Here is a 46603-nt window from a genome sequence, read left to right as displayed (position 1 = left end):
GAACCGGCACACCTATAACCGAAGGCCGTAAAACGCCTTGTAGCCAACAATCCAACCGCACCCGCCCCACAAACTCTCCCCAAGAAAAAGCTCCGTGCTCCACCAGCGCTACCACCACCGCCACCGCCACCCACCCGACGCCTAGACCAGCGCTCCGCCGCACTACCCCCGCGACGTCTTATACGTCCGCAGCGACCAAGCCTGAAAATGCGGAGACTGGGCGATGAGATCCCGATAGGTCGCGTGGGTCGCCGTGAACAGCGCTTCGGCCAGTACGTCGGACACGCTGTCCCGGCGCCAGGCCAGGACGTATCGGCACCACAGTGGGCTGCCGGTCAGTGCTTTGACGACGAGTCCCGCTGCCGGAAACGTCGCCTGGACCGGCGAGATGCCGAGGCCGGCCGTGATCATCCCCTGCAACTGCCTCTGGTCCCCCAGGAATTCGTGGACCTTGATGGGTCTGAAGCCGGCGGCTTCGCAGGCCGTGTAGAAGACTCCCGGCCATCCGGCTCCGTCGTCGGGGGTGAGGAACCATGCCTCGTCCGCCAGGTCGGCCAGCTCGACCTGGAGGCTCTGGCGGTGCCGGTGGTGGGCCGGTAGCGCCACGAATGTGGGCTCCGTCGCGATGCCGCGGTGGGCGATCGCCTTGGAGTGGCGCAGTTCCAGGCCCGGGTAGTCCGCGGCGATCGCGGCGTCCAAGTCGCCTCGTTCCAGCTGGTCGACGATCTCCGAGGAGGAGTAGACGCTGGTGACGGTCAGCGCCACGGCCGGCATCTGTTCGCTGACTCTGGCCACCAGTCCGGCCAGCACCGGGGAGTTGGTCGCGGCCAGCCTCAGGATCCGGGTCGCGGCCGCGGCCTCCTCGGGCATCCTTCTGATCGCGTCCGCCCGGGCCACGACGTCGCGGGCGCGGGCCAGGATCTCCAGTCCGTAGCCGGTGGGTCTCACCCCCGCGGGGCTACGCTCGAAGATGGCCCGCCCGAAGAACTGCTCGATGCGGTTGAGCTGGGCGCTGAGCGCTTGCTGGGAGTAGCCGAGGACCGCCCCGGCGCGGGCGACGCTCCCGGCATCGGAAATGGCGCACAGCACTCTCAGGTGACGAAGCTCCAGATCCACCAGCGCACCCCTAGTTCCCTTCGCCCCAGCGGAAAGGGGCCGACAGTATCGTGCCCTCAATCGGCCGGCGGCGTGCGCGTGCCGCTTGGTCGCGGCCAGCCTGACGGCGCTCGACGGCGGCTGTTCGATGAGACAACGTGGTTCTCCGCCACTATGCCGCTTCACGGGCGCCGATGTGGGCATAGACCGTCGGCAGTCCCCGCGCTCTAACGCCCGGCTGCCCCGAGCCGGTCGATACGCGCCTGGACCCCGTCCAGGAACGTGTCGAGGACGAGCTCGAACACCGCGTCGTCGTCGCGGTTGAGCTCGGCCAGCCGCGGCACGCTCTGGCGCACGTGGGGGAACTCTGATTCGGGCAGCATCGCGTAGGTGACGGTCCAGGCCTTCACATCCTGCTCCTGCACCTCGGCCGGCAGCAGGGCGAAAGCGGCCGTGGCCTGAGTCATCCCCAGCGTCAGGTCCAGCAGGCCGCGGTAGATCTCCGCCGCCTCGACCACCCCGAGTCCCGCATGGTGCAGCACCGCGATGAGGCGCTCCACGCTCGCGGTCTCCGCGGGCGTCGCGGTGGTGCGGGTGGCGGCCAGCACGGCGACGGCCGGCCGTTCCAAGTAGACCGCGCGGACGGAGGAGGCGACCCGGCGCAGCCACTCGCGCCATCCGACCCGCGCCGGGTCCACGCCCTGGACCCGCTTGACGGACTCCTCGACCATGCGGTTGGTCAGGGCCAGGACCAGCTCGTCCTTGTCGCGGAAGTGCCGGTAGACGGCCGTGGGATCGGCGCCGAGCTCCTTGCCGAGCCGGCTGAACGTCAGGGCCGAGCCGCCCTCGGAGCTCCCGACGCTCAGGGCCGCTTCGATGATCGCCTCCCGGGAGAGCGTGGCGCGGCGGCGGCGGCCGCCGGCGGCTCCGGAAGCTGGCTGCGACGTGGCGGCACTGGCCTTCAACGATCCTCCCGTGGTGGCGCCCGATTCCGGGTGTGAAGTTCTGGGCGTGAAGTTCTGGGCGTGAAGTTCTGGGTGTGAAGCGATGACATCGTATCGGCAGTGTCGATGTCAATGCCATTGACAGGAGCGCTGTCATGGGGTTTTCTGCTCCACACACCCGCAGCGTCCCAGATCACCGGGACCGCCGCGCCATCCGTTCTTCGCCGGGAGTTCTTGTGCCCTCCTCCAGTTCGTCAGCGGATCTCGTCTTCACCGGCGGCCCGTGCTACACCGTCGATCCGGCCCGCACCTGGGCCACGGCCGTGGCCGTCAAGGGCGGCCGGATAGTCGCGGTCGGCCCCGACCGCGACGTCAAAGACCTGATAGGCACCGGCACCGAGGTCGTCGATCTGCGAGGCCGGCTGCTGCTGCCCGGCTTCCAGGACGCGCACGTCCACCCGGTGTTCGGCGGCACCACGATGCGCAAGTGCGATCTGCACCTGATGGAGACCGCCGCGGATTACGTCGCGGCGGTCGCCGAGTACGCCCGCACCCACGCCGAACCGCGCTGGATCACCGGCGGTGGCTGGAGCATGGAGGCCTTCCCGGGCGGCGCGCCGACAAAGGACCTGCTCGACGCGGTGGTCCCGGACCGCCCGGTGGCGCTGCCGAACCGCGACGGGCACGGGATGTGGGTCAACAGCCGGGCCCTGCTGGAGGCCGGCATCTCCCGGGACACCCCCGACCCGTTCGACGGCCGCATCGAGCGCGACGCGCGGGGCGAACCGACCGGCATGCTCCAGGAGGGCGCTGCCGGGCTGGTCCACGCCGTGATCCCGCCGGCGACCCCGGCCGAGTTGGCCGAAGGACTGCTCGCCGGCCAGGCGTATCTGCACTCGTTCGGCATCACCGCCTGGCAGGACGCCTGGGTCGGCGCGATGTTCGGCGAGGGCGACAACTTCGGCGCCTACCTCGACGCCGCCGGCTCCGGTGCCCTGACCGGCCGGGTTTCCGGGGCGCTGTGGTGGGATCGGGAGGGCGGCCTGGAGCAGCTGGAGCTGTTCCGGCGGCGCCGGGCCGAAGCCGAGGCCGCCGGCGGCCGGTTCCGGGCCGGGACCGTCAAGATGATGCTGGACGGCGTGGCGGAGAACCACACCGCCGCGCTGCTGGACCCGTATCTGGACGGCTGCGGCTGCGCCGGCGACAACCGGGGCCTGACGTTCATCGACCCCGACAAGCTCGGCGGCTACGTCACCGAACTCGACGCGGCCGGTTTCCAGGTCCACTTCCACGCGCTGGGCGACCGGGCGGTCCGGGCCGGGCTGGACGCCGTCGAGCAGGCCCGCCGCGCCAACGGCCCCGGCGGCCGGCACCACCTGGCCCACCTGCAGGTCGTCCACCCCGACGACGTCAGGCGCTTCCGACAGCTCGGCGCCACCGCCAACATCCAGCCCCTGTGGGCCGCGCACGAGCCGCAGATGGACGAGCTCACCATCCCGTTCCTCGGCGCGGAACGCTCAGCGCGGCAGTACCCCTTCGGCTCGCTGAGCCGCTCGGGGGCGACCATCGCCGCCGGCTCGGACTGGTCGGTGTCCTCCCCGGACCCGATGCTCGGCATCCACGTCGCCGTGAACCGGGTCGAGCCGGGCCTGTCCGCCGAGCAGTTCGCCGCGGCGAAGGTCTTCTACCCGTCCGAGCGGATGGAGCTCGGCCAGGCGATCGCCGCCTACACGGCCGGCACCGCCTACGTGAACCACCTCGACGCCGTCTCCGGCTCGATCGAGGTCGGCAAGTACGCCGACCTGGTGGTGCTGGACCGCGACCCGTTCGACGGTCCGGTCCACGAGATCGGCCAGGCCAAGGCTGTGCGCACCTATGTCGAGGGCGCGCTGGTCTATGCGGCCGACTGAGCACCGGCTAGAAGCCGCGCGCTCTCAGCACCCTGAGCACTCTCAGCACCCTAAGCACGTGAGCTCCCTGAGCACCCGCATGTCCACTGGTTCCCTCGACGAGAAAGGACTGCATCACCGATGAACCGCATCACCCGCGCAGGCGTCCCGGCCCTGGCCGCGACCCTCTTGCTGGCCGGCTGTTCGAGCTCGACCTCCGGGTCCGGCTCCGCGAACATCTCCCACCCCAGCGCCAACATCCAGACCGGCCAGTACACCACCGCCCCCGCCAAAGGCCCGCTGGACTCGATCACCTGGTCCGGCGACTACCGCCCGCCGTACTCGCTGGACCCGCTGAAGACCGCCGACTTCCCCGAGGAGACGATCCTCGGCAACGTCTGCGAGCCGCTGCTGCGCACCGGTGCGGACTACTCACTGAACCCCGGCCTGGCCGCCTCCTACAAGCAGCCCGACGGCACCCACCTGGTCTTCGAGCTCGACCCCCGCGCGCACTTCAGCGACGGCAAGCCGGTCACCGTCGACGACGTGGTGTTCAGCCTCAAGCGGAACCTGGACCCGAATCAGGCCTCGAACTACGCCGACGCCTACAAGTACGTCACCGACATCTCCTCGACGGCGCCCGGCGAGGTCACCCTCACCTTCAGCCGGCCCGACTACGTCTTCGTCCACGACATGGGCACCCTCGGCGGAGCGATCGTGGAGAAGGCCGCCACCTTGGCCCAGGGCCAGAACTTCGGCTCGCCCGGCAGCCCGATCGTCTGCTCCGGGCCGTACAACGTCGGCTCCTTCGACGGCACCAACGCCCTGGTGTTGAAGAAGGACCCGAACTACTGGGACCCCTCGCACGCGGCGAAGACCGCCGAGATCACCTTCAAGTGGTACTCCGACCCCAAGGCCTTCACCACCGCCCTGGACACCGGCGACCTGTCCGGCGGCTTCGACCTGCCGCCGTCGGCGATCCCCACTTTGCAGCGCTCCTCCGGCGGCAAACTGTGGATCGGCGGCGAGGGCTCCACGACGATGAACGTCGACCTGCTCATCTCCAAGCTCGACGGCGGCCTGTCCGATCCCCGCACCCGCCAGGCCCTGTCCCTGGCGATAGACCGGGCCGGGATCGCCAAGACCATCTACTCCGGCGCCGCGGACCCGCTGTACTCGGTGGTCGGGCCGGGTTTTTGGAGCACCGCGCCGGACGCCGTCAAGAGCGTCTATCAGAGTGCTTACGACAAGTTGAAGACCACCCCGGACCTGACCCGGGCCGCCGATCTGGTGAAGCAGGCCGGGGCGCGGGGCAAGACCGTCAAGATCGCCTACACCGCCGACGGCGGCCCCTTCGCGCAGATGGCGCAGGTGCTCCAGCAGACCGGCAAGGCCATCGGGCTGAACCTGCAGATCGTCGGCCTGCCGCCGCAACAGTACGGCGACCTGTTCACCGATCCCAAGGCGCGCGCCGCCTATGACGGCTTCCTGACCCTGAACTATCTGGAGTACCCCGAGCCGCAGGCGATGTTCGCCAGCTACGCGAGCAAGGACGGCCTGCAGGACTTCAGCGGCTACACCAATCCCGGCGTCGAGGCCGCGCTGGTCAAGGCGCAGGGCGAGGCCGATCCGGTGGCGCGCGCCCAGGACGTGGTCACCGCGCAGAACCAGGTCGCCCAGGACCTGCCGTGGATCCCGATCGTCGCGCCGCGCACCGTCATGTTCCAGAACAAGGGCGTGACCGGGGCTCCGCTGACGTTCTCCTATATGGATTCGGCGTGGGCGGCGGCGGTCGGCGCACCATGACCCCACGGTACGTACTGCTGCGCCTGGGCGGGCTGGTGACGACGCTGCTGCTGTCCAGCATGCTGATCTTCTCCAGCCTGTACCTGGCGCCGGGCAGCCCGGAGAACGTGATCTTCGGCAACCGGACCCCCTCGCCGGCCGCGCGGGCCGCCGTCCGGCACCAGCTGCACCTGGACCGGCCGTTGCCGGTCCGCTACTGGGACTGGCTGACCGGCGTGCTGCACGGCGACTTCGGCCGGTCGATGGTCACCGACCAGTCCGTCTCCTCGCGGGTGGGCTCGGGGCTGGGCACCACGTTGTCCCTGGTGGCCGTCGCGGCGGTGCTGATCGCGGTGCTGGGCCTGGCCCTGGGGATCGCCGCGGCGCTCAAGCCGGGGTTCGTCGACGCCGCGGTGAACCTGTTCACCTCGGTCTCGGTGGCGATCCCGCCGTTCGTGGCCGCCTCGATCCTGGTCTCGATCTTCTCGATCAAGCTGGGCTGGTTCCCGGCCACCGGGCTGCCGGACGGCTTCTGGGGACATCTCAGAGGCCTGGTCATGCCGGCGTTCTCGCTCGCCCTCATCTCCTGCGGCTACCTGGCCCGGGTGACGCGCAACGCGCTGCGCGAGCAGTTGGCCAAGGAGCACGTGCAGACCGCCGTCGGGCGCGGGCTGCCGCGCCGGGTGGTCATCCGGCGGCACGCGCTGCGCGGCGCGCTGCCGCCGATCATCACGGTGATCGGCCTGCAGATCGCCGGTCTGTTCGCCGCGACCCTCATCGTCGAGACCGCGTTCGGGATCCCGGGCATCGGCCGGCTGACCGTGCAGTCGGTGTCCCAGAAGGACTTCCCGGTGGTCCAGGCCGTGGCCCTGCTGCTGGTCGCGGCGTTCGTGGTGGCCAACACGGTCACCGACCTTCTCCAGGCCGCGGTGGACCCGCGGCTGCGCACCGCCGGGAGGACCGCATGACCGCCACGCTGCCCGCCGGGCCCGAGACGGTTCCCACCGGTCCGGCCCGCGGCCGCGCCGGGACCCGCGCCGGCGCGCTCGGCCGCCGGGCCCGCGCCCTGTATTCGTTCCTCGGACCGTCCGGCACGATCGCCGCCGCCGTCCTGGCGGCGATGCTGATCCTGGCCGTCGGCGCCGGCTTGTTCGCCCCCTACGATCCGAACCAGGCCAGCCTGCTGGACGCGTATCAGGGCCCGTCCATGGCGCACCTGCTCGGCACCGACGCCATCGGCCGCGACGTACTGTCCCGGCTGATCTACGGCTCCCGGACCTCGCTGCTGGGCCCGGCTCTGGTGATCGCCTGCTCCACGGCGGTCGGCGTGCCGCTGGCCCTGATCGGTGCTTGGTACGGCGGGCTCGTCGACGCCGGCGCGGCCCGAATCCTGGACCTGGTCTACGCCCTGCCGGGCCTGCTGCTCGCGGTGATCACCGCGGCCATGTTCGGACCGGGCCTGACTCCGGCGGTGGTCGCGTTGTCCATCGCCTACGTGCCGTTCCTGTCCAGGGTGGTGCGGGCCGCGGCCCGGCAGCAACGCGTGAGCCCGTATGTGGACGCGCTCACCGTCCAGGGCTTCGGCCCGTGGCGGATCGGCGCGCGCCACATCCTGCGCAACATCGCGCCGATGGTCCTCGGGCAGTCGGCGGTCGCCTTCGGCTACGCGCTGCTGGACCTGGCCGGGCTGTCCTATCTGGGGCTGGCCGTGCAGGCGCCGACCGCCGACTGGGGCGTCATGGTGAGCGACCAGGACTCGATGCTGCGCGGCCACCTGCTCCCGGTGCTGGTGCCCGGGCTGCTCGTGGTGGTCTGCGTCATGGCGCTGACCGTGCTCGGGGCCCGGATCGCCGGGGAGCGCCCGGAGCGCCACCCGCTGTGGAACAGGAGGGGCAAACGTGCTGGAGCTGAATGATCTCGACGTGGCGCTGCGGGTCGGGGGCCGCATGCGCCGGGTGCTCAGTGGGCTGTCGCTGTCGGTCGCGGCCGGCGAGGCCGTCGGCCTGGTCGGCGAATCCGGGTCGGGCAAGTCGATGACGGTCCGCGCCGTCACCCGGCTGCTGCCGGAGGGCGCGGCGGTGTCCGGGCGGATCCGGTTCGACGGCCGCGACGTGGCCGCGATGGACGCACCGGCACTGCGCCGGTATCGGGACCGCGACGTCGGCATGATCTTCCAGGATCCGCGGGCCCACATCGACCCCACGTACCGCATCGGCTCGTTCCTGACCGAGGCGCTGCGGGTCAACCGCGGCGTCGGTCCGGCGGCGGCCCGCCGACAGGCCACCGAGCTGCTGGCCGCGGTCGGGATCGACGATCCCGAGCGCCGGGTGCGGCAGTACCCGCACGAGGTCTCCGGCGGCATGCTCCAGCGGGTGATGATCGCCTCGGTGCTGGCCGCCGAGCCCCGGCTGATCCTGGCCGACGAGCCGACCACCGCGCTGGACGTGACCATCCAGGCCGAGGTGGTGGCCATCTTGGACCGGCTGCGCCGGGACCGCGGCATCGGCATGCTGTTCATCACCCACGACCTGGATCTGGCCCTGGCGATCTGCGACCGGGTCGCGGTCATGTACGCCGGGTCGATCGTGGAGATCCGCTCGGCGCGGGACCTGCACCGCAGCGCGTGCCACCCGTACACCGTCGGTCTGCTGGGTTCCCGGCCCTCGATCCAGGCCCGGGTGGACAAGCTGGTCGCGATCCCCGGCCGCCCGGTGTCAGCCTTCGAAGCCCCGCCGGACGGCTGCGCGTTCACCGACCGCTGCGCGCACGCCGAGCCGGACTGCCTGCACGGCCGGCCGGCTCTGGAGCCCTTCAATGACGGCCTGGTGCGCTGCCGGCGGGTCGCCGACCTGGCCGTGCTGGCCGAATCGCGCCCTGAATCACCCGCAGCACCGCCCAGTGAACCAGCCGCTAAATCGGTTGTTGAACCGCCCGCCGAATCGCCCGCCGAGGAAGGGACGCAGCCATGAGCGCCGAAGCGCTGTCGGTCCGCGCGTTGACGAAGGTGTTCCGGGTCGCCGACGCCAAAGGCCGTCGTGCGGAGTTCACCGCCGTGAACGACGTCTCCTTCGCCTTAGAGCCGGCGGGCTCGCTCGGCATCGTCGGCGAATCCGGCTCCGGCAAGACCACCGTGGCCCGGATGCTCGTCGGCCTGGAGCCCGCGACCTCCGGCACCATGACCGTGCTCGGCCAGGACCGCTCCCAGCCGGCCCGCAAGGCCGCCGACCGGCGCGAGCGGGCCCGCCAGATGCAGGTCGTGTTCCAGGACCCGTACACCTCCCTGGACCCTTCGCAGACCATCGGGTCGGCGGTCGAGGAGGTGCTGCGCGCGCACAGCGCCCTGACCGGCCCGGCGCGCACGGCCCGCCTGACCGACCTGATGGACCAGGTCGGACTGGACACCCGGCAGACCGCGGCCCGCCCGCGCGAACTGTCCGGCGGCCAGCGCCAGCGGGCGGCGATCGCCCGGGCCCTGGCCGCGGACCCGAAGGTGCTGATCCTGGACGAGGCCGTGTCCGCGCTGGACGTCTCGATCCAGGCGCAGGTCCTCAACCTGCTCTCCGACATCCGCGCCGCGACCGGCATCGCCTACGTCCTCATCTCGCACGACCTGGCCGTGGTCCGGCAGCTGTGCGACACCGTGCTGGTGATGCGCAAGGGCGAGATCGTCGAACGCGGCGACTGCGCGAACGTGCTGGACCACCCGGAGCAGGAGTACACCAGGGTTCTGCGAGCCTCGGTGCCGGTCGCCGGGTGGAAGCCGCTCACGTCCGCGCGGCAGGCGGAGCCGAGTTGAGGGGATCAGGGTTCTGGTTCGAGGTCAACGATCGCAGCTGCCGAGGCGCGCACAGCGTCGCGGAACCAAGCGTTCCCCGGGTCCGGGGTGTGCGCCGGGTGCCACCAGAACGTCTCCGTGAGCGGCGCGGTGTCGACCGGAAACGGAAGTACCCGTAGATCCAGCGACGGCGCGATCGCGCGGGCGAGTCTGCCCTGGAGCAGGCCTACCCGATCAGTCCCGGCGATGAACTGCGGCAGGACGTGAAAACTGTCGACGACGACGTCCACGCGTGGCTCCAGGCCGCGCGCCGCCAGCCGGGACATGGCCGAGGTGGTGAAGTTGACGGTGTGGTAGGCCATGGCCCAAGGCAGTGCCGCGAGGTCCTCCAGCGTCGGGACGTCTGCGAGCAGGCGATTGCCCTCGGCCGCGACGCAGACCCACGAGTCCTGATACAGATCGATGTGCGGCAGGTTCGCGCTGAGGCCGCCGCGGGGCAGAATCGCCCCGTCGATCGAGCTGAGGACCGAGTGGCTGAGCACGCCCGTGGTGTCCTCGTCACGGCGTTCGTGCCGTTGGAAGCGGAGCCGAGCACGCGGCGCGCGTTCGGCGAAGACCCCGGCGAGACGCGGACCGAGGACGCCGAGCGTGTAGTCCGACGTCACGATGCGGAACTCTCGCTCAGTCGTGGCCGGGTCGAACGAGTTCCTGGTGGCGAACAGCCGGTCGTTGAGTTCGAGTACGCCGGCAGCCTGCTCGCGCAGCAGCGTCCCCAGCGGGGTGAGCTCGTAGTGGTTGCCGACGCGGGTGAGCAGTTCGTCGCGGAAATGGCGGCGCAGCCGGGCGAGTATGGCGCTGGCAGCGGGCTGACCGACACCGATACGCGCCGCCGCGCGACTCACATGACGTTCCTCCAGCAAGGCCCGCAGGGCGACCACGAGGTTCAGATCAGGGCGAGGCTCGGCCATGACCTCACAGTATCAATCACACTGATACCCCTATCCGATATATCAATTTCACAGATGCCCGTGCCAGGCGCACGCTGAAGCCACGGCCGACTACGACGCGGTCAGCCGACCGGCGGAGTTCGGACTGGACATAAGGAAGCTGCAATGCGGGAATTCATCGTCGAGATCACCACCACCGTTCCCGAGGGCACCGCGCAGTCCGAGGTGGACGCCCGCCGGAGTGCCGAAGCCGCGCACGTCAAGAAGCTCGCGGCAGCCGGGCACCTGCTCCGGCTCTGGTGGCTGGCCGGTGAGTGGCGGCCGAACGAGCGGCGCAGCATCGGCGTATGGCGCGCGGACGACGAAGCAGCCCTGCACGCCGACGTGCTCGGCACGCTGCCGTTGCGACCGTGGATGGTGTTCCAGGTCACCGCGCTGCGAACGCACTTCAACGACCCGGGCCAGAGGTGAGGACAGGGCTGTCCGTGTCCGGTCGGCGTTTCTGCCTAGACGCCCGTACCGTGGCGCCCGAACCGAAGCCCGGCTCGGGCGCCACGGGTCACTTCACGACCGTCGCAGGCTGATCGAGTACGGCCCCTGCTTCGCCTCGTCGGACCACACCAGGACCAGCTCCGTGGTTCCGGGTGAGACCGGGTGCGGGTATCCGAAGCACAACTGGCCGGGTGAGAACACGTTCGGTTCCGAGCTCTCGGCGGCGTAGCCGTAGCTGAGGCCGCCCTCGCAGGATGTCGTGCTGTCGACCTCGACCGAGGTGACGTCGGCGGGCGGGGTGAACCGGTAGATGTCGACCCGTCCGGGCTCGTCGAGGTCGGCGGACAGAGTCGGTGCGCCGACGTCGAGCGGGATGGTGCGGGGCTTGAGGGTCACGTAGCGGAAGGAGAACTTGCCCGGGCCGCTCGGCATCGAGATGTGCAGCTTGGCCTGACCGCCGGCGGCCACCGCGAACTGGAACGGGCCGGGCAGCATCGGGGTGCCGGCGGGAGTGTCGGGGACCGTCGCGCTGAGCCCGCCGGTGACGTCGACCAGTTCGAACTGCTGGTTCGCGTCCAGGTTCAAGCCGTAGTCCACGGTGCCGCCGGGCTGGTCGATGCTGCCGGTGACGACGTCGCCGTCCTGAAGGATGGCGCCGGGCTTGGTGACTTCCTTGCCCTGGCCGGGGCCGCCCGGCGGGGATCCGGTTCCGGCGGCCTTGCCCAGCCTGGTCTGGCCCTGCGCGTACGCGGTGGCGTACGCCGGGTCGCCAGTGCGGGCGACGTCCAGGACGCAGTCGTCGAGCGCTGTCGGGTCGGTGACGCCGGCGGCCTTGCACATGGCCGTCGCCCGGTCTCGAACCGGCTGCGGCAGGTCGGCCACCGTGACCGGCTTGTCGGGGAACGCGCGGTCGGTGAACGTCGCCGTCGACTGGCCCGGGCCGTACTCGAGCATTGATTCGCCCTGGCTCAGCCGCCAGCTGTCGCCGAAGACGTGGTACAGGTCGTCATACCCGGGCAGGTCCGGGATCGTCTTGCCGTCCCGGCTGACCAGATCGCCGGCCGCCTTGCCGTCGAAGTTCCCGAGCAGGCCGCTGAAGGTGCCCTTGCGGGCGGCCGCGGGCGTGACGTCGACCATCAGCCCTTCGGACCCGACGGGGTCGACGGCGACGATCGAGCCGTCGGGCCAGATCACGTCGTAGCCGTCGCCGCCGTAGCCGTAGACGCCGCTGCGGCGGGTGAGCGTGGCACCGCCGGGCAGCTTGGTGGATCCCTTCTGCGGCATCACGACCTTTCCGCCCTGGTGGACCTGGATGTCGCCGTCGACAGCGTAGAAGCCCACGACGTCAGAGCCGGCCCGCACCGCGGCCGCGGTGTTGACCGACATCGTGCGGTCGGCCGGAGCCAGCGGGGCCTGGCGCACCTGCACCTCGAAGTCGTCTCGGCTCTTGGCCAGTTCGAACTCGCCGACGGCTTGGAGGTCGTAATGGAGGCCGTCCAGCGTGCCGATATGCGGGTCCCCGGTGGTCCAGGCGAGGATCTTGTCCCAGAGGCTGGGCAGCGGATCGATCGGATCCGGGCTGCAACTGTCCATCGCCGCCTGGACCTGCTCGGCGGGGGACAGACCCTTGGCGTTGTCCGGGACCGGCGGAATCGGCTGCCCGACCTTGTTCGGGTCCGGGTCCTGCTTCGCCGTGAGGCTGGGGTCATCGGAGTCGTGCCGGGTCCGCGGCCCCATACCGTTGGAGAGCCGGTACTGGTTCTCCCACTCGATCACCCGGACTTCGTCCATGTTCAGGAACGAGTCCAGTTGCGTAGCGTGCGGATAGCCCGCCAGGTAACACTTTGTGCCCGTGTCGGCCGACCCGTCCGTGAACGCCTCCGAGTGCAGCATTTCGTGGAGCAGTCTGGTGCAGGGCGGGTTCGGGATGCCGGAATCGTCCAAGTAGTCCTTGTTGCCGACAGGGTCCCAGTGGATGACGACGTTGTACGGCGGGGACCCGAAATTGAATATCCCCTGGTAACCGGTGCTGTCGCCCCACTCACCCGTGCGGACGATCTTCAGGCGCCCGGCGGCCCGCTCCTTGTTGACCTTGTCCACCAGGCCGGGCTCGACGCCGGGGCCGGTGAACTGGGTCAGGCAGTCGTCGACCGCGGCGTCGACGCTGTCGTCGGCGTGCGCCGGAAGCGGCCGGGCCGCCTGCATGCCGGCGGTGGCGAACAGCATCAGCAGTGCGACGGCCGTGGCCGCCGGAGCACCGCGGCGGCCGCGACGTCGGCGGCTCCGGCGCCGGGCCACGAGGAACAGCACCACCAGCAGCACCAGCACGGCCAGGGCCAGGGCCACGAGGAGCAGCCACCACGGAAAGCCCTTGTGCCCGGCGCCGACGGTGAACGCGACCGTGGCCACGTTCGTGGCATCGGCGCAGATCTGTGTACTACCGGGTATCTCAGGAGTCTTGTAGCGCGCGGACACCACGTAGCGTCCGTCGGCGTCCACATTCCACGTCGACGACAAGCCGACGCCGCCGGGCAGCAGGCTCATGGTCCGCAACGGATCGGTCGCGGCCGCGGGCCCGGAAGCCGCCTGCACGGCGACGTCCACGTGGGCGCCGGGCTGCACCGTGACGAGTCCACCGGCCAGCACCGCTGCGTAGTCGACGCCGTACTCCTGCTGCGAGACACCCCACGGCTGCGAAGCGCCGTTCCGCGTCACCGAGGCGATCAGCACCTCGCCGTCGGCGACGGTGCCGACCCGGCACGCCGCCGAGCCGTGGTTCGTGACCCGGAAAGTGAGTGCGACCTGCTCACCCGGCTTATATGAACCCTGATTCGCGACGATGTCCAGCCCCAACCCGGCCCGCGGCTGATCGGCATGTGCCGCGGTGGGCACCAGCATCAGCGCCGCTGCCGCGAGCACGGCCAAGCCGGCCCGCACGAATCTGGCCACTGTGTCCCCCGAGAAAGCGAATGAACGGATGACGATCTGTCGCGGTGCTGCCAGGAGACTGCGATACGGCGAATACCTCTGCTCCACGGCGGCAACGGAGCAACGCTACGAACCGGCGGCGGGCCGCGAATCCGTGGAACCACGTGTTTTTGCACCCCGGGCCGCCGCCGGCCTGGCGCGTATCGCGTATTACGAGAAGACTCCCAAAGGATCGCCAGCCATCCCGGCGGTCAGTGTGTCCCCGGAGTCGGGGTTGATGAGAAGGAAGGAACCGGTCTCCCGGTCAGCGGCATACGGTTCGATCAGCACCGGCGAGGCGGTTCGCAGCACGACGCGGCCGATGTCGTTGGCGTGCAGGGCCTCGGGACCAGTCGCGGCGTCGGCGTCAGTGCCGGTGCCGGTGGCGCCGACGGCATCGGAATCGGCGCGCGCGTCCACGGACCCGGCCGCAGGAATGCCCTCCGTGACGTCCAGCCGGTGTGTCAGTCCCCTGACGACCGCCTTCACCGTCCGAGTCGTGTGCTTCAGCAGTACCCGGTCGCCGACGCGCAGCGGACCTTCGGACAGGTGGCACACCGTGGCCGCGACGTCCTGGGTCGGGACCGGGGCCTGATCGGCCGGGGCTATGAGATCGCCCCGGGAGACGTCGAGATCGTCGGCCAGCATCAGCGTCGCGGCCTGCCCGGCGCGTGCCTGGTCCACGGGGCGTCCCAGCAGGTCGATCCCGGAGATCCGACTGCGCTGCCCGGACGGCAGCACCACGACTTCGTCGCCGATCGCGAACGAGCCCGAGGCCAGTGTCCCGGCGTAGCCGCGGTAGTCCTCGACGGCCTCGGTTCGGCCGCGGTTCTGCCGGCGGATGACGTACTGCACCGGGAACCGGCCGGCAGTCGGCTCGCTCACCGAACTGACTGGGACGGTCTCCAGGTATTCCAACAGTGTCGGTCCCTCGAACCAGCCCAGATCCGGCGAGGCGGCCACCACGTTGTCGCCGCGCAGCGCCGATACCGGCAGGGCCGCGGCCTGGAGAACGCCGAGCGATGCGGCGTACTCGGAGAAGTCCTCTTCGATCTCCTGGAAGCGGTCTTTGTCGAACTCGATGAGATCCATCTTGTTCACGGCGAGCAGTACCCGGGGCACGCGGAGCAGGGCCGCGATGGCGGTGTGGCGGCGGGTCTGCTCCGTCAGTCCTTTGCGGGCGTCGACCAGGACCACGGCGAGTTGCGCCGTGGACGCGCCGGTGACCATGTTGCGGGTGTACTGCACGTGCCCGGGCGTGTCGGCCAGGATGAAGCGCCGGCGCGGGGTGGCGAAGTACCGATAGGCGACGTCGATGGTGATGCCCTGTTCCCGCTCCGAGCGCAGGCCGTCGGTGAGCAGTGCCAGGTCGGCCTCGGCCAGGCCGCGATCGCGGCTGGTCTGCCGGACGGCCTCGTACTGGTCGGCGAGGACGGATTTGGTGTCGTACAGCAGCCGGCCGACCAGGGTCGACTTGCCGTCGTCGACGGAGCCGGCGGTGGCCAGGCGCAGGAGCGCCGACACCTGGGTCGCCGGTGGTGCGGGCGCCGTTCGCACAAGCGTGGCCATGTCTAGAAATACCCTTCTCGTTTACGGTCTTCCATCGCGGCCTCGGACATCCGGTCGTCGGCCCGGGACGCGCCGCGTTCGGTGATCCGCGACGCGGCGATCTCCTCGATCACCTCCGCCACGTCCCCGGCCGTCGACTCCACGGCGCCGGTGCAGGACATGTCGCCGACCGTGCGGTATCGCACGGTTCGGACTTCGAGCGGCTCCCCGGCCCTGGGTCCGCCCCAATCCCCGGGGGCCAGCCACATTCCGCCGCGGACGAACACCTCTCGGGAGTGTGCGAAGTAGATCGAGGGCAGTTCGATGTGCTGGTGTCCGATGTACTGCCACACGTCCAGCTCGGTCCAGTTCGACAGCGGGAAGACGCGGACGTGTTCGCCGGGCCGGTGTCGGCCGTTGTACAGATGCCACAGCTCCGGGCGCTGCCGACGCGGATCCCACTGCCCGAACTCGTCCCGCAAGGAGAACACCCGCTCCTTGGCCCGGGCCTTCTCCTCGTCCCGGCGACCGCCGCCGAACACCGCGTCGAACCGGTTCGCGGTGATCGCCGCCAGCAAAGGCAGTGTCTGCAACGGATTGCGGGTCCCGTCCGGCCGCTCGGCCAGCCGGCCGTCGTCGATGAATTCCTGAACGCCGGCCACGTCCAGCCGCAGTCCGTGGGCCGCGACCGTCCGGTCCCGGAACTCCAGCACCTCCGGGAAGTTGTGGCCGGTGTCCACGTGCAGCAGACCGAACGGCACCGGCGCCGGCGCGAACGCCTTCAACGCCAGGTGCAGCATGACGATCGAGTCCTTGCCGCCGGAGAACAACAGCACCGGCCGCTCGAACTCGGCCGCCACCTCGCGGATGATGTGCACCGCCTCGGCCTCCAGGGCGTCCAGATGCGTCAGTCCCCCGGGCGTCCCGGCGGTCGAGGTAGTGCGATCCGAGGCCGTGTTCATCGGTGCAACCCGCATTCGGTCTTGGTGGTTCCGGCCCATCGGCCGGCCCGTGCGTCTTCGCCGGGTAGTGGCTTGCGGGTGCAGGGGGCGCAGCCGATGGAGGTGTAGCCCTCGGCGAACAGCGGGTTGGTCAACACGCCGTGGTCGGCGATGTAATCAGTGACGTCTTGCTCAGTCCAGGCGGCCAGCGGAGAGATCTTCACCATGTCGCGCTCCGCATCGAAGCCGACCACCGGGATGTCGGCCCGGGTCGGCGCTTCCTCGCGGCGCATGCCGTTGATCCACGCGGTGTAGGGGGCCAGGGCGCGTTCCAGTGGCTCGACTTTGCGCAGCGCGCAGCACCGGTCCGGGTCCCTTTCGTACAGCCCTCGCCCGTGTTCGGCGTCTTGCTCGGCCACGGTTTGCAGCGGCTGAACCGACAGCAGGTTCACCGGGTAGATCTCGGCGATCGCGTCCCGGGTGCCGATGGTCTCCGGGAAGTGGTAGCCGGTATCCAGGAACACCACGTCGATCCCGGGCGCCGCGGCCGCGGCCAGGTGCACCAGATGCGTGTCGCCCATCGACGAGGCGACCACCAGACCCGCGCCGAACACGTCGCGCGCCCACCTGATGATCTGTTCGGCCGGTGCGAATTCGAGCTCTGTGTTGGCGCGCTCGGCCAGGGCACGCTTCCAGTCATCGGTCACAGCACTCCCCTTGCGGTGTCGATCGGCCGAAGGAAGGAAACGGCCGAGGCCGGCTCCCGCGGCCGGATCACACGCCGGCCGCGGGCTTCGGGTGGGGACCGCGATCACGGCCACAGCGCGGACCGTGCGAACGCCCTTGTCCGACGTTCACAATCGATGCACACCGAAGCGGCCGGTACGGCCCGGAAGGCGCTACGCGTCGCGGCGCCAGTAGCGACGCGACATCTGAGCGGTGGCGGATCGCCGACGGTGGTCGGGTATCCCGCCATTTTTAGTTAGAGAAGTTTCCTAATAGACCCAGGGAAGTTGATACGCGCCCGTCAGGGCGCTGTCAAGAGGCCGGTTCGCGCCCGGCGGCGAAAACGGCTGGCTGGCCTGGCGTGTGCGAATACTGATTCGAATACGGATTCGCAGGCGTCGACCGGGTCCGCCGCCTGCCCGGCATCCGTCAGCAGCCCGCCCGGCGGCCGGACCGGTTGACGGTTCGGACACCGAGAGTTATGGTGCCGATACAAGTTAGTAAAGTTAACTAATTGGCCCGCTCAGCACCGGCCCGGCGATCAGTTCGCCACGGCCGGACCTCATTTCGATCATTCGATGATGCATGAGGAGTGGGATCGATCATGAACATCCTCGTACTCGGCGGCGACGGCTTCTGCGGCTGGCCGACCGCGCTGTACCTGTCCGACCGCGGCCACGACGTCACGGTGCTGGACAACCTGAGCCGGCGGGCCATCGACCTGGAGCTCGAAGTCCAGTCGCTCACCCCGATCCGCCCGCTCGGCGAGCGGATCCGCGCCTGGCGGTCGGTCTCGGGCCGTCAGATCGGATTCGTCCGCCTCGACCTGGCCACCGAGCACGAGCGGCTCGCGGCGGTCCTCAGGGAACTGCGGCCCGACGCCGTCGTGCACTTCGCCGAGCAGCGGGCGGCTCCGTACTCGATGCGCTCTCCCCAGGCGAAGCGCTACACGGTCGACAACAACGTGCGGGCCACGCACAACCTGCTCTCCGCGCTGGTCACCACCGGGATCGACGCCGCCGTGGTCCATCTGGGCACGATGGGCGTCTACGGGTACGGATGGTCGGGCTCGGCGCCGATCCCGGAGGGCTACCTGACCGTCAAGGTGCCCACGCCGGACGGCGACGTGCTGCGGGAGATCCTGCACCCGGCCAACCCGGGCTCGGTCTACCACCTCACCAAGACCCTCGACCAGCTGATGTTCGCCTTCTACGCCAAGAACGACCTGCTGCGGATCACCGACCTGCACCAGGGCATCGTCTGGGGCACCCAGACCGCGCAGACCGAGCGCGACGAGCGGCTGATCAACCGGTTCGACTACGACGGCGACTACGGCACCGTGCTCAACAGGTTCCTGATGCAGGCCGCCATCGGACACCCGCTGACCGTGCACGGAACCGGCGGGCAGACCCGGGCCTTCATCCACATCCGGGACACCGTCCGATGTATCGAGATCGCCTTGCAGAACCCGCCGTCGGGCGCCAAGCCGCAGGTGTTCAACCAGGTGACCGAGACCTACCGGGTCGACGACCTGGCGAAGCTGGTCGCCTCGCTGACCGGGGTCGACGTCGCGTACCTGCCCAATCCGCGGCAGGAGGACCAGGAGAACGACCTCAACGTCCGCAACGACCAGTTCATCGCCCTCGGTCTGGAGCCGACCACCCTTTCCGAGGGCCTGATGGCGGAGTGCACCCACATCGCCACCCGCTACCGGCACCGGATCGACCCGTCGAAGATCATCGCGCGCTCGGTGTGGCGGGAGGGCATGGCCACCTCGGACGACCTCGCCTTCGAACCGGTCCTGGACACCCCGGCCGAGGGCGGACCGCGATGGTGACGGGAACCAGGGTGCGCGGCATGAACGCCGCCCTGGCCTCGGGGGAGGCCGGGGTCGGCGAGATGCGGCCGGCGAAGGCACCGCTGCGGCCCCGGCAGCTGATCATCGCGCTGGTCCTGGCCGGCGGCGGTGTCGCCGCGGCCGGCCTGACGTATCGGGCGCTGGCCTCGCAGGCGCCGACCTTCGTCGGGCACACGACACCCGGGCACGCCTACTACCTCAACTTCACCGCGGACGGCACGCTTCAGAGCCTTGACGTCCGCCCCGGCCAGGTGGTGAAGGCCGGTCAGGTGCTCGCCACCGAAGACAGCACCGTGGCCGCCGCCAACCTCAAAGCCGCGCAAGCCGAAGTCGACGCCGACAGCGCGACGGTGAGCGCGCAGGAGAACCCGCAAACCGGTGTGGCCCAACAGAATCAGGCTCAGGTCCTGGTGACGAAGGCCACCGGTGCTGTGGACAGCGCTCAGAGCGCACTGTCCGTGGCCCAGCAGTCGTCGAAGAACAGCATCGACGTCCAAGCCGCCGTCGTCACCGGACGCCAGAAGGTGCTCGACGCCGATACGGCCCGCTACACCAGCGCCTGTTCGGCACCGCTTCCGGCGGCGGCCGTACCGCTGCCGACTGCCGCTGCCGTACCGCTGCCGACTGCCGCTGCCGCATTCGATCAGCCCACTGCTTCACTACCGGCGCCGCCACCCGGTCCGACCGGCGATTCCGGGCCGACCACAGCGGCTGATCCGCCGACGACATCTGCCGAAACCATTTCGCCGACGACATCCGCCCAGGCCGCGACGACCGACACGGCTGCGCCAAGTCACACACCCACGACAAGCCATACACTCGCGGTGACACATCAGCCCTCTGCGTCGCCATCATCCTCGGCCGCCCCGAGCGACGCAGCCTTCTGTCAGAGCCTGCAAGCGCAGATCACCAAAGACGGCACCGCGCTCACCGACGCTCAGGCGCAACTGACCGCGACGCAGTCCAGCGCGTCCAGCCAGGTGGGCCGGGACGCCGACCAGCTCGCGCAGAGCCAGGCGCTGTTGCAGGTCGTGCAAGGACAGGCCGCTGCCGGGGCGCCGCCGGTACCGGCGGCGACGATCGCCCAGGCGAAGTCGGAGCTCGCCGCGGCCCAGGCGAAGGTGGCCCAGGACCAGCGGGTGCTCGCGGCGGCGACGATCATCGCCCCGGCCGACGGCACGGTCGCCGACACCGCCGCCGCCGTGGGAGACCAGGTCCACCCCGACGGGATCCGGCTCTACCCCGGCCCGGCCGGGCAGCCCGGTAGCGCAGCCGATCAGCAGGGCGGCTTCCAGCTCTTCGCGCCGCAGGCCACACCGGGCGGCAACGCCGGTTCCCAGACCGGCACCTACGCACCGCTGATCACCGTCTACTCCGGTCCGATGACGGTGACGGCACAACTTCCCGAGGCCAACATCGGCGACGTCCACACCGGACAGGCGGTGAGCGTCACGGTCACCGCGGTGAACACCGTCGTGCCGGGCACGGTGGGCAAGATCATCCTTGATCCGGCGCGGGTGCCCGGCGCCGTCTACTACGACGTGGAGATCGACCTGACGGATCCGCCGGGCAAGGTCATGCCCGGCATGACCGTGAACGTCGACCTCAAGGACTGACATGCCGAAGCCGTCGGGCACCGTACTGCTCGTCCTGGACGCCCTGGTCCTGCTCGCCGTGATCGGGCAGCCGCTCGGCCGCCGGTTCGACGACTCCGACCAGGGCGCCGGGAACGTGGTGAAGCTGCCGCCGTTCCGCCGTCCGTCCTGGCCGCGCGTGCTGATGTTCCTCCTTCTGATCGCGGTGGCGAACCTGACCATCGTCTGGTTCCGGACCTCCCCGCTCACCCAGCTCTACCGCCAACTCGTCGACCGCGTGTTGACCGCGGTGGTCGGGAACTCGGCGTTCGCGGCGTACTACGCCTCGCACCTGGTGCCGCTGGTGCCCGCCGCGATCGTGATGTTCATGGTGGTCGTCGCCGTCGTGCTGCCGGCGACGCCGGGGCGGCGGCTGATGATCGTGGCGCACGGCGCGCTGTTCCTCGCCGTGTCCGTCGTCGTGACGTGCCTGCTCGCGGTCGTCGCCCTCCGGGTGCGCGCGCCGTTGGGTCCGCTGCCCCTGATCGACCTGCTCCTTCAGGAGACGGTCGCCTACTTCATCGTCTACCGCTTCGCCTTCACCAGTTTCCAATTCCCGAGGGTGACCCAGGTTCCGGCCCGCAAGCCGGGGCGGCGGCGGGAGACGGCGGTGCTGATCCTTTGCATCATCACCGCGGTGTGCCTGATGGGCAGCTTGGCAGTGGTGCTCATCGGTCTGGCCGGCGGGCAGCTCCTGGTCTCGTTCCTCATCCTGCGCGCGATGCGGGCCGGGATCATGGACACCATCTATCTGTTGCTCGGCCTGGTGCGGATCGCCGGTCCGCCCAGGCCGCGGCCCGATGAGCGGCGACCGCCGATCAACGTGATCATCCCGGCGTTCAACGAGGAGGTGGTGATCGAGCGGACGCTGCGCTCGATCGACCGGGCGGCCGGCGCGTACGGCGGCCCGGTGGAGGTGATCATGTGCGATGACGGCTCGGCGGACGGCACCCGCGAGCTCGCCGAGCAGGTCATGGCCGGCTTCCAGCACGCGTCCGGCCGGGTGATCCCGGGCAGGCACCGCGGCAAGGCTGTCGCGCTCAACCTCGCGCTGGCCGAGTGCCGGGCCGAGTTCGTCTACCGCGTCGACGCGGACTGCGCGCTGGATCCGAACGCGTTCCGCTACTCGATCCCGCACTTCCTCGACCACCCCGACATCGGCCTGGTCGGCGCGTTCGTCATGCCCAAGGAGCCCTACACCACCTGGATCGACCGGATGCGGGCGCTGGAGATGATCTTCAGCTTCGGCTTCGCCCGGGTGATGCTCGCCGAGGTCGACGCCGTGCCGTGCATCCCGGGCACGTTCTGCGCCTTCCGCCGGCTGCCGGCGCTGGCCGTCGGCGGCTTCGTCGACGGCACGCTCGGCGAGGACGTGTTCTTCACCTGCGAGCTGGCCCGGCTGGGGTACCGGGCGGCGATCGACCCGCGGGTGATGTCCTTCGAGGACGTGCCCACCACGGTCCGGCAACTCAGGGTGCAGCGATTCCGGTGGTGCAAGGGCGGCATCATGAGCTTCGCGGCGTTCACGCCGTTCGGGGCCGGCGCGCCGAGCCCGCGGAACTGGTTCAAGATGCCGCTGGGCGCCGGCAAGGGTCTGCTCAAGCCGTTCGGCACGGCGATGCTCTTGCTGACGCTCGAGTACTCGGTCCTGGATCCGGCCGTGCGGCACAATGTCCTGCGATTCGCGGCGTTGCTGCTGGCCACGCAGATCACCTCCTTCGTGCCCCGGTTCATCGTCATGGTCTACTACCGGCGGCTGCGCCTTCTGCCCTGGCTCCTGTTGTGGATCCCGTTCTCGTTCCTGAAACGGTTCTTCATGATCGAGGCGTTCCTGTCCTTCGGCGTGCGCCCGGTGAAGACGCCGGCCAGGCTGCGATCGCGCTTTCCCACCTGGATCGCGCTGTTGCTCGCGGTGACCGGTCTGGCCGCGGGGTGCTCGACCGGCGGACGTCCCAATACCGCGCCCACCGTTCCGGGCGGGAAGGTTCAGGCGAGCTGGATCACGACCAAGGCCGCCCTGAAGGATCTGACTGCGGACCCTGATACCCGGGCCCGGTTGTCGGGCACACGGATCTTCGAGATCCTGACCGGTACCGAGCGGGCCTCGACCACTGTTCCGGTCGTACCCACGATGTCGTTCAAGAGTTTCGCGACCCTACAGGACACCCTTGACCACGGGACCCTGCCACCGGACATCCGGGCCGTCATCTACGACGCCGAGCACTGGAGCCAGACACCCGCCGCCGAGCAGCGCGACCCGGCTTCGTTCTATCGACAGGCGTCCGCGCTCGTCCGCGCCCACGGGCTGATCTTCATCGCCACTCCCGCGATGGACCTGGTCAATGCCAGCGGGGCTAAGGCCACTGACCCGGCATCGGCCTTTCTGAAGGCGAACATCGCCGCCGACGCGGCCCGGAACGCGGACGTGATCGACGTCCAGGCGCAGAGTCTTGAGCGCGACCCGGCCGCGTATGCGCGATTCGTCTCGGCGGCGGCCGCGCAGGCGCGGTCGGCGAACCCGGCCGTGACCGTGCTCGCCGGCCTGTCGACCAACCCGCACGGTTCGGCCGTCACGCCCGAGATGCTCGTCTCGGCCATGGTGGCCACGGCCGGCCAGGTCTCCGGCTACTGGATGAACGTCCCGGGCAAGGGCAGCGACTGTCCGAAGTGCAACGCACCCCGGCCCGATGTCGCCGTCGCCGCCCTGCGGGACAGCCGGGTCGCCCGGCTGCCCGACATCTTCGGCGGGTAACCGGTGCCCTCGTCAGTAGCCGAGCTTCTTCAACGTGCAGATCATCGGCCGCACCTGGTCGGTGTAGTGGCCGACGTTGAGCCAGAAGCCCGAGGCCACCCCGGCCACCCCGGTCGCGGCGGCGCTGAGGTCGGCGCACGTCGCGCCGTCGGACGGGAGCTTGCTGCGGCCCAGGCCGGCGAGGAAGGTGACGCCGGTGCTCACCGCGGCGACCTGGGCGGCCACTTTCGTCGTGACCGACTGGTAGGTGGCGGCGTCGAGTTCGAGCTCTTGCGCCTGGTACTCGAAGACGTCCCCGGGTGCCAGGTACTGCGCCGCGGAGGCGAGGTTGTGACGCACGAACGCGTTGTAGTTCTGGCCCTGATCGGCGTGCGCGGTGATCGGATACTGCGGGTCCCGCCCCGGATAGGCGGGGTTCGGTGAGTTGTTGCACAGATCGTTGCCGGGCGCCAGGACGACCTTCAGCCCGTGGCTGTGCGCCGCGGCGCAGAACTCCTGGGCGTAGCTCATTTTCGCGTGGGTGTTGTAGATCCACGCACCCTGCTCCAGATCGGGGGTCCTCGTCCACGATTCCGAGTCGTACTGCACCGCGGTGACCCAGCTCGGCAATCCAGCCGACAGCGCGTCGATCAAGCCTGTCGAGCCATTCTGATATGCCGTGAATCGCAATAGTCCGACACCCGAGTAGCCGGACGGAATCGGCGAGGGTATCGCATTGGTCCCGGCATAGTCAGCGATAAACCAGGTACTCCCGCCGCCGAAAGCGTTCCGGCACACCGTCGGGTTGCCGGCGAGCGTGGTATCGCTGAGGTAGCCGAACGCCGAGCCCGCGATCAGCCAGCTCAGCGCGGGCACACTGGGACGAACCGCGGCGGCCTGGGCTACCGCGCCGCGCGCGATCGTCGCGGCGGACAATCCCGCCACCGCACTTCCGTAGCCAAGGAATCTTCGACGGTCGACGGACATGGGGCACCTTCTCTCTCCGGTCGAGTAAATGTCTCTAACTAGAGATTATCAGGGGTCGATGATCCTTGAAAGCAGTGGCGATGGCGAGAATGACGATCGCCGTGGCAAGAAATACCTGCCGGCCGGTCGGCCGACGTGGGCCGCCCGATCAGCGAATCGCCCTAGGTACACCCCCACGAGGGGTGTTAGGGCCACTGCGCGCCACCGGGCACAGGCAAGAGACTGGACATCAGCAGGACGGCGTCACAGCGTCGGTCGGGCCGACAGCCGCCACCGCCTCCTCGCATGTCAGCTCTCATACATCAATGATCCAGTTCGGAGTAATGCCCCATGCCCGCACGACCGCAGTCCCCTCGCCACAGCCGCACGACCGCATCCCTGGTGGCCGCCGCCGCACTGCTCGCGACGGCGACAGCTTGCGCGTCCAGCAAATCGTCCGCACCCTCCGCGCCGGCATCGGCATCTGGTTCGGCACCGACATCTGTATCGACATCGACATCACAGGACCCTGACAACTCGCTGCACATGATCTCCAACAACGGCCACCGCCTGGCCTTCCACGTCACCCCCGGCCATCTGCCCGCGATCGTCCTGGACGCCGGCGGTGGCCTGGACTCGTCCTACTGGAAGAACCTGGTGCCGGTCCTGGCCGGGGACACCGGGTCGGAGATCATCACCTACGACCGGGCCGGGCTGGGAGCCAGCGAGGAGGTACCCGGCCCCTGGAAGGTCCAGGACGCCGTATCGGATCTGGACGCCGGACTCCGGCAGCTGGGCGTCACCCACGACGTGGTCCTGGTCTCCCATTCCGAGGCGGGGGAGATCGCCACCTCCTTCGTCAACGACCACCCCGGCGTGGTGGCCGGCGCCGTCCTGGTCGACGCGAGCCTGCCGGACTTCTACACCCCCGGCGAACTGTCCAGAGTCATCGCCGCCAACCAGGACCAGATCGCCGCCTTGGCGAAGCAGCCGTCGACCAAGCAGACCCGACAGCTGCTGGCGGTCGCCCAGGACTACGGGCCGGCGCACCAGGCGTACCACCAGATGACCTGGCCTCAGGACGTGCCGGCGATCGCCATCGAGTCAGCGAAGACCCCCTTCGACACCTCGCCCGCCGACGCCCAGGCCTGGCGGGACGCGCAGGCCGCGTTCGTCAGCCACGCCGCCAACCGACGCCTGGTCGTGGCGGCCGGCAGCTCGCACGACGTCCCGATCGACCGCCCGGACGTGGTCGTCAAGGCGATCCAGGACATGATCGCCGAAGTCGGCCGGACCTGAGCATTGCTCGGCGGCGGCCGGGTGCCACGAGAACTTCAGCGAACCGCGGACTCCAACCGCCAGCCCCGCGAAGTGAGCCGCTCCCGCCACATCGCGGCGTAGCGGCCGTCCGGCCGGGCGAGCAGTTCGGCGTGCGCGCCTTGCTCCACGATCCGTGGTGGTCTGCCTGTTGCTGGCCGCGACCGGTGTGGCGGGCCTGGCGACGCTGTGCCTGTCGTGCGACATGCCGTTCGGCACGGCCGTTCAAACGCTTCGCGGCCACGGCACCCGCGGAACCGAGTACATCCTCTACACCCTGCGTGCGCCGCGCCTGCTATGCGAGGCGGCGGTCGGGACGGCGTTGGGCACCAGCGGCGCGGTGTTCCAGACCCTGCTGCGCAATCCGCTGGCCGGCCCGGAACTCATGGGCCTGACGACCGGCTCGTCTTTCGGCGCGGTCGCGGCGATCACCTTGTGCCAGGCCGCACTTCCGGGGATCGCGCTCGGCGCCGTGCTCGGCGGTCTGGCCGCGGCGGCCGCCGTCTACGGGCTCTCGTTCCGACGCGGCGTCAGCGGTCACCGGATCATCGTGGTGGGTATCGCCGTCAACGCCATCGCCACGACCGGCGTGAACTATCTGCTGACCCGGGCCAGTGTCCAGCAGGCGCAGCCGGCCCAGCTGTGGCTCATCGGAAACCTCAACGGCGCGGGATGGACTCAGTGCGCTTTCACCGCCGCCGCCTTGGCGATTCTGCTACCGGCGGCCTGCCTGCTGCGGCGCGCCTTGGGCGCGCTCGGACTCGGAGACGACAAGGCCCGTTCGCTCGGTACCCGCGTGGAATCCACCCGCCTGGCCGCACTGGCGCTGGGGGTCGACCTCGCGGCGTCCGCCACCGCGGTGGCCGATCCGGTCGCCTTCGTCGCACTGTCCGCGCCGCAGTTCGCGCGGCGGCTCGCGCGCACCGGCACTCCCCCGCTGCTCAGCGCCGGCGCGATGGGCGCGTTCCTCGTCGTCACGTCGGACTGGGCGGCGCAGTGAGCCTTGAGCACACCGCTGCCGGTCGGGATCGTGACCGCCGCGCTCGGCGGCGGGTATCTGGGCTGGACACTGCTTGTCGCGAAGACCCGGTGAGGCGGACGCCCGGGGCCGGCCGTGGTTCCGAACGCGACCATGTTGGTGCAGTCACTGCGGTTCACTGCGGTTAATCCGGCGCAATTCCGGCCTATGGGGAAGGCTCTGGCCGTCGGTAGTCTGGCACGGTGAATCGGCGCACGGCGGAGGATGAACAGCAGGCTGGCGTTTCGCACGTGGTCCAGATCGACACGCCGCGCTTCGTCGGCCGCGCGGCCGAGCTGACCCGAGTCGTCCGCGCGCTGGTCGCCTCTTCCGCACTGGTCCTCGTCGAAGGCGAGGCCGGCATCGGCAAAAGTCGGCTGGTCCGCGAGACGCTGGCCGCCCTCCGGACGCACACGGCCGCTGCGGACGACCTGAGCGCCGCACCAACCACCGAGCCGCTGGTCGCCGTGTGCCCGCCGTTCCGCGAGCCGCTCACCCTCGGACCGATCGTCGATGCCGCGCGGCAACGGCGCTCCGACGTCTCCGGGTTGGGGCTCAGCGCGCTGGCCGGAACACTGCGTCCGTTGTTCCCCGAGTGGGGCGACGCACTGCCGCCCCCGCCCGAGCCGCTGAGCGATCCGGGGGCGGCGCGGCACCGGCTGATCCGCGCGCTGGCCGAACTGCTGGACCGGCTCGGGGTGAGCGTGCTCGTGGTCGAAGACGTGCACTGGGCCGATGAGGCCACCATGGACTTCCTGCTCTTCCTCGCCACGCGCCCCACGCAGCGAATCAGCCTCCTGCTGACCTACCGGGCCGAGGATCTTCCCGCCGACTCGCTTCTACCGCGGCTGTCGGCCAGCGCTCGGCAGGTCGCGGATTCCTCGGGCGGTCATGGGAACGTCCGCGTCACGCTCGGCGGGCTGGAGCCGCCGGAGGTCGCGCAGCTGGTCTCCTCGATGCTGGACGACGAGCTGGTCTCCCCGGCCTTCGCCGAGCTGCTGCACTCGCGCACCGAAGGCGTGCCGCTGGCGCTGGAAGAGTCGGTGCGGCTGCTGCACGCCCGCTCCGACCTGGTCCGGCGGGACGGCGAGTGGATCCGGCGCACCCTCGACGAGATCGACGTGCCGCCTTCGATCCGGGACGCCGTCACCGATCGCGTCGGCCGGCTCAGCGCCGAGGCACAGCAGATGCTGCTGGCCGCGGCGGTGCTCGTGGACGCCGAGGCAGAACCGGTACTGGCCCACGTAAGCGGTCTGGCCCCGCCCGAGATCGGACCCGCGCTGCGCGAGGCGGTCCTCAGTGGCCTGATCGGTGAGGACGAGGCAGGGCGCATAGCCTTCCGGCATGTCCTGGCCGCGCGCGCCGTCTACCACCGGGCCGCCGGACCGGACCGGCGTGCGGCACATCGGCGGGCCGCGGCGACACTGGAGGACAAGCGCCCGGTACCCGTCGCGCGGCTGGCCTACCACTACCGAGCCGCGAACGAGATGACACAGTGGGGCCGCTACGCCGAGCAGGCCGCCGATCTCGCGTTGGCGGCGGGCGACCACCCGACCGCGGTCTCCTTGCTGCACGAACTGCTCACCGAAGGCGGACTCCCCGCGAGCGACGTCGCCCGCATCGCGCAGAAGTTCCCGCTGCTCTCGGTCACCGGCTACCTGCGCCGGGCCGATGTCGTCAGCACCCTGCGTTCCGTGCTGGACGACGAGCGGATCCAGCAGGGCGACCGGGGCCGCATCCGCGAACAGCTCGGCAGGATCCTGATACACGTCGGCGAGCACGCGGACGGCGTCGAGCAGCTCCAGCGCGCCATCCCGGACCTGGCGGACAGCCCGTCGGAGGTGGCGCGGGCGATGGCCACCCTCGGCGGCCCGGTCGGCTCGCTGTGGCCCGCCGCCGAGCACCGGCGCTGGATCGACCGGGCCGCGTCGGTCGCCGAGTCCCGGCTGCCGGAGGCCGAACGGCTGGTGCTGATGATCGACCAGATCACCGCCCTGCTCGACCTCGGCGAGCCCTCCGGCTGGGACCTGGCCGCGGCCTTCCCCGCTCAGGAGGCCACGTCACAGGGCGCGTTGAACCTGGCCCGGCTGTCGCTGAACACCGCCGACGGCGCGATGCAGTGGGGCCACTACCAGGATGCCCGGCGGCGGCTGGCGATCGCCGGGGACGTCTCACACCGGCACCACTATCTGCGGCTGCGCGACATGACGCTGGTGACGATCGCGCACCTGGACTGGTTCACCGGCGCGTGGAGCGGTCTTGCAGAGCGCGCCCGACACTGGGTGCAGCTCGACGACGAACCCGTCATGCAGCTCGACAGCCGACTGGTCCTCGGGCTGCTGGGCGCGGCCGCGGGCGACGATCCGACCGCCGAGGACGCGGTGCGCTCTGTCCGCGACGAATCCACCCGGCGCGGCATCGCCGACATGTCGATGGAATCCACTGGAGCGCTCGCCCGGCTCCGCCTGGCCGCCGGCGATGTCCAGGAGGCCCTGTCGCTCACCGACGACGCCATCGAAGCGGTCCTGGGCAAGGAAATGTGGCTGTGGGCCACAGAGACCGTGCCGGTGCGGGTGGCGGCACTGATCGCGGCCGAACACCTCAGCGAAGCTGAGGAAGTCGTGGCCGCGTTCGCCCGGGGCTTCGCCGACCGGGCGATCCCGTCGACCCGTGCGGCGCTGGAGACCTGCCGCGCCCTGCTCGCCCAGGGTCGCGACGAACACGCCGACGCGGCCGCCGCGTGGGAGGTCGCCGCCGCCGCGTGGCAGGCGCTGCCGCGACCGTACTATGCGCTGCTGGCCCGTGAGCAGAAGTCCTTCTGCCTGGTGAAGGCCGGCGAGGGCGAAGCCGCCCTGTCGCAGTGGACTGAGGTCGCGCAAGGCCTGGCCGTACTCGGCGCGAAGAAGGATGCCGAGCGTGTCGCCGACACGCTTCAGCAGCACGGCGGCGAGAAGCCGGGTCGCCGCCGGGCCGGGCGCCGCGGCTACGGCAACCACCTTTCGCCGCGCGAGCAGGAAGTCGTCGAGCTGCTGCTCAGTGGTCTGACGAACCGTGAGATCGCGATCGCGCTGTCCCGCTCCCCCAAGACCATCGCGGCCCAGCTCAACTCCGCGATGCGCAAGCACGGCGTGACGACGCGCACCGCCCTGGCCGTCATCGTGACACAGAGCCGTTTCGGGGCCATGGCGGACACGGCTCGGGACTGAGAGCGTGCGCGGATTGGTGGCCGGGCGGAAAATCGGCGGAGCTCCGAGCCTGGCCGCACCGGTCCCTTGCGGCGCTGCGCTTGCAAGCCCATCGCCCACGACCAACACCGGGTCGAGGGCGATGGTCCGGCACGCCCAGCCTCGTTCCCGCCGAGTTTTCCGTGCGCTGCGGCGGCTGCGCCGCCTCGCCAGACCGGCCACCAATCCGCGCACGCTCTGATTCCTTTCTTTAGGGCATCTGCCCAATCGAGCGTCGCGCGTTCACACCGCATACTCGCCAGGGACGCGACCCATCCACCACTCGGCCGCACCGCGATCCGGGTGGCCACAGCCTGGACACCCGAACTCCGCGAAAGGCACCTTCCCGATGCACTCCCCCGGGCGCCGTCGTGCGCCCTTTCTGGGACTGATAGCCGGCCTGCTCGGCTTCAGCCTCTGCTACGCCTCCCCGGCGTCGGCGGGTACGAACTCACCGAGCAACGCCGCATCGACCACCGCGAGCGCCGCCTCGTCGCAGGGCCCGGTGACGCCCAAGCCGCCGACGGCTGAGACACAGAGTGACCCACGCCTGGCCAAGCTTGCCGCAGGCCACCCGGACTACAGCCCGGCGACGTGCAACGTGCCCGACCCGGCCCCCGACCACGCGGTCTGCTTCGCGCTGGAAGCCACTGACAAGACCCGCGGCCTGATCGCCGGCGCCGACGGACCACCGGCCACCGCGCTCGGTCCGGACCAGATCAAGGCCGCCTACCACCTGCCGGACGGCGGCCAGGGTCAGACCGTGGCGATCGTCGACGCGTTCGGCGACTCCACCGCGGAGTCCGACCTGACTGCCTACCGCCAGCACTACGGCCTGCCCGCCTGCACCGCCGCCAACGGATGTTTCCGCAAGACCGACCAGACCGGCGGCGCCGAATACCCGACCGACGACAAGGGCTGGGCCGAGGAGACTTCGCTCGACCTGGACGCGGTGTCCTCGGCCTGCCCGCAGTGCCACATCCTGTTGGTGGAGGCGGCCAGCAGCGCCTCTTCCGACCTGGGCACCGCTGAGAAGACCGCGGTGAGCCTGGGCGCGAAGTACGTCTCGAACTCCTACGGCATCCCCGGTGAGTTCGCGGGCGAGCAGGCCGACAGCGACTACGACCACCCCGGCGTGGCGATCGTGGCCAGTTCCGGCGACACCGGGAACGTGGTCAACTGGCCGGCGTCCGACCCGGACGTGGTCGGGGTGGGCGGCACCACGCTGACCGCCGACCCGTCGACGACGCGCGGCTGGACCGAGACCGCCTGGGCCTCCGGGGGTTCGGGCTGCTCGGCCTACGAACCGCAGCCGGTGTACCAGACCGGCCTGGCGACCGACTGTGCCAAGCGAGCCACCACCGACATCTCCGCGGTCGCCGACCCGAACACCGGCCTGGCGGTCTACGACACGCTCGGCCAACCGGGGTGGGTGCAGGTCGGCGGCACAAGCCTGTCCGCGCCTCTGATCACCGCGATGTACGCCCTGGCCGGCGCTCCAGCCGCCGGGACGTACCCGGTGACCTATCCGTACGCCTTCGGCGGCAACCACCTGTTCGACGTGACCCAGGGTTCTGATGGCAGCTGCGGCAACGTGCTGTGCACCGCCGGTGTCGGCTGGGACGGCCCGACCGGCCTGGGCACGCCGAACGGCATCACCGCGCTGACCCTGGGCAGCTTCGGTACCGCGACCGGCACCCTCACCTCCTCGGCCGGCAGCCCGGTACCGAACGCCAGCGTCGTGCTCACCGACGCGTCGCAAAGCCTGACCTTCCACGCGACAACCGACGCCCAAGGCAAGTTCACCGTCGGAGTCGCGCCGGGTACCTATAGCGCGACCGCGACGGCGTACGGCTTCAAGTCCGCGACGCAAGCCGGTGTGCAGATCACCGCGAACCAGACCACGACGGTGAACCTCACGCTGGCCACCATCCCGTCCAAGACAGTCTCGGGTAAGGTGCTCGACTCGACCGGCCACAAGTGGGGGCTGTACTCGAAAATCACCATCGACGGCTACCCGAACGGCGCGATCTATTCGAACCCGAAGACGGGCGCGTACTCGGTGAGCCTGCCCGAGGACGCGAAGTACACACTGCACGTGACGCCGATCTATCCCGGCTACGGCACCGCCGACATGTCGGTCACGGTCGGCACCGCCGACGTGGCCCAGAACCTCGCGGTGGGAGCCGATCAGAACATCTGCACGGCCCCCGGCTACGCGTACCCGGCCCAGGCAGACTTCGAAGGCTGGAGCGGTACCACCGGCAAGGGCGGCTGGACCGTCACCGACAACAAGAGCGCGGCTGACACCTGGGAATTCGACGACCCGAACGCCATGTGGAACCTCACCACCGGCTCGGGCAACTTCGGCACCGCCGATCCGTACGACCACAACGGCGCGGCCGAGGACACGGACTTCGTCTCGCCGGTCATGGACTTGTCCGGGCAGCCAACCGCGGACTTGAAGTTCCGCACCGCTTATCTTCCGGCTGCCAGTACCGTGGCCGAGGTCGACGGAAGCGGCGACGGCGGCAAGACCTGGCACCAGATCTGGGACGCGAACGGCAAGGAGGTCCAGGGCCCGGTGGACGTACCGCTGACCGGTCTGGCCGGGCACGCGGGCGTCCAGGTGCGGTTCCACTACAGCGGTGCGGGCCTTTCGCTTTGGCAGATCGACAACGTCTACGTCGGCACCTGCCGCACCGTGCCCGGCGGCATCGTCGAGGGCAACGTCACCGACGACAACACGCACCAGCCGCTCAACGGTGCGGCGACCACGGACAAGGCGAACGCGACGACCACCGCGACCAGCCACCCGACCCCGGACGACACCGCGATCGCCGACGGCTTCTACTGGCTGTTCAGCGAGGGGGCCGGCCGGCACACCTACACCACCGCGGCCAACCGGTACGCCACGCTGACCACGACCGCCAAGACGATCGCCGATTCGGTCGTCGAGCACGATGTCACCTTGCAGGCCGGGCGGCTTTCGGTGCGTCCGTCTTCGCTCTCGGTCGGCGAGGAACTCGGCCAGAAGACCCAGCGGGACGTCACCCTGACCAACACCGGCCGGGCCCCGCTGCACGTCACCCTCGGCGAGCAGAGCGGTGGCTCCACCGCACCAGGTGCCGGCGTAACGGCGAGCGATACGGTGACTCCGTCTGTGCCGGTGCCGCTGAAGCGGGTGCCGGGTGACTACCCGAGCGGTCCGGCGGTCCGCTCCGAGAGCACGGATCCGGCGGGCCCGACTCCGGCGAAGCAGACGCCGGCGATCGCTCCGGTGCCGGGCACCGGCGGCTGGCAGGCCATCGCCGACTACCCCGAGCCGATCATGGACAACGCGGTCGGGTACTACCAGGGCCGGGCCTACTCCGTCGGCGGCGTGGCTCAGATCGTCGGCGGCGTGGCCCTCGCCGACAGCTTCATGTACGACCCGGTCAGTGCTTCGTGGACCGCCATCGCGCCGCTGCCGCAGGCACTGGAATCTCCGTCGGCGGCGTTCCTGAACGGCACGATGTACGTGGTCGGCGGCTGGAGCCACGACGGCAAGATCCAATCCACCGTCTACGCCTACCACCCCGGCAGCGATTCGTGGACGCGGGTCGCGGACCTGCCGCAGGGCACGGCTGCGTCCACCGCCGCGGTACTCAATGGCAGCCTGTACGTGATCGGCGGCTGCGCCGCCGACAACTGCGAGAGTCTGTCGTCAGCGGCCTACCGCTACTCGCCCAATGCCAACAGCTGGACGAAGCTGGCTGACTACCCGGTGCCCATGCAGTGGGGCGCCTGTGCCGGCATCACCGCGGAGGTAGTCTGCGCGGGCGGCGACACCCACGACTCCGGCGGCCACACCGAAGGCCTGGCCTCGACGTACCTCTTCCACCCGAAGACCGACACCTGGACTCAGGCCGCTGACATCCCCTACCCCGACTGGGGCATGTCCTCCAGCGGCGCCAACGGCCAGTTGCAGATCGTCGGCGGCATCACCGACGCCGACGGCACCAACCAGACCGAACAGTACGACCCGCTCAACAACGTCTGGAGCGCACTACCGAACGCGGTCTACCCCACCTTCCGCAGCGGCGGCGCAAGCTGCGGCATGTACCAGATCGGCGGCTCGATCGCGGTCGGCGCCGCCTTCCCGACCGGCAACGACGTGTCACAGGTGCTCCCCGGCTTCGACCAGTGCGGCGGCGACACAGTCTCCTGGCTCACCACCCAACGAAACCGTGGCGCACTGGAACTGGCGCCAGGCCAGAGCATCAACGTCCGGGTAACACTCGACGCCTCGCAGATCACGGCGCCGGGCAGCTACACCGGCGCGCTGACCTTCACCACCGACACCCCGTACGTCAGCAACGCACTGCCGGTGAACCTGCACGTAGCCGCGCCCAGATCCTGGGGCGAGGTCACGGGCACGGTAACCTCGGCCGCCACCGCGAGCAGAGCCGCAAAACCCCTCCCCGGGGCAACCGTGCAGCTGTGCGCGGCCCGCGACGCGGCATCCGGCACCTGCACCCACCCGCGATACACGGTCACCACCGACGCCCACGGCGCGTACTCGCTATGGCTGCCCGGGTGCGGCGAGCCACTGGCAGTGGTCGCCTCCACCACGGGATACGCCTCGCAGACCAAGGAGGTGACCATCCGCAGAGGCGGCGTCTTCGAGCTCGACTTCACGCTGGCGACCAGCTAACAGCGAGCGCCCCGGTTCCCGCCGCAGTGATTGCTTTGACAGCAGGTCAGGTGCCGTTGCTTGACCTGCTGTCAAACCCAGGAGTGCGGCGCAGCCCTAGGGCGATTCGCTCCCCTCGCATACCGTCCAGCCAGCAGAAATCGTGTTCTTACCGAGATTTCTCAGAGTCTTGCGCCACGAGTTCGCCTGGCTGACGATAGTGCCGACCGCGGGAGTCGGGCTCCCGTATCCCGAAGGGCGGCGGCGATGGCTGTACCGGTACCAGAGACGGTTCTTGGCGGGGTACGGATGACCGATGGGATCGTCGTGCCCTTCGAGGGCCCCGGTGCCGGTGCCGGTGATCTGACGTGGGGTCAGCAGAAGGTCTGGACCTTGATGCGGCAGGCCGGGACGTCGCTGAGCATGGGCGGGGCGGTCCCGGTGACGGACGGCAGGACGATCGGGGATCTCGCGTCGGAACTCGAGTTCTTCATGTCCCGCTACGCCTCGATGCGCGCCAGGATCCGGCAGGACGCGGACGGCACCCTCACCCAGGAGGTGTCCGGCTCGGGCCGGGCAGTGCTGGGCATCGTCGATGTCGCGGACGGCGACGACCCCGGGCTGGTCGCCCGGGGTCTGGCCGACCGGTGGGACGCGACGCCGTTCGACCATGCGCGGGAGTGGCCGATCCGGATGGCCGGGGTGCGCGCGCGGGGCGTCGTCACCCATGTGGTGGTGACCATCTCGCATGTCGCCACCGACGGCGGCGGTATCGCCGTCATGCTCGAAGAGCTGAGACAGCGCGATCCGGTCACCGGGCAGCCGAAGAACCCGGAGCCGGCGATGGGCCCGCTGGAGCTGGCCGCGCTGCAACGCACACCGGCCGGCCGACGGCACAGCGAGGCATCGCTACGGCACTGGGAACGTCTTCTGCGCACAGCAGGACCCTTACGGTTCGGTCCCCGCACGGACCGCGGCGAGCCGCGCTACCGGCGCGCGATCTTCCAATCCCGGGCCCTTCACCTGGCGTCGAAGGCGGTCGCGGCCCGGACCGGCGGACCGGCCTCCACCGTGCTGCTGGCCGGGTACGCGGTGGCCGTGGCGCGGCTGACCGGTATCGCTCCCGCGCTGATCCAGGTGGTCGTCAGCAACCGGTTTCGACCGGGCCTCGCGGACGTCTCCCATCCACTGTCCGTGAACGGCCTGCTCATGGTCGAGGTCACGGACGCGTCCTTCGACGAGCTGGTGAACCGCACGCAGCGGGCTTTGGCGCTCTGCTCGAAGTACGCGTACTACGACCCGACGCAGCTGGAAGAACTACGCGCGCGGATCAACAGGGAGCGCGGCGAGATCATCGAGCTCTCCTGCTTGTTCAACGATCGCCGACTCGGGATCGGAGCCGAGCCGGCCGGCCCGTTGCCGCCCCGACGGGAGTTGGAAGCCGCACAGGGCGAGAGCACCCTGTCCTGGGGCCAGCCGTTCCCGACGTACCTCGACAAGCTGATGGTCCAGGTCGAGGCCACCACGGACACGGTCGAACTGGAAGTTCAGGTCGACACCCACCATGTATCCGTGGACCAAGTGCAGGCGCTCATGGTGGACCTTGAGTCGCTTTTGGTGACGGCGGCATTCGACCCGAACCTGCCGACCAGCTGGGTCCCCATGTGATCGCCGACGACTTGGTCCACGCCAGCGCCGCTTGTCACAGGTGCTTCACAACGGCAGCAGCGCCGGGAAGTGGCAAGCCGTCAAATGCCCGTCCGCCCCGCCGCCGATCGGCACCAGCGGCGGCTCCTGCGCCGCGCACACCTCGGCCGCCTTCGGGCAGCGGGTCCGGAAGCGGCAGCCCGACGGCGGGTTCAGCGGGCTCGGGACGTCGCCGACCAGCCGGATCCGCTCGCGCCCGGCTCCGCGCCCGACCTCGCGCCCGATGCCGACGCCAGTGCCGGCGTCCAGCTCCGGCACCGCCGAAAGCAACGCTTGCGTATAAGGGTGCTGTGATCGCTCGTAGAGCGTGTCGCGGTCGGCGATCTCCACGATCCGCCCCAGATACATCACCGCCACCCGGTGGCTGACCTGGCGGACCACGGCCAGGTCGTGGGCGATGAACAGCATGGCGATGCCGAGCTCGCGTTGCAGCCGGCGCAGCATGTTGACGATCTGGGCCTGGATCGAGACGTCCAGCGCCGACACCGGCTCGTCGGCGACGATCAGCTCCGGCTCGGTGGCCAGGGCGCGGGCCACGCCGATCCGCTGGCGCTGCCCGCCGGAGAACTCGTGCGGGTAGCGGTGCACGTGCGCGGCGTCCAGGCCGACGGTCTCCAGCAACTCCAGTACCCGGTCACGGCGGCCGGTTCTGCTCCCGATGCCCAGGGACGCCAGGGGGGCGGCGATGATCTCGCCCACGGTGTGCCGGGGGTTCAGGGAGCTGTAGGGATCCTGGAAGACCATCTGGATCCTGCCGCGCAAGGGCATCAGTTCTCTGCGTCCGGCGTGGGCGATGTCCTGGCCGTCGTAGCGGATCGTTCCCGCGGTCGGCTCCAGCAGCCGGGTGATCAGGCGGCCGGTCGTCGACTTGCCGCAGCCGGACTCGCCGACCAGGCCCAGGCTCTCGCCGCGGGACACCGTGAATCCGACGTCGTCGACGGCTTTCACCGCACCGATCCGGCGCGCCAGGACCGCCCCGCGACGGACCGGGAAGTGTTTGGCCAGGCCGGAGACCTCCAGGAGCGGGTTCACCGGATCACGCTCCCTTCGAGAGCTTCGAGGGCACCGGAGGCGAGGTGGCAGGCGCGCAGGCGCTCCGAATCGGCGAGCGGCACGAAGGCTGGCACCTCGGTCGCGCACCGGTCCCCGCCGACCCGCTGCCGCTGGTCACAGCGCGGATGGAAGGCGCAGCCCGGCGGCGGGTCGAGCAGGTCCGGCGGACTGCCGGCGATCGGGGTGAGGTCGGCGTCGGGATCCCCCTTCAGCGTCGGCACCGAGCGCAGCAGACCCACGGTGTAGGGGTGTTCGGGCCCTGCCAACACCTCGGCGGCCGGTCCCTGCTCCACACCGCGGCCGGCGTACATCACCAGGACGTCGTGCGCCACGCCGGACACCACCCCGAGGTCGTGGGTGATCAGCAGGAGCGCCAGGCCCGACTCGGCTTGCAGGCCGGCCAGCAGGTCCAGGATCTGCGCCTGCACGGTGACGTCCAGCGCGGTGGTCGGCTCGTCGGCGATCACCAGGTCCGGCTCCCCCATCAGCGCCATGGCGATCATGACGCGCTGGCGCATGCCGCCGGAGAACTCGTGGGGGTACTCCGCCACCCGCCGGGCCGGGTCCGGGATGCCGACCCGGGCCAGCATCTCGACCGCGCGGGTCCGGGCCGCGCGGCGGCCCGCCCCGGTGCGGCGGCGATAGGCGTCAGTGAGCTGACGCTCGATGGTGTGGTAGGGGGACAGCGCGGTGAGGGCGTCCTGGAAGACCATCGCGATCCGGGAACCGCGGTAGGCCGCCAGGCCGCGCTCGCCCAGGCCGGCCAGGTCGACGCCGTCGAACTCCACGCGCCCGGAGATCCGCGCGCGCCGGCGGTCGTGCAGGCCGAGGATCGCCAGGCCCGTGGCACTCTTGCCGGAACCGGACTCCCCCACCACCGCCAGGGTGCGGCCGCGCTGGAGGGAGAAACTCAGGCCATTGACGGCCTGGACCGTCCCGCCCTCGGTGTCGAAGCGCACCGCGAGGTCTTCGACGGCCAGCAGCGGCCGGACGGCCGCCTCTTTGCCGTCGTAACTGTCGCTGTTGTCGTAGCTGTCATAGCTGTCACTACTGTCGTTGCTGTCATAGCTGTCATACACAGAAGCCACCATGGTCACAGCCTCACCCGGGGGTCGATGAGCGCGTAGCAGAAGTCGACGGCGGTGTTGCACACCACGATGAAGGTCGCGGCGACCAGTACGGTGCCGGTGATCATCGGCAGGTCGAGGTTGGTCACCGAGGTCACGGCGAGCTGCGCGATGCCGTGGATGTTGAAGGTGGTCTCGGTGATCACCGCGCTGCCGAGGAAGACGCCCAGGTCCAGACCGAACTGGGTGAGCACCAGGGTCAGGGCGCCGCGCCAGGCGTAGCGCAGGTGCACGACGCGCGGCGGGAGCCCTTGGGCGCGGGCGGTGCGCACATACTCCTGGGACTCGGCCTCGATCATCGCCGAGCGGGTGAACCGGACATAGGTCGCGGCGCTCACCACGGCCAGGGTGATCCAGGGCAGGAGCATGCCGCCGAACCACTTGCCGGGGTCGGAGGTGATCCCGGTGTAGCCCGGCTGCGGCAGGAGATCGAACTGGTCCACCAGCAGGTAGCGGGCGACGATGCCGAGGAAGTACACCTGCATCGAGGCGCCGACCAGGGCCACGGCGGTGAGCTGCTTGTCCAGGGCCCGGCCGCGGCGCAGGGCGGCCAGGATGCCGAACCCGACGCCGACGGTCAGGATCAGCACCGAGGCGCCGACCGCGAGCGAGAGCGTCGCCGGGAAGCGGTCGGCCAGCGTGGAGCTGACCGACTGCTGGTTGACGAAGGAGTAGCCCAGGCACGGCGCGGCGCACCAGACGGCGTCGAAGTGCCGGCCGGCGAAGACACCGTGCAGGAACTGCCAGTACTGGACGGCCAGCGGCCGGTCCAGCCCCATGCTGTGGCGGATCTGGGCCAGGGATTGCGGGGTGCAGGTCTTGCCGCAGGACAGCCGGGCCGGGTCCGCGGGCAGGGCGTAGAAGAGGAGGAAGGTGACCGCGCTGACGACGAGAAGGATCAGCACCGCGCCCAGTCCCCGTCGGAGGATGTATCCGAACAAGGTCGCGCTCCATGATCGAAAGGGGGATCCGCGGGCTACTTCACGTAGACGTCGAGCGGGTAGCAGGTGCCGATGAAACCGGTGTGGACGCCGCCGAGTCCGGGCCCGTACAGCGAGACCTGCCGCGGGTCCACCCACGGGATGATGGGGACCTCCTGCATGATCTTCTTGTCCAGCGCGGCCCAGGCGGTGTCCTGCGCCTTCAGATCGGTCATCGCCTCGATGCGGTCGATCTCGGCGTTCACCGCCGGGTCGTTCAGCAGCGAGTTGTTGCCGCCGCCGTCGGTGATCTGGCGGCCGTCGAACAGCGGCGGGATGACCGAGGAGGCACTGGGCCAGTCCGGGCCCCAGCCACCCCAGTAGAGGTCGTACTGGTTGTCCACCTTCTGCGTCTGGTCGAGGTAGTTCTTGGTGCTGATCGCCTTGGTGACCACATTGAAGCCGGCCTTCTGAAGCGCCTGCTGGATGGCGACGGCGCCCTGCTGCCAGGCGGTGTCGTCCTGGTAGGCGTACACGATGGTCGGGTGCGGGTTGGAGGTGGTGGCCAGCAGCGCTTTGGCCTTCTCGGGGTCGCCGGTGTCGGGGACGTTGTAGAGGTCGTAGTTCTGGTAGCCGTCGGTCACCGGCGACAGGATGGTGTTGGTGAAGTCGCCGTAGACCGGGCCGCCGAGCAGCTGCCGGGTCTGGGCCCGCGGGAACGCCTCCAGCAGGGCTTGGCGGACCTTGGGGTCGGTGACCCGGCGGGTGTTGATGTTGTAGAACTCGGAGAACGGCGTCACCTCGTTGACCAGGCGCGCCTTGAGATCGGGGCTGGAGTTCACCTGGGCGGCCAGGTCCGAGCCGATCGTGACCTTGAAGGTCATCGCGTCCTTGTCGGGGCCGTTGGCCGCGATGAGCCGCTGGTTGATGTCGACCGCCTGGGCTCCGAACTCGAACGTCCACCCGTCGGGATAGGCGTGGCGGACCGGGTCGGTCTTCGGGTCCCAGTAGGCGTTGCGGGACAGCACCATGCCCTTGTCGACATCGTGGCTGTCGACCTTATAGGGACCGGAGGAGAACGGGTGCTGGTCAAGCGCGGACTTCGTGTCCTTGTCCTTCGGCAGCGGGCTGTAGGCCTGCATGGCCAGCGCGAACGGGAAGTCGGCGTGGACAGAGGCCAGGTGGAAGACGATCGTCTTGGCGTCGGGCGTCTCGATCTGCGGCAGATCCTGGCCGCCCCAGGGGCCGGAGTAGGTGCTGGAGTAGTCGGTCTTGCCGGTCAGCCACATCTGTAGGTACTGCGGGCCGCCGGAGAGTTCCTTCTGGAAGGTGCGCTCGATGCCGTACTTGACGTCCTGGGCGGTGATCGTGCTGCCGTCCTCGTACTTGAGCCCGTCCTTGAGGTGGTAGGTCCACGTCTTGCCGTCGCTGCTGGTGCCGGTGTCGGTGGCCAGGTCGCCGACCAGCTTGGTGGTGTTGCCGACCTGCTGGTAGCTGGTGAGCTGGCGGGTCAGCAGCAGATCGGCGGTCTGGTTGGCCGAGGACCAGACCCGCGCCGGGTCCAGGTGGCTGAAGTCCGACTGCTCCAGCACCGTCACGGTGCCGCCGGACTTGGCGCCGGGCACCGCCGGGTCCGGGCCCTGGGAGTCCGCTGCGGTGCCGAGCGCGACGGCCTGCTTGGCCACGGTCCCGGCCGCGGCCGGATCGCCGGAGCCGGACTTCTCGGCCGCCGAGGACGAGCACGCGGCGGTGACCGCCAGGGTGCCGAGCACGGCGATGGCGAGCGCCGAGCGGGACCGGCGCCTGGATCTGGATATAGATGTGGATGCGGATACGGATATAGGCATGGGAGATCCCTTCGATGGGTGGATTCGCGTGTTCCGGCGGCGGCCGTACGCCCGTGACGCCTCAGCGGCCGGAAGGCGACAGCGCGTCGCGCACCGAGTCCCCGAGCAGGTTGAAGGCGACGACGAAGATCAGGATCGCGACGCCGGGGATGAGCATGTACGTGATGTCGGACAGGTAGACCTCGGCCCCGCGGTGGATCATCCGGCCCCAGTCCGGTGTCGGCTCGTCGATGCCCGCGCCGAGGAACGACAGCGCCGCCTCGGTCGTGACGTACACGGGCACCGACAGCGAGGCCGAGACCAGGATCGGCGTCCACAGGTTCGGCAGCAGTTCGCGCCGCACGATCCGGATCGGCGAGGCGCCCCCGATACGCGCCGCCTCGACGAACTCCCGGGTCCGCAGCGAGACCACCTGCCCGCGCAGCAGCCGGGCCACCGGCGCCCAGCCGAACGCGGCCAGGACCACCACCAGCGTCGTGACCCGCATCCAGGTGGGGGTCTGCTGGTCGGCGGAGACGAACAGCGACTGCACCACGGGGACGAAGGCGATGATGAACAGCGTGGAGGGGAACGACAAGGCGATGTCGACGATCCGCCCCAGCCCCGCGTCGAGCCAGCCGCCGGCGTACCCGGCGATCAACCCGACCGCGGTCCCCAGCACCGTGACGATCAGCACCACCACCGCCGAGATCAGCAGCGACGTACGGATCCCGTACAGCAGCTGGGTGAACACATCCCGGCCCAGCCCGGGCTCCAGCCCGAGCCAGAACCGGCCGCTGATCCCGCCCATCGAGCCGGTGGGATATCCGAACTCGTCGAGCAGCCCGGGTTCGTTCTGCCCGTAGGTGGTGTAAGGGTTCTTGCCATATATCGCGCTGATCAGCGGGGCGCACAAGCCGAGGAGGAAGAAGGCGCAGACCACCACCCCGGCGGCCATCCCGGTCCGGTCGGCGCGCAGGCGCTGCCAGGCCAGCGCCGCCGGGGTGCGGGGCACAGTCGGGTCCTTGCTGGGACGTGAGCGGATCATGCGGTGACTCCAAGGCGAATAGCGCAGGGCAGCACGTCGGAATTACGAGACAGGCGCCTCCTCAGCGGATTTCGCCGGGCGGCGGGTGGGAGAAAAACTCTCATCCGACGATGAGCATTGACAATGTTCCGGGCGATAGAGAAATAGCAGTATCGCGATAACGTCGCGGGATTCTCCGTCGGAGCGGAGAGGTCAATCCCGCGAAGCGCTGTACGTCCTGGCCGCCCAGTCCCGCAGGTGCGGCGCGGAGCCGACCAGATCGCGGTAGGCGGCCACCGCCGAGCGGTGCACCGTGTCGACGAGGTCGTCGGAGATCGCCGAGACCCGCCAGGTGAGCAGGTAGCGGCACCACAGCGGCGTCCCCATCAGGGGTTTGACCACGATCTCGGCGGTCGTGGGGAACGTCGCCTGCACGATCGCGACGCCCAGGCCCGCGCCGACCATCGCGTGCAGCTGACGCCGGTCGCCCAGGAACTCGTGCAGGGTCGCCGGGCGGAAGCCCGCGACGTCGCAGGCCGTGAAGAACACGCCGGGCCAGCCGGCGCCGTCGTCGGGGGTCACGAACCAGGCCTCGTCGGCCAGGTCGGTCAACGAGACCTCCTGCCGGCCGGCCAGCGGGTGGCCGGCCGGCAGGGCGACGAAGCTCGGCTCGGTGACGATCCCCCGATGCGCCACGGTCGAGGAGTGCCGCAACTCCTGACCCGGATAATCCACGCCGATCGCCACGTCCACGACGCCTTCTTCCAGCATGGCCACGATCTCCGCGGAGGAATAGACACTGCTGACCGTGACGGAATGCCCGGGCGCGGCATCACGGAACCGGGTCAGCAGCCCGGACAGCATGGGCGTGTTCGTAGCGGCCAGCCGCACCGTACGGCCCTGAGCCGCGCCGCGGTTGACGCGCGGCCCGATGGCGTCCATGCGGGCCAGCACGTCCCGCGCCTGGGCCACGATCTCGCCGCCGAGGGCCGTCAGCACGACGCCGACGCTGCTGCGCGCGAACAGCGGCTCCCCGAAGTACTGCTCGATCCGCTGAAGCTGGGTCGTCAGGGCCGGTTGTGAGTAGCCCTGAGCCACGGCGGCGCGGCGCAGGCTGCCGGTGTCCGCTATCGCGCAGAGTGTGCGCAGATGGCGCAGTTCCAGTCGCTCCATCAGCTTCCCCGCATCGGAATCGGTGTTATCGCGCTGCGCGGTACCGGGTTATCGGTCGGACGTGGTCGGACGTGGTCGAACGCGGCCGGTCTCGGCCGGTCTCGGCCAGTCTCGGCCGGTCTCGGCCAGTCTCGGCCGGTCTCGGCCAGTCTCGGCCGGTCTCGGCCAGTCTCGGCCGGTCTCGGCCAGCCTCGGCCAGCCTCGGCCAGTCTCGGCCGGTCATGGTCAGTCTCGGCCAGCCTTGCTCAGACCCTTCCGGCGACCATGTCCATGAGCCGCGCCAGCACCGAGCCACCTGAGGCGTTGCCCCCGTCGTGCTCCCACTCGTTGGTGACCCAGGCGCGGGCCGCGCCCAGGCTGCTCAGCGTGCGCAGCGAGAACTCGGCGGGGACGTACATGTCGTCGTGATAGACGGCGGCGGCCAGCGGGACCTCGTTCTTCGCCAGCTGCTTCGGGTCGTACAGCAGCGGCCAGTCGTCCTTGGCGGCCAGGATGTCGGCGGCCTCAGCGAACGGCCGCAGGGCCCGGACGTCCTGGAACATCCAGGGGTAGATCATCTCGCCGGTGAACAGCAGCGGGTCGGCGTCCTCGGCGAAGGCCGGGTGCTCGGCCATGATGCGCTGCGCGGCCCACGCGGTCGGCGTCGAGCCCTGGGCGAAACAGGGTTCCTGCAAGATCGTGAACAGCGGGTTGTCGACGAACCCGGTCGGGCCGCTCACGTTCAGCAGGAACGTGTCGGAGAGTTCACCGGGCCGAGCGAAGGCCTCATCGAGCATCCAGTGCACGCGCTCATAACCGTCGCCCATACCGAAGGCCAGGCCGAGGCTACGCAGGCGGTCGGTGGTGAGACTGTCGCCGTCGGGCAGCCGGACGGAACCGGTGTTCAGGATCTCGGCGATCTGCGCCACCTTGCCACGGTCCTGCGGGTAGCGCTCGTAGAACTCTGCGTTCTTGGCGGCGACGCGCGGATAGGTGTTGCGATAGACGTCGTCGGCGGAGGTGTCCAGGCCGGGTATTCCGCCAGTCACGTAACACGCGCGCAGCCCTTCGGGATAGCGCGAGAGGTAGTTCAGGGTGACGAACCCGCCGTAGCTCTGGCCCAGCGTCTCCCACGGCTGGTCACCGCACAGCTCGCGGCGGATGTGCTCGCAATCGCGCACGATGCTGTCCGCGCGGTGCAGCGACAGATAGTGCGCGAGATCCTCCCCCGAGGCGAAACCCCGCGCAACGGTCGGCGTAACCGGGGTACTGCGCCCGGTCCCCCGCTGATCGAGCAGGAGCAGCCGATGGGTGCTCAACGCCCGGTCGAGCCACCCGGGATACCCCCCGCCGGGACGCGGAGACTTGCCGCCGGGGCCACCCTGCAGGAAGACGAGCCACGGCAGCCCGCCCGGATCGGCGGCGCGGCGCGGATCGACGACCTCGCGGGCGAAGACGTCGATCGTGGCGGCGTCGGGCTCGTCGTGGTCGAGCGGGACGGTGAAGACGTGGTCGGTGACGGCCAGGCGCGGATTCATGAAATGTAACATGGCACCTTGGGTCGCCTCGGACAATGCGCTGAGATACAACACCTTGCGCGCGGGGGTCACAACATCTGGGGGCGCGCGTGTTTGGGAGCGCACGTGTTTGGGAGCGCAGGTGTCTGGGAGCGCAGGTGTCTGGGAGCGCAGGTGTCTGGGAGCGCACGTGTTTGGGAGCGCGCGCGTCTGGGAGCGCGTCAGGCAACCTTTGGCTGGCAGTTCACGCTGCGCCGGTCGGCGGTCGCGGGTCGCGGGTCGCCGGTCGCCGGTCGGGATCCGTTCGCGGCTGGCGCTGCGGACAGCGTGACCTGCTGCCGAGGCAAGGCTGCGGGGCTTCTTTTGGGGGCCGAAGTTTGCGGGCCGGGTTGCGGTTGGGTTGTGGGTTTCAAAGCTTTTTACGGCCTTCGGTCATGGTTGTGCCGGTTCGGGGTTCGGGGCGGCGAGTATGCGACTCAGCTGCCGGTCTTCGCGTTCACAACCCCGCCGCACCTCAGGCCTCTTCATCTCCGGCAAGTCGGAACAAGAACCAGATCAAGAACCAGATCAAGAACCAGATCAAGAGCCAGATCAACTGCAAGATCAAGATCAAGATCAAAAACTGTGATGAAGAGCCGGCGCCTCCGGCGGGGGCTCTCGGCTCCCTCGGGGAACTGGCGCGGTTCCATAGGGTGGCCGAGCCAGTCTCAGCGGCGGCGGTTCCTGAGGTGGTGCGGTTCGTTCCCCACGGTCGCGTCGTCAGCCCCAAGGGGTACAGCACCGGTGTCCGGGAGTAAAGTCCGCGCCGTTGCGGTCGGGCGGGCAGGCGGCGGTTGTCAGAGCGCGAACTTGACTCCCGGCCACCGGCGCTGTAGGCAAAGCCCTGCCGACGCGACCGAGGGGAACGAACCGAAAACCGGCCGGAGAAGTACAAAACTGGTGGTGCGGGACCGGCGGCTCGGCGAGTTCGGCCGCCGGTCAGGGTGCTGGTTGACGCGATAGCCCCCGAGGCTGCGCACTCCGGGTTGGCGGGCGCCGGATCGACCTGGCGGCCGCAATCGATACCGTCGCGATAGCGGCATGCCGAGATAACCCATCAGAAGGCGGGGATGTCGCCGACCAGCTGATCACCGGCCCGTCGCCAGGGTCTCACCGGCAGCCGCATCGCTGAGCTGCGTCTATGGGCCCTGCGGTTGCTATTCTTCCGGTCGGTTTTCGGTTCGTTCCCCTCGGTCGCGTCGGCAGGGCTTCGCCTACAGTGCCGGTTCTCGGGAGTCAAGTTCGCGCTGTACGCAGCCGCCACCTCCACGCCTGACCGCAAGCGCGCGGACTTTACTCCCGGGGTTCGGCGCTGTACCCCTTGGGGCTGACGACGCGACCGAGGGGAACGAACCGCAACCACCTCACAAACCGCCGCCGCAGGGCCCTGAGGTGACCACCCTATGGAACCGCGCCAGTTCCCCGAGGGAGCCAAGAGCCCCCGCCGGAGGCGCCTGCCTTTGACTTCAGGCACCCACCACGCACGACCGCCGCCCGCCAACACAACGCGTGCGGTAGTGACTCGGACCCGCGCGCACCACCCACACAACCGCCACCCGCCAACGAAAGCCGAGTGGCACAGCGAACTGCGTCTCGATCCGTGATTAGTCAATACCAGGTAGTTCCGTAAAAATGCCTTTAACCAACACACAAACCGCAAGCCACAAACCAAAACCCTGACACCCGCACCCACACCCGCCACC

General features: G+C 69.8%; 31 protein-coding genes. 16 read left to right on the top strand and 15 right to left on the bottom strand.

Annotated elements, in window-relative coordinates:
* Window positions 1-162: 162 nt before the first annotated feature.
* Both IZR01_RS19610 and IZR01_RS19605 read right to left on the bottom strand, forming a co-directional pair.
* A complete protein-coding gene (locus tag IZR01_RS19610; RefSeq protein WP_194899512.1) occupies window positions 163-1116 on the bottom strand; it encodes a LysR family transcriptional regulator in 954 nt (317 codons plus the stop codon).
* 206 nt (window positions 1117-1322) lie between these two features.
* Window positions 1323-2060, bottom strand: coding sequence for a TetR/AcrR family transcriptional regulator (locus tag IZR01_RS19605; RefSeq protein ID WP_194924670.1), 738 nt, complete (start codon window positions 2058-2060; stop codon window positions 1323-1325).
* 134 nt (window positions 2061-2194) lie between these two features.
* On the opposite strand from IZR01_RS19605, the gene IZR01_RS19600 reads away from it, so the two are divergent.
* From IZR01_RS19600 to IZR01_RS19575, 6 genes are all read left to right on the top strand, one after another.
* The gene (locus IZR01_RS19600; protein ID WP_194924669.1) at window positions 2195-3949 is read left to right on the top strand and encodes an amidohydrolase; all 1755 of its coding nucleotides are present in this window, start codon (window positions 2195-2197) and stop codon (window positions 3947-3949) included.
* Between the two features lie 120 nt (window positions 3950-4069).
* Window positions 4070-5734, top strand: coding sequence for an ABC transporter substrate-binding protein (locus IZR01_RS19595; protein ID WP_194924668.1), 1665 nt, complete (start codon window positions 4070-4072; stop codon window positions 5732-5734).
* Window positions 5731-6681 (top strand): ABC transporter permease, encoded by a 951-nt coding sequence (locus IZR01_RS19590; protein ID WP_194924667.1) that lies wholly within the window; start codon window positions 5731-5733, stop codon window positions 6679-6681. The genes IZR01_RS19595 and IZR01_RS19590 overlap by 4 nt, the downstream gene beginning before the upstream one ends.
* Entirely contained in the window at window positions 6678-7628 is a 951-nt protein-coding gene (locus IZR01_RS19585) for an ABC transporter permease (RefSeq protein ID WP_194924666.1), read from the top strand. Before IZR01_RS19590 ends, IZR01_RS19585 begins: the two co-directional genes overlap by 4 nt.
* Entirely contained in the window at window positions 7612-8682 is a 1071-nt protein-coding gene (locus IZR01_RS19580) for an ABC transporter ATP-binding protein (protein ID WP_323747048.1), read from the top strand. The genes IZR01_RS19585 and IZR01_RS19580 overlap by 17 nt, the downstream gene beginning before the upstream one ends.
* Window positions 8679-9509 (top strand): ABC transporter ATP-binding protein, encoded by an 831-nt coding sequence (locus IZR01_RS19575; RefSeq protein ID WP_194924665.1) that lies wholly within the window; start codon window positions 8679-8681, stop codon window positions 9507-9509. Before IZR01_RS19580 ends, IZR01_RS19575 begins: the two co-directional genes overlap by 4 nt.
* Window positions 9510-9514: 5 nt before the next feature.
* Here IZR01_RS19575 and IZR01_RS19570 read toward each other — a convergent pair whose 3' ends face one another.
* Window positions 9515-10456, bottom strand: a complete 942-nt coding sequence (locus tag IZR01_RS19570; RefSeq protein ID WP_194924664.1) for a LysR family transcriptional regulator — start codon at window positions 10454-10456, stop codon at window positions 9515-9517.
* A gap of 144 nt (window positions 10457-10600) precedes the next feature.
* Between IZR01_RS19570 and IZR01_RS19565 the strand changes: the two genes are divergently transcribed.
* The gene (locus IZR01_RS19565) at window positions 10601-10906 is read left to right on the top strand and encodes a muconolactone Delta-isomerase family protein (protein ID WP_194924663.1); all 306 of its coding nucleotides are present in this window, start codon (window positions 10601-10603) and stop codon (window positions 10904-10906) included.
* Window positions 10907-10999: 93 nt separating this feature from the next.
* On the opposite strand, the gene IZR01_RS53345 is transcribed toward IZR01_RS19565, so the two are convergent.
* From IZR01_RS53345 to IZR01_RS19545, 4 genes are all read right to left on the bottom strand, one after another.
* On the bottom strand, window positions 11000-13876 hold the full coding sequence (locus IZR01_RS53345) for a VWD domain-containing protein (protein ID WP_194893980.1): 2877 nt from the start codon (window positions 13874-13876) through the stop codon (window positions 11000-11002).
* A 189-nt stretch (window positions 13877-14065) separates the two neighbouring features.
* Window positions 14066-15463: a sulfate adenylyltransferase subunit 1 gene (locus tag IZR01_RS19555; protein ID WP_194924662.1), complete on the bottom strand. Its 1398-nt coding sequence runs from the start codon at window positions 15461-15463 to the stop codon at window positions 14066-14068.
* A 2-nt stretch (window positions 15464-15465) separates the two neighbouring features.
* A complete protein-coding gene (cysD, locus tag IZR01_RS19550; protein WP_194893982.1) occupies window positions 15466-16404 on the bottom strand; it encodes a sulfate adenylyltransferase subunit CysD in 939 nt (312 codons plus the stop codon).
* A complete protein-coding gene (locus IZR01_RS19545; protein ID WP_194924661.1) occupies window positions 16401-17090 on the bottom strand; it encodes a phosphoadenylyl-sulfate reductase in 690 nt (229 codons plus the stop codon). The genes cysD and IZR01_RS19545 overlap by 4 nt, the downstream gene beginning before the upstream one ends.
* Window positions 17091-17713: 623 nt before the next feature.
* On the opposite strand from IZR01_RS19545, the gene IZR01_RS19540 reads away from it, so the two are divergent.
* From IZR01_RS19540 to IZR01_RS19530, 3 genes are read left to right on the top strand one after another with little or no spacing between them, the layout of a single operon-like run.
* On the top strand, window positions 17714-18946 hold the full coding sequence (locus IZR01_RS19540; protein ID WP_194924660.1) for an NAD-dependent epimerase/dehydratase family protein: 1233 nt from the start codon (window positions 17714-17716) through the stop codon (window positions 18944-18946).
* A gap of 20 nt (window positions 18947-18966) precedes the next feature.
* Window positions 18967-20583 (top strand): efflux RND transporter periplasmic adaptor subunit, encoded by a 1617-nt coding sequence (locus IZR01_RS19535; RefSeq protein WP_194924659.1) that lies wholly within the window; start codon window positions 18967-18969, stop codon window positions 20581-20583.
* Between the two features lies 1 nt (window position 20584).
* Window positions 20585-23353 (top strand): glycosyltransferase family 2 protein, encoded by a 2769-nt coding sequence (locus IZR01_RS19530; RefSeq protein WP_194924658.1) that lies wholly within the window; start codon window positions 20585-20587, stop codon window positions 23351-23353.
* A 12-nt stretch (window positions 23354-23365) separates the two neighbouring features.
* Here IZR01_RS19530 and IZR01_RS19525 read toward each other — a convergent pair whose 3' ends face one another.
* A complete protein-coding gene (locus IZR01_RS19525; RefSeq protein ID WP_194924657.1) occupies window positions 23366-24277 on the bottom strand; it encodes a hypothetical protein in 912 nt (303 codons plus the stop codon).
* 347 nt (window positions 24278-24624) lie between these two features.
* Here IZR01_RS19525 and IZR01_RS50725 point away from each other — a divergent pair, with 347 nt between their 5' ends.
* The 6 genes from IZR01_RS50725 to IZR01_RS19500 all read left to right on the top strand — a co-directional run bounded on the left by IZR01_RS50725 (window position 24625) and on the right by IZR01_RS19500 (window position 36200).
* A complete protein-coding gene (locus IZR01_RS50725; protein ID WP_228559807.1) occupies window positions 24625-24831 on the top strand; it encodes a hypothetical protein in 207 nt (68 codons plus the stop codon).
* A gap of 13 nt (window positions 24832-24844) precedes the next feature.
* On the top strand, window positions 24845-25597 hold the full coding sequence (locus IZR01_RS19520; RefSeq protein ID WP_228554499.1) for an alpha/beta fold hydrolase: 753 nt from the start codon (window positions 24845-24847) through the stop codon (window positions 25595-25597).
* Between the two features lie 154 nt (window positions 25598-25751).
* Window positions 25752-26615, top strand: coding sequence for a FecCD family ABC transporter permease (locus tag IZR01_RS19515; RefSeq protein WP_194924656.1), 864 nt, complete (start codon window positions 25752-25754; stop codon window positions 26613-26615).
* Between the two features lie 221 nt (window positions 26616-26836).
* Window positions 26837-29839: a helix-turn-helix transcriptional regulator gene (locus IZR01_RS53340; protein ID WP_194924655.1), complete on the top strand. Its 3003-nt coding sequence runs from the start codon at window positions 26837-26839 to the stop codon at window positions 29837-29839.
* Between the two features lie 367 nt (window positions 29840-30206).
* Window positions 30207-34553, top strand: a complete 4347-nt coding sequence (locus IZR01_RS19505) for a carboxypeptidase regulatory-like domain-containing protein (protein ID WP_194924654.1) — start codon at window positions 30207-30209, stop codon at window positions 34551-34553.
* 288 nt (window positions 34554-34841) lie between these two features.
* On the top strand, window positions 34842-36200 hold the full coding sequence (locus IZR01_RS19500) for a condensation domain-containing protein (protein ID WP_194924653.1): 1359 nt from the start codon (window positions 34842-34844) through the stop codon (window positions 36198-36200).
* A gap of 45 nt (window positions 36201-36245) precedes the next feature.
* Here IZR01_RS19500 and IZR01_RS19495 read toward each other — a convergent pair whose 3' ends face one another.
* The 7 genes from IZR01_RS19495 to IZR01_RS19465 all read right to left on the bottom strand — a co-directional run bounded on the left by IZR01_RS19495 (window position 36246) and on the right by IZR01_RS19465 (window position 44882).
* A complete protein-coding gene (locus IZR01_RS19495) occupies window positions 36246-37322 on the bottom strand; it encodes an ABC transporter ATP-binding protein (protein WP_194924672.1) in 1077 nt (358 codons plus the stop codon).
* A complete protein-coding gene (locus IZR01_RS19490) occupies window positions 37268-38383 on the bottom strand; it encodes an ABC transporter ATP-binding protein (protein ID WP_194924652.1) in 1116 nt (371 codons plus the stop codon). Before IZR01_RS19490 ends, IZR01_RS19495 begins: the two co-directional genes overlap by 55 nt.
* A gap of 2 nt (window positions 38384-38385) precedes the next feature.
* Window positions 38386-39360, bottom strand: a complete 975-nt coding sequence (locus IZR01_RS19485) for an ABC transporter permease (protein ID WP_194893994.1) — start codon at window positions 39358-39360, stop codon at window positions 38386-38388.
* Window positions 39361-39395: 35 nt separating this feature from the next.
* Window positions 39396-41186 carry an ABC transporter substrate-binding protein gene (locus IZR01_RS19480; protein WP_228559805.1) on the bottom strand — a complete coding sequence of 597 codons (1791 nt, stop codon included), beginning with the start codon at window positions 41184-41186 and terminating at the stop codon, window positions 39396-39398.
* A gap of 61 nt (window positions 41187-41247) precedes the next feature.
* Window positions 41248-42213 (bottom strand): ABC transporter permease, encoded by a 966-nt coding sequence (locus tag IZR01_RS19475; protein WP_194893995.1) that lies wholly within the window; start codon window positions 42211-42213, stop codon window positions 41248-41250.
* A 192-nt stretch (window positions 42214-42405) separates the two neighbouring features.
* Complete coding sequence (locus IZR01_RS19470; RefSeq protein WP_194893996.1) at window positions 42406-43365, bottom strand: LysR family transcriptional regulator; 960 nt, start codon at window positions 43363-43365, stop codon at window positions 42406-42408.
* Between the two features lie 245 nt (window positions 43366-43610).
* Window positions 43611-44882, bottom strand: a complete 1272-nt coding sequence (locus tag IZR01_RS19465; protein WP_194893997.1) for an alpha/beta fold hydrolase — start codon at window positions 44880-44882, stop codon at window positions 43611-43613.
* Window positions 44883-46603: the final 1721 nt, after the last annotated feature.

The sequence above is a fragment of the Catenulispora pinisilvae genome, assembly GCF_015356865.1.
Lineage (GTDB): Bacteria > Actinomycetota > Actinomycetes > Streptomycetales > Catenulisporaceae > Catenulispora > Catenulispora pinisilvae.
This window is presented reverse-complemented; position numbering and strand designations above follow the sequence as displayed.

Coding starts and splice junctions, on each gene's coding strand:
- IZR01_RS19600 (WP_194924669.1), top strand. CDS start 2,195: ATGGGGTTTTCTGCTCCACACACCCGCAGCGTCCCAGATCACCGGGAC.
- IZR01_RS19595 (WP_194924668.1), top strand. CDS start 4,070: ATGAACCGCATCACCCGCGCAGGCGTCCCGGCCCTGGCCGCGACCCTC.
- IZR01_RS19590 (WP_194924667.1), top strand. CDS start 5,731: ATGACCCCACGGTACGTACTGCTGCGCCTGGGCGGGCTGGTGACGACG.
- IZR01_RS19585 (WP_194924666.1), top strand. CDS start 6,678: ATGACCGCCACGCTGCCCGCCGGGCCCGAGACGGTTCCCACCGGTCCG.
- IZR01_RS19575 (WP_194924665.1), top strand. CDS start 8,679: ATGAGCGCCGAAGCGCTGTCGGTCCGCGCGTTGACGAAGGTGTTCCGG.
- IZR01_RS19570 (WP_194924664.1), bottom strand. CDS start 10,456: ATGGCCGAGCCTCGCCCTGATCTGAACCTCGTGGTCGCCCTGCGGGCC.
- IZR01_RS19565 (WP_194924663.1), top strand. CDS start 10,601: ATGCGGGAATTCATCGTCGAGATCACCACCACCGTTCCCGAGGGCACC.
- IZR01_RS19555 (WP_194924662.1), bottom strand. CDS start 15,463: ATGGCCACGCTTGTGCGAACGGCGCCCGCACCACCGGCGACCCAGGTG.
- cysD (WP_194893982.1), bottom strand. CDS start 16,404: ATGAACACGGCCTCGGATCGCACTACCTCGACCGCCGGGACGCCCGGG.
- IZR01_RS19540 (WP_194924660.1), top strand. CDS start 17,714: ATGAACATCCTCGTACTCGGCGGCGACGGCTTCTGCGGCTGGCCGACC.
- IZR01_RS19535 (WP_194924659.1), top strand. CDS start 18,967: ATGAACGCCGCCCTGGCCTCGGGGGAGGCCGGGGTCGGCGAGATGCGG.
- IZR01_RS19530 (WP_194924658.1), top strand. CDS start 20,585: ATGCCGAAGCCGTCGGGCACCGTACTGCTCGTCCTGGACGCCCTGGTC.
- IZR01_RS50725 (WP_228559807.1), top strand. CDS start 24,625: ATGATCCAGTTCGGAGTAATGCCCCATGCCCGCACGACCGCAGTCCCC.
- IZR01_RS19520 (WP_228554499.1), top strand. CDS start 24,845: ATGATCTCCAACAACGGCCACCGCCTGGCCTTCCACGTCACCCCCGGC.
- IZR01_RS19505 (WP_194924654.1), top strand. CDS start 30,207: ATGCACTCCCCCGGGCGCCGTCGTGCGCCCTTTCTGGGACTGATAGCC.
- IZR01_RS19500 (WP_194924653.1), top strand. CDS start 34,842: ATGACCGATGGGATCGTCGTGCCCTTCGAGGGCCCCGGTGCCGGTGCC.
- IZR01_RS19490 (WP_194924652.1), bottom strand. CDS start 38,383: ATGGTGGCTTCTGTGTATGACAGCTATGACAGCAACGACAGTAGTGAC.
- IZR01_RS19480 (WP_228559805.1), bottom strand. CDS start 41,186: ATGCCTATATCCGTATCCGCATCCACATCTATATCCAGATCCAGGCGC.
- IZR01_RS19475 (WP_194893995.1), bottom strand. CDS start 42,213: ATGATCCGCTCACGTCCCAGCAAGGACCCGACTGTGCCCCGCACCCCG.
- IZR01_RS19470 (WP_194893996.1), bottom strand. CDS start 43,365: ATGGAGCGACTGGAACTGCGCCATCTGCGCACACTCTGCGCGATAGCG.
- IZR01_RS19465 (WP_194893997.1), bottom strand. CDS start 44,882: ATGAATCCGCGCCTGGCCGTCACCGACCACGTCTTCACCGTCCCGCTC.